Annotated in this window: 35 protein-coding genes (1 of these 35 only partly in view); 21 read left to right on the top strand and 14 right to left on the bottom strand. The window is 55.3% G+C overall.

Translation table 11 applies throughout. The annotated features are described in order from the left end of the window. Positions 1-60: 60 nt before the first annotated feature. Complete coding sequence (locus tag A3GO_RS0114120) at positions 61-1,452, bottom strand: cbb3-type cytochrome c oxidase subunit I (RefSeq protein ID WP_029133259.1); 1,392 nt, start codon at positions 1,450-1,452, stop codon at positions 61-63. Between the two features lie 15 nt (positions 1,453-1,467). Further along, the gene (locus A3GO_RS0114115) at positions 1,468-1,914 is read right to left on the bottom strand and encodes a c-type cytochrome (RefSeq protein ID WP_029133258.1); all 447 of its coding nucleotides are present in this window, start codon (positions 1,912-1,914) and stop codon (positions 1,468-1,470) included. 227 nt (positions 1,915-2,141) lie between these two features. On the opposite strand from A3GO_RS0114115, the gene A3GO_RS0114110 reads away from it, so the two are divergent. The 4 genes from A3GO_RS0114110 (at position 2,142) to A3GO_RS0114095 (ending at position 5,275) form a co-directional block, all read left to right on the top strand. Further along, positions 2,142-2,576: a hemerythrin domain-containing protein gene (locus tag A3GO_RS0114110; RefSeq protein WP_029133941.1), complete on the top strand. Its 435-nt coding sequence runs from the start codon at positions 2,142-2,144 to the stop codon at positions 2,574-2,576. A gap of 93 nt (positions 2,577-2,669) precedes the next feature. Beyond that, the gene (locus A3GO_RS0114105) at positions 2,670-2,927 is read left to right on the top strand and encodes a DUF2249 domain-containing protein (protein ID WP_029133940.1); all 258 of its coding nucleotides are present in this window, start codon (positions 2,670-2,672) and stop codon (positions 2,925-2,927) included. A 90-nt stretch (positions 2,928-3,017) separates the two neighbouring features. Then, positions 3,018-4,376 carry a hypothetical protein gene (locus tag A3GO_RS23970; protein ID WP_051302337.1) on the top strand — a complete coding sequence of 453 codons (1,359 nt, stop codon included), beginning with the start codon at positions 3,018-3,020 and terminating at the stop codon, positions 4,374-4,376. A 191-nt stretch (positions 4,377-4,567) separates the two neighbouring features. Continuing rightward, a complete protein-coding gene (locus A3GO_RS0114095) occupies positions 4,568-5,275 on the top strand; it encodes a Crp/Fnr family transcriptional regulator (RefSeq protein WP_029133939.1) in 708 nt (235 codons plus the stop codon). Between the two features lie 91 nt (positions 5,276-5,366). Here the strand turns inward: A3GO_RS0114095 and A3GO_RS0114090 are convergent, their stop codons facing one another. The 3 genes from A3GO_RS0114090 to A3GO_RS0114080 all read right to left on the bottom strand — a co-directional run bounded on the left by A3GO_RS0114090 (position 5,367) and on the right by A3GO_RS0114080 (position 8,912). Then, entirely contained in the window at positions 5,367-7,001 is a 1,635-nt protein-coding gene (locus tag A3GO_RS0114090) for a methyl-accepting chemotaxis protein (protein WP_029133938.1), read from the bottom strand. Positions 7,002-7,159: 158 nt separating this feature from the next. Beyond that, the gene (gene nadA / locus A3GO_RS0114085; protein ID WP_029133937.1) at positions 7,160-8,212 is read right to left on the bottom strand and encodes a quinolinate synthase NadA; all 1,053 of its coding nucleotides are present in this window, start codon (positions 8,210-8,212) and stop codon (positions 7,160-7,162) included. Between the two features lie 25 nt (positions 8,213-8,237). Further along, a complete protein-coding gene (locus A3GO_RS0114080; protein WP_037375442.1) occupies positions 8,238-8,912 on the bottom strand; it encodes an NUDIX hydrolase in 675 nt (224 codons plus the stop codon). A 167-nt stretch (positions 8,913-9,079) separates the two neighbouring features. Here A3GO_RS0114080 and A3GO_RS23965 point away from each other — a divergent pair, with 167 nt between their 5' ends. Beyond that, positions 9,080-9,946, top strand: a complete 867-nt coding sequence (locus A3GO_RS23965) for an HDOD domain-containing protein (RefSeq protein ID WP_037375439.1) — start codon at positions 9,080-9,082, stop codon at positions 9,944-9,946. Positions 9,947-9,974: 28 nt separating this feature from the next. Continuing rightward, positions 9,975-11,138: a sensor domain-containing diguanylate cyclase gene (locus A3GO_RS23960; protein WP_051302335.1), complete on the top strand. Its 1,164-nt coding sequence runs from the start codon at positions 9,975-9,977 to the stop codon at positions 11,136-11,138. Between the two features lie 54 nt (positions 11,139-11,192). Here the strand turns inward: A3GO_RS23960 and A3GO_RS0114065 are convergent, their stop codons facing one another. Further along, positions 11,193-12,104 (bottom strand): ROK family protein, encoded by a 912-nt coding sequence (locus A3GO_RS0114065; RefSeq protein ID WP_029133935.1) that lies wholly within the window; start codon positions 12,102-12,104, stop codon positions 11,193-11,195. A 22-nt stretch (positions 12,105-12,126) separates the two neighbouring features. Continuing rightward, complete coding sequence (locus A3GO_RS23955; RefSeq protein ID WP_084610097.1) at positions 12,127-13,662, bottom strand: dynamin family protein; 1,536 nt, start codon at positions 13,660-13,662, stop codon at positions 12,127-12,129. 385 nt (positions 13,663-14,047) lie between these two features. Here A3GO_RS23955 and A3GO_RS0114055 point away from each other — a divergent pair, with 385 nt between their 5' ends. The 12 genes from A3GO_RS0114055 (at position 14,048) to A3GO_RS0113995 (ending at position 30,017) form a co-directional block, all read left to right on the top strand. Next, positions 14,048-14,443, top strand: coding sequence for a hypothetical protein (locus tag A3GO_RS0114055; RefSeq protein ID WP_029133934.1), 396 nt, complete (start codon positions 14,048-14,050; stop codon positions 14,441-14,443). A 242-nt stretch (positions 14,444-14,685) separates the two neighbouring features. Next, positions 14,686-15,837 carry an efflux RND transporter periplasmic adaptor subunit gene (locus A3GO_RS0114050; protein ID WP_029133933.1) on the top strand — a complete coding sequence of 384 codons (1,152 nt, stop codon included), beginning with the start codon at positions 14,686-14,688 and terminating at the stop codon, positions 15,835-15,837. A 77-nt stretch (positions 15,838-15,914) separates the two neighbouring features. After that, complete coding sequence (locus tag A3GO_RS0114045; protein ID WP_029133932.1) at positions 15,915-19,931, top strand: efflux RND transporter permease subunit; 4,017 nt, start codon at positions 15,915-15,917, stop codon at positions 19,929-19,931. A 609-nt stretch (positions 19,932-20,540) separates the two neighbouring features. Continuing rightward, positions 20,541-21,293 (top strand): hypothetical protein, encoded by a 753-nt coding sequence (locus A3GO_RS0114040; RefSeq protein ID WP_037375430.1) that lies wholly within the window; start codon positions 20,541-20,543, stop codon positions 21,291-21,293. Positions 21,294-22,330: 1,037 nt separating this feature from the next. Continuing rightward, positions 22,331-22,963 carry a nucleotide-binding protein gene (locus A3GO_RS0114030; RefSeq protein WP_029133929.1) on the top strand — a complete coding sequence of 211 codons (633 nt, stop codon included), beginning with the start codon at positions 22,331-22,333 and terminating at the stop codon, positions 22,961-22,963. Between the two features lie 78 nt (positions 22,964-23,041). Next, entirely contained in the window at positions 23,042-23,620 is a 579-nt protein-coding gene (locus A3GO_RS0114025; protein WP_029133928.1) for a DUF302 domain-containing protein, read from the top strand. A gap of 166 nt (positions 23,621-23,786) precedes the next feature. Then, the gene (locus tag A3GO_RS0114020; protein WP_051302333.1) at positions 23,787-24,275 is read left to right on the top strand and encodes a hypothetical protein; all 489 of its coding nucleotides are present in this window, start codon (positions 23,787-23,789) and stop codon (positions 24,273-24,275) included. A gap of 630 nt (positions 24,276-24,905) precedes the next feature. Beyond that, positions 24,906-26,261, top strand: a complete 1,356-nt coding sequence (locus A3GO_RS0114015) for a substrate-binding protein (RefSeq protein WP_029133926.1) — start codon at positions 24,906-24,908, stop codon at positions 26,259-26,261. A gap of 80 nt (positions 26,262-26,341) precedes the next feature. Beyond that, positions 26,342-27,358 (top strand): branched-chain amino acid ABC transporter permease, encoded by a 1,017-nt coding sequence (locus A3GO_RS0114010; RefSeq protein WP_029133925.1) that lies wholly within the window; start codon positions 26,342-26,344, stop codon positions 27,356-27,358. A gap of 1 nt (position 27,359) precedes the next feature. Then, the gene (locus A3GO_RS0114005; protein ID WP_051302332.1) at positions 27,360-28,496 is read left to right on the top strand and encodes a branched-chain amino acid ABC transporter permease; all 1,137 of its coding nucleotides are present in this window, start codon (positions 27,360-27,362) and stop codon (positions 28,494-28,496) included. A 4-nt stretch (positions 28,497-28,500) separates the two neighbouring features. Continuing rightward, positions 28,501-29,259: an ABC transporter ATP-binding protein gene (locus tag A3GO_RS0114000; RefSeq protein ID WP_037375422.1), complete on the top strand. Its 759-nt coding sequence runs from the start codon at positions 28,501-28,503 to the stop codon at positions 29,257-29,259. Continuing rightward, positions 29,256-30,017: an ABC transporter ATP-binding protein gene (locus A3GO_RS0113995; RefSeq protein WP_029133922.1), complete on the top strand. Its 762-nt coding sequence runs from the start codon at positions 29,256-29,258 to the stop codon at positions 30,015-30,017. Before A3GO_RS0114000 ends, A3GO_RS0113995 begins: the two co-directional genes overlap by 4 nt. A 130-nt stretch (positions 30,018-30,147) precedes the next feature. Here the strand turns inward: A3GO_RS0113995 and A3GO_RS23950 are convergent, their stop codons facing one another. Then, a complete protein-coding gene (locus A3GO_RS23950; RefSeq protein WP_051302330.1) occupies positions 30,148-31,227 on the bottom strand; it encodes an SUMF1/EgtB/PvdO family nonheme iron enzyme in 1,080 nt (359 codons plus the stop codon). A 346-nt stretch (positions 31,228-31,573) separates the two neighbouring features. On the opposite strand from A3GO_RS23950, the gene A3GO_RS0113985 reads away from it, so the two are divergent. Further along, positions 31,574-32,191 carry a hypothetical protein gene (locus A3GO_RS0113985; protein WP_051302328.1) on the top strand — a complete coding sequence of 206 codons (618 nt, stop codon included), beginning with the start codon at positions 31,574-31,576 and terminating at the stop codon, positions 32,189-32,191. Between the two features lie 68 nt (positions 32,192-32,259). On the opposite strand, the gene A3GO_RS0113980 is transcribed toward A3GO_RS0113985, so the two are convergent. The 3 genes from A3GO_RS0113980 to epmB form a co-directional block, all read right to left on the bottom strand. Beyond that, positions 32,260-34,347: an EAL domain-containing protein gene (locus A3GO_RS0113980; RefSeq protein WP_029133920.1), complete on the bottom strand. Its 2,088-nt coding sequence runs from the start codon at positions 34,345-34,347 to the stop codon at positions 32,260-32,262. Between the two features lie 60 nt (positions 34,348-34,407). Next, positions 34,408-36,171 (bottom strand): hypothetical protein, encoded by a 1,764-nt coding sequence (locus tag A3GO_RS0113975; protein ID WP_029133919.1) that lies wholly within the window; start codon positions 36,169-36,171, stop codon positions 34,408-34,410. 221 nt (positions 36,172-36,392) lie between these two features. Next, positions 36,393-37,400, bottom strand: a complete 1,008-nt coding sequence (gene epmB, locus A3GO_RS0113970; RefSeq protein ID WP_051302326.1) for an EF-P beta-lysylation protein EpmB — start codon at positions 37,398-37,400, stop codon at positions 36,393-36,395. A gap of 35 nt (positions 37,401-37,435) precedes the next feature. Here epmB and efp point away from each other — a divergent pair, with 35 nt between their 5' ends. Then, positions 37,436-38,008, top strand: a complete 573-nt coding sequence (gene efp, locus A3GO_RS0113965; protein ID WP_029133917.1) for an elongation factor P — start codon at positions 37,436-37,438, stop codon at positions 38,006-38,008. A 1-nt stretch (position 38,009) separates the two neighbouring features. Further along, on the top strand, positions 38,010-39,011 hold the full coding sequence (gene epmA, locus A3GO_RS0113960; protein ID WP_335340049.1) for an EF-P lysine aminoacylase EpmA: 1,002 nt from the start codon (positions 38,010-38,012) through the stop codon (positions 39,009-39,011). On the opposite strand, the gene asd is transcribed toward epmA, so the two are convergent. The 3 genes from asd to A3GO_RS0113945 form a co-directional block, all read right to left on the bottom strand. Continuing rightward, the gene (gene asd, locus A3GO_RS0113955) at positions 39,008-39,919 is read right to left on the bottom strand and encodes an archaetidylserine decarboxylase (protein ID WP_157606826.1); all 912 of its coding nucleotides are present in this window, start codon (positions 39,917-39,919) and stop codon (positions 39,008-39,010) included. The two genes, epmA and asd, sit on opposite strands and share 4 nt — an antisense overlap. A gap of 72 nt (positions 39,920-39,991) precedes the next feature. Then, positions 39,992-40,807, bottom strand: a complete 816-nt coding sequence (locus tag A3GO_RS0113950; protein WP_029133914.1) for a sulfurtransferase — start codon at positions 40,805-40,807, stop codon at positions 39,992-39,994. A 136-nt stretch (positions 40,808-40,943) separates the two neighbouring features. Further along, on the bottom strand, positions 40,944-41,516 hold the 3' end of the coding sequence (locus A3GO_RS0113945) for a substrate-binding protein (RefSeq protein WP_029133913.1). Its footprint extends 795 nt past the window's final position; the window shows 573 of its 1,368 coding nt (coding positions 796-1,368); the start codon falls outside the window, past its right edge; the stop codon is at positions 40,944-40,946.

Below are 41,516 nucleotides of genomic sequence, written 5' to 3'. Positions count from 1 at the left end.
AAGGCCGGCTCCAGGAGCCGGCCTTAAGGGGGGAGGGGGAACCCCTCCGGAGGATGTTGGTTAAGCGTCGGCGACAACCGCCTCGGGCTCATCCTGGCCGATGAAGAAGCTGGCGATATAGACCACCAGACCGGTGAAGAACATCAGGCCGGCCACCTCACGCAACCAGTAGAAGAGCGAGATCTGATCCTGCACCGCCATGAACGGCTGCGCATTCTCCGCCACCCGCTGCAGGTAGACCTGCAGGATACCGGCGCCGGTAAGGAACAGGGTGATGAAGACAATCGCCACGGTCATCAACCAGAATGCCCACATCTCCAGCACCTGCTGCTTGTTGCTGTTGGCCGCGGAGCGACCGCGCAGCAGCGGCATGGCATAGGAGATGATGGTCAGGCTGATCATCACGTAGGCACCGTAGAAGGCCATGTGACCATGCGCCGCGGTGATCTGGGAACCGTGGGTGAAGTAGTTCACCGGGGCGAGGGTGTGCAGGAAGCCCCACACGCCGGCACCCAGGAATGCCATCACTGCGGTACCCAGTGCCCACAAGGTGGCGACCTTGTTGGGGTGGTTGCGGCGCCGCTTGTTGACCATGTTGAAGGCAAACACCGTCATCATGAAGAACGGAATCGGCTCCAGGGCGGAGAACACCGAACCCCACCACTGCCAGTACTCGGGGGTACCGATCCAGAAGTAGTGATGGCCGGTACCGATCAGACCGGTGATCAGGGCCATGGCGATAATGATATAGAGCCACTTCTCGATCACCTCCCGGTCCACGCCGGTCACCTTGATCAGCACGAAGGCCAGGATGGAGGCCATGATCAGCTCCCAAACACCCTCTACCCACAGATGCACCGTCCACCACCAGAACATCTTGTCCAGCACCACGTTGACGGGATTGTAGAAGGCGAACAGGAAGAACACGGCGAGACCGACCAGCCCCAGCAGCAGCACCAGGTTGATCACGGTCTTGCGACCCTTGAGGATGGTCATGCCGATATTGAACAGGAAGACCAGGGCCACCACCACGATACCGAGCTTGGTAATGGTCGGCTGCTCCAGGAACTCGCGTCCCATGGTGGGCAACAACTCGTTACCGGTCAGCGCGGCCAGGGTGGAGTAGGGCACCAGCAGGTAGCCGGCAACCGTCAGGGCCGCGGCCACCAGGAAGACCCAGAACATCAGGGTGGCGAGCATGGGGCTGAACAGCTCCGTCTCGGCCTCTTCCGGGATCAGATAGTAGGCGGCGCCCATAAAGGCCATCAGCAGCCAGACGATCAGGGCGTTGGTGTGGACCATGCGGGCCACGTTGAACGGGATATAGGGGAACAGGAAGTCCCCGATCACATACTGCAAGCCGATGATCAGACCAAACAGGATCTGCGCGGCAAACAGGGCGATGGCAGCCGTAAAGTACAGCTTGGCGACCGATTGAGATTGATATGTCATGGTTAAAACTCCCCCTTAACCCTGAATGTTTGGCGGCCAGTTGGCGGCATTGATCTCGGAGACATACTTCAGGAACTCCGCGATGGCGTCGAGCTCGTCATCGGAGAAGTTGAACTGAGGCATGCTGCGGCGACCGGGAATGCCGTTGGCAGGACGGCTCTTGATAAAGCCGATGATGCCGTCTTTGGAATTGCCGAAGCGTTTGTAGACATTGCCCAGTTCCGGTGCGAAGTAGGCACCCTCACCGAGCAGCGTGTGACAGCCGATACAGTTATTCTCTTCCCAGAGTATCTTGCCTTTGGCTACCTGTTCGCCGACAGCCCCTTCAAGTGCGGCACGATTGTCGCGATTGGGCAGTTGGCCAACTGAATCAAAGGTCAGAGCCAGGAAAAGGAGGAAGAAAAACGCAGAACCACCGTAAAAGATGTTCCGCGCCATAGTTTTTGTGAAGGCCTGGGCCATTGTTATCCCCTCATTATTTTTCCGTACGTAAGTAACGCGAAAGGTGTACAGGCCGCATTAGGCCTGCATGTTTCGATTAGTTCCTTGATTTGAGTCAATAGAATATTAACGATCGGTAACATTTTGAATTTGCTCCGGATTGATTGAAATCAATGTGTGAGTGGTTGTGAATTCCCGATACTCACCGTTCTGAATATCTAATTATGACTTGGATCAGGACACGAGAAATGACAACGATCACCGAAACCATGGCGAACGATCATCGGCATTGTGATGCACTGTTTGCCGAAGCCGAAGAGTTGATTGCGCAGGGGGACTGGGCACAGGGGCGTGAGAAGTTTGAGGCCTTTCGCAATACGACCGAAAACCATTTCAGCATGGAGGAGGGGGTTCTCTTTCCGGGCTTTGAACAACGCACGGGGCAGGCGGCGGGGCCGACCCAGATGATGCGCATGGAGCACTCTCAGATGCGCCAGTTGATGGCGGATATGGAAGGGGCCGTGGCTCATGAAGATGATGAGCGCTATCTGGGGCTATCTGAAACCATGATGATGGTGATGCAACAGCACAATATGAAAGAGGAGCAGATGCTTTATCCCATGACGGATCAGGTGTTTGCCGCCGATGCGGAGGCAACCCTGCAAGAGATGAAAATGCTTTAGCGTCGATGCTAGCATGAATAAGCTATACAGACATTGGCAGGGACAGGATGTCCGGTCAATGTGGTCACCATACTTCAGGAGCATGTTGTTGCAATGGAAATACAACTTGATGTGAGCATGCTTGAGCCCTGTGAGCCTCTAGAGCAAACGCTGGAAGCGATAAAGCAGTTGAATCCGGGTGACTATCTGCGTGTGTTGCATCGGCGTGAACCCCACCTGCTCTATCCGCTACTGGAAAAAAGCGGTTTTTTGTGGCGCTGCCGGGATGATTCGTCAGGAGGTTATGAGATATTTATCTGGAAGACGGATGATGTCGCGGCGGCCCTTGATGTGGATTCCGCCACTTCGTAGTTATATATAGTTACTGCGACGCGCTCCCTTGCGATATAGTATCATTTGATACTATATCACTTGGCTATTCACTGACTGCTTGGTTAACAGATGCTCAATACCGCAAATCTCTCCCTGGATCAGGCTCCGCCGATTTCGATTCCATTCAGATTTTTTCTGACAGCTCCGCTGTTTGGTCTGGCTGCGGCGGGAATGTTGTTGATAAATGGACCAGATCTGTTTCTTACCCGCTGGTCACCCATGACCCTGGGTCTTACCCATATGCTGACCCTGGGAATGTTGGCCATGGTGATGTGCGGTGCGTTGCTGCAGATGTTGCCGGTACTTGCCGGATCACCTGTTCCCAAGGTGGTCGCGGTAGGATCGATCTGTCACCTGATGATTACCCTGGGAACGGTCATGTTGGTTTTTGCATTCCTGTCGGGTAGTGCTATTGGGGACGCGGTTGCGCTGGGTATGCTGGGCGGCGGAATTATACTGTTCTTTGTTGCTGTGATGATTGCTCTGTGGCGGGTGAAAAGTGTGAGTGCCACTGTTGTAGCGATACGCCTCGCCGTTGTCTCATTACTGATCACATTACTGCTTGGGTTGCTGCTGGGTAGTGGCATCCTGGGTACCATGGGTTTCGGAGATATTGCCTCTTTGGTGGATGTACACCTTGGGTGGGGTATTTTCGGTTGGATTGGATTATTACTGATAGGTATCTCTTATCAGGTGGTGCCGATGTTTCAGGTGACCCCGGAATATCCATCCCGCCTGCGTCGGTTGCTGGCACCGGCACTGTTCATTGGCATGTTGATCTGGACCGCTTTGGTGCTGGGTGAAATATTTGGTGCCCTGAATGAAATAGTACCCAGAATCTGGATGTTTTTTCTGCTGTCCGGTTTTGTGATTTATGCGGTGGTAACGGTGCGGTTGCAGTTGCAGCGAAAACGCCGGATACCGGATATAACAATGATGTTCTGGCGTACCGGTATGCTGTTTGTGCCGGTATGCGCACTGGTATGGGTTGCGGGAAACCTTTCACCTGGCATTGGCTATAACCCGCATTATAATCTGCTGCTCGGGGTGAGCCTGCTCCTGGGTGTCGGTGTGTCGGTAATCAATGGGATGCTATATAAAATTGTTCCCTTCCTCTCCTGGTTTCACCTGCAAAATAGGCAGATGGGCCTGATGTGTATGACCGTAAAGGTGCCGAACATGAAGGAGTTTATCTCTGACAAGGCGGCCCGCTTGCAGTTCCGTCTGTTCTTGCTTGCGCTGTTGTCGGCGCTGCTTGCTACCCTTCGTCCCGATTGGTTCGCCCACCTGGCCGGTTTGTTCTTCTTTGCTTCAAATGCCCTCCTGCTAAAAAACCTTTTGGTTGCAATGCTTCGTTATCGTGAGACGAATCGTGCGCTGCTGGCCTACGCTGAAAGTGTCCGGGTGCCTGATGGTGATGTCGATTAATTGCGGTAACCGCTATACTTAAAGGCACTTCGTCAGGGAGACTAACCATCCGATCAGGATTTTTGACCGGATGTATTGAGTCGTGACTTTACTCTTTATGATTTTCATCAGGTATTTTCTGCGCTAAAATACGCATTCTTGAAATATTAACTTCATGAAAGTTAAGCAAATTATTTTTTCATGGTGCGACTATGCCGTCTGAACTGAGAGAAGCCTACCTTTTTTCCCAACTCGATGAGGGTCAGTTGGAGCGTGTGCGAAAAATGAGTAGTGAAATCCAGCTTCAGGATAATGAGGCCCTGTTCGAGGCAGGCGATGAGGCAAAACGCTTCTTTCTGGTTCAGGAGGGGCAGATAAAACTATCCCGACTTTCAATGAATGGGAACGAAAAGGTGATTGAAGTGGTCACGGCCGGGTACACTTTTGCCGAGGCCCTTATGTTCTCGGATAAGCCATCATACCCCGTTCGTGCCTCCGCAATCGGCAAGGTACGGCTCACGGCGGTGGATAGTCGGGGATTTCTGGATTTGCTTCGGGAATCAACCGATACCTGTTTCAGGGTCATGGGTGATATGAGCATGCGGTTGCGTCGCATGATTAAAGAGATCGACGATCTTACCTTGCAGAGTGCCACCGGTCGGGTCGCCGGGTATCTTTGCGGAAAATCCATGTTCAACGGGCAGGTCAGGGTTGCCTTTGATCTTGCGACGCCAAAGGGCGTACTGGCGTCCCGACTGTCGGTCAAGCCGGAGACCTTCTCAAGAATTCTGAGCAACTTTACCAGCCAGGGACTGGTAAAGGTGAAGGGAGGGCATATCGAGATCCTCGATGTGGAGGGTTTGCGCAAACATGCCGAGTCATCTGGGATTTGTGGGCAGCATATCAGCCCGGAGAGTTGATTGCGGGGTTTGCTCCGCTTACCCGACCATAAACAGAGGGCGCCCAGGGCGCCCTCTGTCGTTAGCTGTTCCGAACTTGGGTATGGTGGGTTCAGACCTTGAACTGGCTGACCTGAATCTGTAGGTCTTCGCCCAGTCTCGCAAGCGCCTGGCTGGCGGTTGCCACCTTATCAGTGCTTCCGGTCGCCTGCTCGGCCAGTTGCGATATCTGTACAATACTGCGGTCGATCTCCCTGGCGACTGCGGACTGCTCTTCTGCCGCGCTGGCAATCTGCGTGTTCATGTCCGAGATCGTGGCTACAGATTGCACGATCTTGTTGAGTGAATCAGCTGCAGCACGTGCCTTGTCGACGGTAATCTGAGTTGTGGACTGGCTCCGTTCCATGACCTGAACAGCCTCGTTGGTGCCGGACTGCAGGCGTTCGATCATCTCCTGAATCTCCTGGGTGGACTGTTGTGTCCGACTTGCCAGGGTGCGCACCTCATCCGCTACCACGGCAAACCCGCGACCCTGTTCACCCGCGCGTGCGGCCTCAATGGCCGCATTCAGCGCCAGCAGGTTGGTCTGTTCCGCGATACCACGGATTACATCCAGCACACTGCCGATCGCTCCGCTCTCTGTTTCCAGACGGTTGATAACACTGGAGGCTTTTTCGACTTCGCTGGCCAGTTGATTAATTGCATGGGACGCTTCGTCCACGACGGTTCTTCCAGCGTTCGCTTCCGTATTTGCCTCGCGGGCGGAACTGGCGGTATTTTCGGCATTTTGAGCAATTTCATGAACCGTGGCAGCCATCTCGGTTACAGCGGTGGCCACCTGATGGGTTTCGTTTCGTTGCTGGTCCATGCCTTCGTGGCTTTGTGCGGTGATGGCCGTAAGTTCATCGGCGGAAGTGGCGATCTGGTTGGTGGCGGTGCTGACCTGGGCAATCGTGTTTTGTACCTTGATGGCAAATTCATTAAATGCACCGGCCAGTCTTGCCACTTCATCATTGCCGCTGCTGTCCAGCCGCTGGGTGAGATCACCGTCCCCGGCCGCAATGTTGTGCATTGCCTGTGTGGTCAATTGGAGTGGGGTACAGATACTGCGTGCGATAATAAGCGATACGGTAATCAGGATCAGCAGCACGACGCCGGTGCCGAGAGACAGTGTGGTGGCGTTGTTCCAGAAAACGCTATCCACGTCATCGATGTAGATGCCGGTGCCGACGATCCAGCCCCAAGGCTTGAAACCCTTGATATAGGATACCTTCCGCACAGGACTCTCACTGCCGGGTTTTGGCCAGAGATAAGGCACCATCCCTTCGCCGCTCTCTTTTGCCTTGTTGACGAAGGCGACAAAAATGGCTGTGCCATTTGCATCCTTCAATCCGGCCAGATCCTTGCCTTCAAGTGAAGGTTTGATGGGATGCATCAGGGTGACCGCATCCATATCAATGACCCAGAAATAGTTGCCGTCTTCGTAGCGCAGGGATCTGACGCTGGCGAGGGCACTCTTCTGTGCGGTCTGCTCGTCTAATTCGCCTTTGCTGGCTTGCGCATGGAAATCGGCAATGATGCTGTAGGCAATCTCGGTCAGCTTCCGGGTCTGTAACTCTTTCTCATGCAGCAGACTGGATTTGAACTGCAGGAGGGAGAATGCCGTAATCATGGCAATGCCGAAAATGGCCAGTGTTATCAATGTCCAGAGTCGGTGGGTGATATTCAGGCGGCGTAAGATATTCATGGGAGTTCCTCGTAACAGTGCCAGAAGTCCCCATTCTGCCGCTGTAAAAATTAGTGACCTTGGGATACTGCTGCTACTGGTCCCGGTTATGTGGCGACCACCAGAAGAGGAACTTGAACAAAAAATGACACGCTGCAACAAAAATCTCTGCCGGCCTCCTATTTTTCCTGGTTTTGGGCGAAATCGAGCATGCGCTGAATGGGTTTGACCGCCAGTTCTCTGGTGGCCGGGTCGATCAGGATTTCGTTACTTTCATTCTCGAGTACTTCCAGCAGATTCTGTAGCGCGTTCATCCCCATCCAGGGGCAGTGGGCGCAGCTCTCGCAGGTGGCACCCTCCCCGGCAGTAGGGGCTTCGATCAGTTTTTTGTTGGGCGCCAGCTGTTTCATTTTGTGGAAGATGCCGCCATCGGTAGCGACGATAAACTCGCTGTTACCCATCTCCACTACCGCCTTGATCAAAGCGGTGGTCGAGCCCACCACATCGGCCTGTTCTATCACCGCCTCGGGGGATTCAGGGTGAACCAGAACAGCGGCATCCGGGTGCAGGCGCCGAACCCGTTCCAGTGCCACGGATTTAAACTCCTCGTGGACCACGCAGGCGCCGTTCCAGAACAGCATGTCGGCGCCGGTCATCTTCTGTACGTAATGGCCGAGATGTTTGTCCGGAGCCCAGATGATCTTTTCCCCACGGCTCGCGAGGTGCTTGATAATCGGCAGCGCAATCCCGGAGGTTACGACCCAGTCCGAGCGGGCTTTGACTTTGGCGCTGGTATTGGCATACACCACCACCGTGTGGTCGGGATACTGATCACAGAAGGCGCTGAATTCATCGGCCGGGCAGCCTTCGTCAAGGGAGCAGGTTGCATTCAGATCGGGCATCAGAATCCGTTTTTCCGGATTGAGGATCTTGGCGGTCTCTCCCATGAACCGAACGCCACAGACCACCAGGGTGGTCGCTTCCTGTTGTGCACCAAAGCGGGCCATTTCCAGCGAGTCGGATACACAGCCACCGGTCTCCTCGGCCAGTTCCTGCAGGTCGCCATCGGTGTAGTAATGCGCTACCAGTACCGCATTGCGCGCCTTCAACAGTGTCTTGATACGTTCCTTGATCACCCGTTTCTCATCCACACTGAGGGTTGGCCATTGGGGATGGGGTGGGACAATGACGGGATGTTGTTGAATTTCTACAGGACTGGATGTCTGTGTCATGGTTTTCTCTCTGTGTTTTGCCGGCTCAGCGTACGATATCGACACGATCGGGGTTGGTCAGCCGGTAGATTTTAGCGGGTCGGTGATTGCCGTTTCTGCGTTTTCCGCCGGTCTCTTCCAGTTGTTTGAGTGCCAGAACCCATTTACGAAAATTCCGTTTGTCGAGTTTCTCGTCACGCAGAATTTCATAGACCGATTGCAGTTCGCTCAAGGTGAAGGTTTCCGGCATGAGCTGAAAGGCAATGGTGGAATAGTGTGTCTTGGCCGCCAGCCGTTCACGGGCCAGCAGAATGATCTCTTCATGGTCAAAAGCCAGTTCCGGAAGCTCCTGCAATGGAAACCAGACCGTCTCCGCTGCGTCACTCCCGGCGGACAGGGTGAGTTTATCGGTCGGCACCAGGGCATAATAGGTAACACTGATAACCCGCTCCCTTGGGTCGCGGTCGGGACGCCCAAAAGTGTAGAGCTGTTCCATGTAGAGATCGGCAACACCCGTCTCCTCCTTCAGTTCCCGTTTGGCGCAACTGTCCAGGTCTTCATCGATTTCGAGAAAGCCTCCGGGTAGCGCCCACTGGCCCATGTACGGCTCTTGTGCCCGGCGTATCAAAAGTAGTTGCAGTTGCTGATTACGCAGGGTGAATACCGCCACATCGGTGGTCACTGCAGGGTGGGGGTATTTGTACTGATACGGCACGGCCATCGGTGACTAAGTGTTAATAATACACTATATATTGATCATTGCAGTGCAACATGTCAAGTCATCTGTCCGGTCGGGTTTGATGTGATGTGGATAATCTAGTGGCTGTTAAAGAAAACCAGCGAAATCCCGCTAACATAATGACGAATAAAAACGGGAAGATTTGTGTGATGCAAGCGGATAGAGAGAGTGCCGTGCGTGAAATACTTCAGGTCAAACATTTGCCGCCACTCTCGACCACGGCGGCTAAACTGCTTGAAGCCATCTCCGACGACGAAATCGACCTGAAAGCGCTGGCCGCGATTATAGAGATGGACCCGGGACTCGCCGCGCGTATCGTGGGTTTGGCAAACTCGGCCTATTTTGCCCAGCCTTCGCCTGTTTATAGCGTGGAGGAGGCCATTATCCGTGTCCTGGGCTTGAATATGGTCAAAAGCCTTGCCCTGGGTATCAGTGTTGCTGGGGCCTTCAATCTGGAAAAGTGCCCGGTTTTTGATCTTCCGGGATACTGGTATAAAGCCCTGGCATGCGGGCAACTGGTTCGTTCACTTGCCGTGATGGTCCCGCTGGCACGGCGTCCGGATCCGGCGGCGCTATACCTTGGAGGCCTGTTCCATAATCTGGGCGCTCTGTTGTTGGCGCATGTTCTCGGTGAAGCTTATGCCGGCGCTCTGAGCAGAGCGGTACAGGAACCGGCGGAAAGGCTGCTTGATATTGAAAGAGAGCGGCTCGGTATTGATCATCGGGAAGCGGGCGCCTGGCTGGCCGAACGCTGGCATCTGCCTGCGGCGATTGTGGCCATGATGGGACAACTGGGGGATGGCGACTATTCGGGGACCTACCAGACGGAAGTGGATTTGTTAAATTGTGCGGTCGAACGGATGAGCGCTGTTCGTGCAGGCGAGGCGTATGCACTGAGCGAGTGCCGTTGGTTGAATCGTATTGACGGGCTTGAGCGGCAGCGGATTCTGCGGATAGAGGAGACGTTTCTCGGCCAGCTGGATGACCTGGAACTGGTCGCGAGACAGCTTGCATGAGTAATCAAATCAACCAAGAGACATCGATGTGATATTTGGCCAGCAGGATCATTTCTTTTCACTGGTGGATTCACTCTCGGCTATCCGGTTGCTTTCACGGATGCCGATAGAGGGTGTTTCCGAGCAGCAATTTCTGGATCAGGCGCTGGAAGCGCTTATCGAATATCAGGATCTTGAGCAGTGCTCGATCTTTCTGCTTGAGGGGGATGTGCTGAGATGTACGGTCGGGGGGGGTGTGAATACCTTTAGTCGACGGGGCACGGATGATCCATCTGCCGATACTGAAGGTATGCGGTTTACTGCCGGCGAGGGAATCATGGGGCTGGCCCTGCAGAGCGGCCAGATTCAGTATTGTCGGAACTGTAAGACTGATTCGCGTTTTAAGCCGTTTTCCAGGACGACCCTGTTCTATGGTGACGGCTCCCTGATATCCGCTCCCATTGTTTCGGATGACGAGGTGCTGGGTGTGCTCAATGTTTCACATCATCAGCCGGAGTTTTTTCAGACCTGGCACCAGCATTTTTTCATGCTGTTCGCTAATTTTCTCGGCCGATTGTTGCATTTGCACCGCTTGGTCAACCGGCTTGAAGACCAAGTCGCTTCACGTACGCATGCATTAGCCCAGTCGCTGGAGGAGTCCGAGAAATTGCGCATCCTGCACCAGGAACTCTCGGTCACCGATGAGTTGACCGGACTGTGTAGCCGGCACCATTTTTTTGTCGAGGGTCAAGCGATGCTCGCGAGAGCAGTGCGCTATGACCACCCGGTGGGGCTGATGCTGATCGAGGTGGATCAGCTGAAAAGCATTAATGACAAGTGGGGGCATCTGGTCGGGGATCAGGCCATCTGCCGGATTGCCGGGACGCTGCAACAAGAGGCGCGAACAGGCGATCTGGTGGCCCGCCTGGGTGATGGTGAGTTTGTGCTGATGTTGCCCCACACTTTGCCGGCGGGGATGGAAAGCATGGCTGAGCGCATTCAGGAGGCGGTCAGTAACCTGGATTTACTGCACCAGGATGAGACGGTGGATCTCACGGCAAGCATCGGCATGACAACCTTGTGCGAGCTCGGCGACATGGAGTTGCAGGATCATCTGGATCTGCTTTATCACCAGGCTGATTGCGCCGTTGAGTGTTGCAAGCGGGAGGGGGGTGGTCAACGCCGCTTCTATTCACCCGCTCTTGAATTGTAGCCCGTTGGTCAAGTAGATGGACGATCATGCAGCCGTGAATAGGCGTGGCTTGCGTCAGTATTGATCCTCGCCCTCAGGCCACAGCCAGGCGGCACCGCGGACTCCGCTTGAATCACCGTGCCGGGGTGGCAGCAGGCGGGTGCGCACCACGTCGGAGAAAATGTATTCCGCCCAGATTCGCGGTATCCGTTCATAGAGTCGTACGAGGTTGGATAAGCCACCGCCGAGGACGATCACTTCCGGATCCAGCAGGTTGATAACCGTGGCGAGACTGCGTGCCAAGCGATTCTCGTAACGTGCCATGACCCGTTCTGCGGCTTGCTCCTGTTGTTCCAGTCGTTTTGACAGTTCCGGCCCAGATATCTCGAGCCCGGTCTCCCGGCGGTAATCGAGATGTAACCCCGCACCCGACAGGAAGGTTTCAATACAGCCTTTTTTGCCGCAGTAACAAGCCTCACCGGGTGACTCCGTGGCACTGGGCCAGGGGAGTGGATTGTGTCCCCATTCTCCCGCAATACGGTTGGCATGCGGGATCAGGCTTCCGTTGATGACGATGCCGGCTCCGACGCCGGTGCCGATGATAACGCCGAATACCGAGTGAAATCCTTGTCCTGCACCGTCGATCGATTCCGAGAGGGCGAAACAGTCTGCATCATTGGCCAGTCGAACGGGGCGGTTCAGCAGTCGCTCGAAATTCTGTTGCAAGGGCTGTCCATTGAGGCAGGTCGAGTTGGCGTTTCTGATCAGTCCCGTGGCGGGTGAGGGTGATCCGGGCGTGCCGATGCCGACGCTGCCGTGCATGCCGGTCAGCTGTTCGATGCGGCCGATCAGCGTGGCAACGGCATCGAGGGTGGCGTGGTAATCACCGGTCGGTGTCGGAATGCGTTGTCGGGTCAGGCTATTGCCCCGGTCATCCAGGGCGATCGCCTCTATTTTTGTACCCCCGAGATCAACTCCAATACGCATGACTGCATCGGCCGCGCGGTGGCTAACCGCGGCCGGTGGAGGCAGGGCTCAATTCAGCCTCTTCATCCGGGACGGCATCAGTGTCGGCAAGCATGGGTTGGTTTTCCAGGTGAACCGAAGCATCCCCGGACGGATTGGTGAAACGGTCGTTGAGGGTCTGGACATAATTGTCGGCATCCTCCTTGACCTGGGTCAGCCGCTTTCTGGCGCTACGCCCCCAGCCCGCCGGGGAACTGCTGAAAATGCTGCGCCAGGGTTTGGTGTTACGCAGGAAGGCGTTGGCCAGATTGCCTCTGATCGCCAGCTTGTCTCCTTGTCTTCTCAGTTGCCGCAACAGGCTGCGGGCAGCCAGGGAGCGAATCAGGAAATGCAGGCCCAGTACCACGGCCAAAGCACCGCCGGAAATCCCGATTTGCAGCGCCGGACTGGTAGTTAGAGACTCCAGCCAGGGCGGCTCGAAACGAAACCCCTGCCAATAACCCTGTTTCAGGGTGATGGCGAACAGGCTGAGCAACAGGAGGCCGAACGCCAGTGCATCACCCCAGAGTACACGTCGTTTCCAACGGGCTACGGCGTCCTTGATGGCAGGGATGGCGCGTTCCTCAATATCCCGGGCCGTACGTTCCAGTACGCCGACGATACGATAGGCGCGTTCGATCTCTACCTCATGCATGCGATTGTGGATCTCCTCCAGATCAGCATCCCTTTTGCGCTCAAAACGCTGCCGCAGGTTGTCGTCGTCAATCGGCACGGCAGCTTCCGGATTGTAGATAGTATAGAAACGGCCGGCGGTCAGCCCGCGTTCTCCCAGCGCCCGTTGCCAGGCCGCCACCACCTCTTCGGGGTTGTCTTCCCGTGCGGCGGAATCGATCTGGTTGAGTATATACAGGAACTTTCCCGCGTCATTGCGGCTGATGGTATTGCTTACCAGATGATCAAGTGTGTCCTGCATCGCCCCCGGTTCGGGATGACGGGCATCAAAGAACACCAGTACCAGATCAGAAAGATCGATTATGTGATCGGTAATGCGCAGTGTGGATGTGCGCTGGGCATCGGCGTCGAATCCCGGAGAGTCGATCAGAATCTTGCCGCGCAACCGTTCGCTGGGGCAGGTCTTTAACTGCAGGTAGGAGTCAATACGGTCACCTTCGCCCTTGGCGACCCGCTCGATATCCTCGCTCATCTGGTAGAAGGGGAAGCGTGGATCCGAGTCCAGTGCCACTCCCGGCAGGGCGTGAGCGGTTTTTTCCCGGCTGTAACAGGTGACCGTAAACTTGTCATCGACGGCCTGATTGCCGGTGCGCTGGAGTTTGTAGTCGAGATAGTGGTTTATAAAGGTGGATTTGCCGGATGAGAAGGTGCCAAGAACCGAGATCAGCGGCCACCAGGGTATTTGGGTGGCGTAGGAGTCATCGGTCTCCAGCAAGCCGGTTCTGTAGGCAATCCGGTCCAGTTTCTTGAAACTCTGCACTGTCTTCAGCAGTACCGGATTCTCTTGCTCAAGGTGCGTCTCAAGATGTTTCAGGCGTCCTTCGATGAGTCTTCCTGCCGTGTTCATGAACTACTCCTGCTGTAGGGAAGGGTTGTTTGCCCGACCGCTGACTTTGTTTGCTTCAGATCACTATTACCCCGGATTTGTCTATAAGCCATACTAACGCGACGGGACGACAGGTGGTAGTCTGTCAATGTGGATTCTAGCGAAAACCCGTGCATTAGCGGGAAGAGTGGGTTGCAGTTCGGCTAGGCCGGTAACCGCTCAAAAAAACAAAAAAACGTATTTGCCCAAATACTTATAGTAAAAGTAATTATCCTGGTTTTGTCAGGGACTATTGCACTATATGAGTATATAAGAGATACTTAATACACTTTTGTCGCCGGTTGTTGCCCTGCTGATTTCCATCTGGCGGCGTGTCCTGGAATATTGATAATAAGGGAGCGTGGAGATGGCTGAACTATTTTCTGAGGAATGGATGCAGAGTTTTATGACGCAGTGGAATGCGGAGTCTGACTTGGTTGGTGCCCTTGCCCAGATCGGTTTTAGCAGTGTGATCGGCTATGGATTTGACGGGGAAGAACAGCCACGGGGAGTGATTACCGTCGAAAATGGCAAGGCTGTAGCCGCTGGAGCCTACAGTGGGGAGTCTCTGAACTGGGATATCCGGTGTAGTGAGGCGCAGTGGAAGAAATGGATTGGCAAACCGCCTGGCATGATGGGGCTTGGGGTGGCATTTACCTCCGGCAAGATGAAATTCAAGGTGGGTGATTATGCCTCCATGTTGAAGGACCCACGTATGGCCGGTCCCTTTATTAAAAGCTTTTCTGTCATGGGTAAGGCCTGATGTCATCGTTCGGGCGGGCTGATTTGGCCTTCCTGATTGAAAACAAGCAACAAAAATTTATGGCCTCCTGGTTCTGAATGAACCAAGGGGCCTGTTTGTTGCGGTAAGGCTCTATCAGTTTTAGGCGTTTTTCTGAATAAGGCGTCTGAGTATTCGAAAGTACCCCGAGCTTTGCCGGTCGTGGTAAAGTCACCGGGGTGGTATATCAATAGCAGTCCTTAATCAGCGGGATAACTATAACAATGGAAATACAGGTCCATGCGATTGCGCTGGCGACGGCCCTGGCTGTCGCGGCAGTTCTGCCCCAACCGGGTTTCGCTCAGGAGAGTGGCGAGTATTTCGTCGTTCAACAGGCACAAGGTGCTTCAACCGTCTCGCTGGGCGGGACGGTGATACCTTATAAGGAGGTGACCCTGTCGGCCCAGCTTCCCGGCCGGGTGAAACACCTTGCCGGTATAGAGGGCGATACCTTCGAGAAGGGAACGCTGCTGGTTGCGCTGGATGACACTGAGCTACTGGCCAAGCGCAATGCGGCCCTGGCCCAGCTGGCCAATGCGGATGCGCAACTGCGCGCCGCCGGGGTGCAATACAACCGCGAGCTCTGGTCACCACAGTCGAAACAGGCAATGGGTGGCATGGGGTTGCCAAATCTGTTTGATCAGATGTTCACGCGTCCCATGGAGGGCATGGCCGGCAACCGCAACCAGAATGTAGAGCGGCGGGCCGATCTCTACGCCTCCGGGGTGCAGATCACCCAGGCTCAGAATGCCATCCTGTCCGCCCAGTCCCAGATTCAGGCTATCGATGCCAAGTTGCGCGATGCCATCAGTCTTGCACCGTTCGATGGCGTCATCCTAAAAAAGTATGTTGAGGTTGGCGATACCATGCAGCCGGGCCAGCCACTGCTGGTATATGCCGATGTGGAGTATCTGCAGATCATGGTGGATGTGCCGGCCAGACTGCGCCCAGGTCTGTATGAGCAGATGATGCTGCAGGCGGAACTGGATGTCACCGGACAGGTGGTGCCGGTGCGGGTGGCGCAAATCTTCCCAACCGCTGATTCACAGCGTCATACCGTCAAGGTGAAGTTCGATCTGCCACAGGGGGTCTCCGCGCCCGGCATGTATGTCAAGGTCAGGGTGCCGGACCTTACAGCGCCTGCTCGCAATCATCCCGTCATCCCTGCTTCCTCCATACGTTACAACGGCAGTCTGCCGGGCGTGTATGTCGAAGGCAAGGGTGGGCGGCCGGAGCTGCGTCTGATTCGCGTCGGCGAAAGTCTGGATAACGGCTATGTCAGCGTGCTTTCCGGGTTGAGTTCGGGGGAGCGTATATTGCGAAATCCCGCGAATGGTGTCGCTTCGGGGTGGGTCAGCCCGGCTGACAAGCGCTGAACACGCACCTGGCCTTTCGGCTATTCCAGTGACCGATACTCACTCCTGTCATACAGCTGCTACCAAGTGTGAAAATGATGAATCAGGAAGATGCAAATAAAGATGAGCTGAACAACGCGCAACTGACCGATGAGCAATTGGGGCTTGCCGGGCGTACCGCGAGATTCTTCATCAACTCACCGCTCTCACCGCTGTTCTTTATCTCCATGATGCTGATGGGTCTGCTGGGCCTGATGATGACGCCCCGGCAGGAGGATCCGCAGATCTCGGTGCCGATGGTGGATATTTTTGTCCAGTATACCGGCGCCTCCGCTGACCAGGTTTCCAATCTCGCCATCGAGCCGCTGGAGCGGATCATGAGCGAGATCGATGGCGTCAAGCATGTCTACTCCGCCTCGCAACGGGGCATGGGTATGGTTACCATCGAATTTGATGTGGGCGAGCAGATGGGTCCGTCACTGGTCAAAGTGAACGACAAGCTCGACTCGAACATGGACAAGATCCCGCCCGGCGTGTCGCCACCTTTGGTCAAGGCAAAGGGTATTGACGATGTGCCAGTGGTGAATATCACCCTCTGGTCCAAAGACCTGGACAAAAACGGTATCCCGGATGTGGATGACGGCCAGCTGCGCATGCTGGCCCATGATGTGTTGCAAAGCATCAAGGAGATCCCGGATACCGGTAACGGTTTCGTCGTGGGCGGGCGTGCCGAGCAGGTCACCATCGAAGTGTCGCCGGAGCGACTCTCCGGCTATGGCATTAGCCTGGACCAGGTGGCCAACCGCATCCAGACCTCCAACAGCGAACAGCAGGCGGGTGGGGTGGAGTCCGGCAACACCCGTTTCACGGTGATGACCGGCGCCTTCCTCAAGACCACCGACGATATCAGCCGACTGGTGATCGGCACCCACAACGACGTCCCCGTCTATGTACATGATGTGGCTCGCGTGGTGCAGGGGCCAGAGGATGCCAAACAGCTGGTGGCCTACTATACAGGCCCGGCCGGTGACCATGAACAGCCGGCCAGCGGCATCCCCGCCGTCACCATCGCGGTGGCAAAAAAGCCGGGCGTTAACGGGGTTACAGTGGCCAGCGCCATTCTCGATCGGGTGGAGCATCTGAAGGGGCTGCGCATTCCATCCAACGTTGGTGTCAGTGTTACGCGCAACTACGGTGAGACGGCAGAGGACAAGGTCAATGAACTGATCTTCAAGCTGTTCGTCGCCACCGGTTTTGTGTTCCTGCTGGTGCTGTTTGCGTTCCGTGCCCTGCGTCCGGCCATCGTGGTGGTGCTGGTGATCCCGGTGGTGCTGTTGATGACCATCTTCTACGCCTGGGTGACCGGTTACACCATCGACCGGGTCAGCCTGTTCGCCCTGATCTTCTCCATTGGTATCCTGGTGGATGACGCGATCGTGGTGGTGGAGAATATCTATCGGCGCTGGCTCGAAACCGGTTCGACCGACGCCTATACCGCCGTGGACGCGGTACGGGAAGTGGGCAATCCCACCATACTGGCAACCTTCACCGTGATCGCGGCACTGCTGCCAATGGGTTTTGTGACCGGCATGATGGGACCCTACATGGAGCCAATTCCGGCCCTCGGTTCGGCCGCCATGCTGATCTCCCTGTTTGCCGCTTTTGTGTTTACTCCCTGGCTGGCTATTTCCCGCTGGCTGCGGCCCAGCATGACCTATCTGGAAGTGGCTGAAGAGCGGGAGAAGGTGGGGACGGAGCGTCTGGCGCGCTTTTACGAAAAAATCCTCACCCCGCTGATTCGTTCACGCAACAAGCGCATCATCTTTCGGGTGGTGCTGTGGGGTTCGTTTTTCTTTGCCTGCTCCATGTTCTATACCAAGTGGGTGGCAGTGAAGATGCTGCCCCTGGATAACAAACCTGAGTTCTCGGTGGTGTTGGACATGCCGGAGGGCACAGCCTTGCCGGTCACCGCCAACCTGGCCCACCAAATTGCCGAGCGCCTGCGCCAGATGCCTGAAGTGACGGCCCTGCAGGTATATGTCGGCACGGCACGGCCGTTCGATTTCAATGGCATGGTGCGACACTACTACCTGCGCCAGGATCCGTGGCAGGCGGAAGTACAGGTGCAGTTGCTGCACAAGAGCAAACGGGAGCGCAGCAGTCATGAACTGGCGGTTGCGGCACGGGAACTGGTCGGAGAGATTACCCAGGAGTCGGGGGCCAAGTTTGCCGTGGTGGAGATGCCACCCGGCCCGCCGGTGTTGCAGTCGGTAGTGGCCGAGGTGCATGGACCGACACCGGAGGTACGGCGGCAGCTGGCGGAGGATCTGACCGGTATCTTTGAACAGGCGGAGAGCCTGGTCGACGTGGACAACTACCTGCGCGGCAGCTATGAGTACTGGCTGTTTAAAGTTGACACCGAGAAGGCGGTAAGACGCGGTGTCTCGGTGGATACCATCAACCGCAATCTCTCCATGGCGCTCGGTGGGATGCGGTTGGGCGATGTGAAACAGAAGGCGGGGCATGAGCCGATTAATATCCTGATTCAGGTGCCGCTGGCCGAGCGCTCCCAGATCAATCGTCTGGGTGACCTGCCGATCCAGTCCACCAGTGGCGTCACCCTGCCACTGCGTGAGTTGGGTGCCTTTGAGATGATGCAGGAAGAGCCGATTATCTATCACAAGGATCTGCGTCCGGTTGAATACGTGGTGGCCGATGTGGGCGGTGAACTTGCGGCACCGGTGTACGGCATGTTTCAGGTGCAGGACCTGCTGGAGGCTAATTATGTTGCCCCGGATGGCGTAAAAGTCGACACCTTCTGGTTCAAGCCGCCCGGGGATGACAGCAGCTCCAGTATCGAGTGGACCGGTGAGTGGACGGTTACCTTTGAGACTTTCCGCGACATGGGGGCGGCGTTCATGGTGGCGCTGGTGCTGATCTATATCCTGGTGGTGTGGGAATTCGGTAATTTCCGCATCCCGGCCCTGATCATGGCACCGATTCCGCTGACTCTTCTCGGCATCATTCCAATGCACGCCATCATGGGGGCGGAATTTACCGCCACCTCCATGATCGGCTGGATCGCCCTGGCCGGTATCATCGTGCGTAACTCGATCCTGCTGGTGGATTTTTCCATTCATGAAATCCAGCGCGGTGTGCCGGTGGAGCAGGCGGTAGTGCGCGCCTGTACCACCCGTACCCGGCCTATCATGATCACCGCGCTGGCCCTGGTGTGCGGCTCCAGCGTGATCTTCACCGACCCCATATTTCAGGGCATGGCCATCTCACTGGCCTCAGGCGTCATGGTCTCCACCCTGTTGACCTTGATAGTGATTCCACTCGGTTGTATGAAGGCCAGTGCATCACTTTGCGAGGTGGCGGCCGCCGGTTATGACGATGGTAATCCACCGCTGCCGGAAGACGCTGAACCTCCGGTAGCGGATGTAAAGCCAGCTGTTCCTCGGCAGTCGTTTCTGTTGCTGCTGTGGGGCAAGATCGCCACTCTGATGCTGATGCTTTTTTATGCGGTCCGTGGAATTTTTCTCCTTCTGGGACAGTTGATGCCCCGACAGAAAACAGCTCCATCACCTGCTGCTGCCGGCATATCAGCCAAGGAGACGGAGGAGTCCATCTCCGGGGAGCAGTCCGTGGCTGAAGGCGCTACCGCGACCCAGGTGTCACCGATCGTCCCTGAAGACTCACGTCATGGGAGTGCTGATGAATCTTCCGTTGTTTCCCGGCGTCAACAGATGCCGGATGAAGCTGATCAACTGGCAGTTAAAACCGAAGCACCGGATACCGGGGGAGTAAAAAGCGTTCAGGAGGAGTTGCCTCATGATGGGCAGGGAGTGGCCAAGCCCGTCGCCAAGAAAACGGTAGCCAGGAAAAAGAGAGCGCCGGTAAAAAAGGCTGTGACCAGGAAAAAGAGCGTGGCAAAGAAAAAAGTAGTAAAAAAAGCGGTCACGACCAAACCGACAGCCCGGAGTACCGTTGAGACGACCGAAAAGCCGGCTCCGGCAAGGGACAATCATCCCGGTTCGCAACCTGACTCCGGTCGAAAAAGTGGCCGGCGCGGGATTCGGCTGAAGCTTGATAACGAGAGCGGTATCGAGTGATCCAGATGGGTGTGTCGGACACTTTCAAGCGAATGTTGAGCACCGGCATCATTTGTACTCTGATGCTTCCACAAATGGCATTGGCTGAAGGATTCGGGCAGTTTTACGGGAAGTTTCGTCCGTTAACGGGGACAACGGAAAACCCATCCGCGGGTAAGCAAGGTGGCAGGTATTCTGGTGAAACCGGTTATTACTTGCCCAGGACCATATCCGGTGTCCCTGCATTCGCGCAACCGGGATATCCATATCGCGGGAAGGTGGGAGCAGGAAAGGGGCGCTATATCATGTCACCGAGGCAGGACCAGCAGCCGGAACTGAGATTCAGACCTGATCGTCGGGAACGTAAGTCGACAGCGCACGAGAAGCGCCCCCCTTACAGCGCGCAACCGGGGCCGGGTTTTTCTGTTGACCAGGCAGCTCCGCCGGGATGGACGAATCCAGGTTATCGCTTTCGTCCGTAAGGGCACCGGTATTGGGAGTATTAAAGGTTTCCTGGCGAAGCATTGGATACAGAAATAACAAACCCGCACATTTGCAGGTCAGCCGGGAGATAGTGGGGGTAGGCAGTTGCGCCGATGATGAAATTGCCTGGGCGCTTTGGAGGTATAGATGTCAATACGCGGTCAAATTATGATGTTTGGTCTCTCGCTACTGTTTGTGGGCATGCATCATGGCGAAGCGGCTTCCCCGGCTGCAGTAGAGTTTTCCGCTGATACCGTTCAAACTGATCCGCAGAAGAATCAGCGGGTGGGCCACATTTTTGTCGGGAAAAGCCTGGTGCGCAGTGAAACGCAGCAAAATGGCCAACCGGTTGTAAATATTATAGATACCGAAAATCAGGTAACCTGGGTGCTCTATCCCCGGCAGCGCAGCTATATAGAATATCGCGTGGAGACCGCGCAGCCGATGGCTGAGAAGGGTAGCCCCTGTGAGGGTCTGCCGGGGTCACAGTGCAAGAAACTGGGTGATGAGAGCATACAGGGTCGGATGGCCACCAAATGGCAGGTGACGATGCCCTCACCAGGGGGGGCTGTGCAGAGTACGCAGTGGATCGGTAAACAGCGTTCAATCCTGTTGCGGCAGGAGATCGCGGGAGGTCCTGTAATGGAGCAGCGTATGCTGGAGGTGGAACAGCTCCACGGGCGGACAGTTGAGAAGTGGGAAATGACCATAACCGAGGGCGATCAGCCGGTTCAGCGTTCGACACGCTGGTTTGATCCGCAGCTCAATCTGGCCATCAAGGAGGAGAGCCCGGGGGGCTATATCCGTGAGCTGCGCAATATCACAATCGCCCCCCAGGACCCTGGCCTGTTCCAGGTGCCCGAACAGTTCAAGAAAATCGTCCCTCAACAGCAGCGTTAAAAATGATAGCAGGTCGGTTGTTGCGGGTGAGCATACTGAATGATCAGATGATCATGGGGTAAAACAATGAAGATCAGATTCGGAAAGATATTGTCAGCGGTGTTCGGTTTGGCGCTTCTCTCGATGGGGGGCGGCGTAGTTGCAGGCCCCGCGGGACTGCCTCAGCAGATGTTGCCCAGCTATGTACCGGCGTCGCCGTCACGGGGGGTCGCCAGTTTCAGACCCCAGTATAGGGTTCAACCGGTTCGGCCAATGGCGCGGTATCCCCATCCCGTAAATGTGCCGCCGCACTATGCACCGGTACGACGCCATGCCGCCAACTGGCCGATACCAGTCAGTTATCGACCCATTGCGCCTATGCCACCTCCCCGATTCCCGCCTTATGGCTATCGTGGAGCGCCGCCGCGCTGGGCCGGTTATCCGCCACCGACGGGGGGTTATGGCGTTCAGCCAATGCCCCGAATGGCTTACGGTTATCCCTCCCGTCCCCCGGTTAATACATGGGGGTATCCACGCCCGGTGCAATTTCGGGCACAACGGCCCTATCCGCCGATGGCTCCGGTGTACTATCGCCAACCGTCCTGGGCAACGCCCAGGCGTGCCGTTTTGCCGATGCCCGGTACGGTCTATCCTTATCGACAATCAAACCGGTACCCGGTGCCGGGGCCACGCACAGTGCCAGGGCAATTTGCAGGCCGTTATCAGCCTTATTCAAGGTCGCCGGGTGGGCAACCGGATTTCCGTTTCCGGCCCATGCCAAGGTCAGTGGCGTATCAGGGCTACCCTACGCCGGATGGTTATCCTGCCGCTCCGGGGTATTCGCCGGACTATCGTTTTCGGCAGGGTCCGCCTAACCACGGATTAGGCAGAACGCCCGTATGGTCCTATCAGGCCTGGCAAATGCCGGACAGGCCCATTCGCAAGGGAGAGGTGTTGGCCTGGCATAACACAGCGAAACAGTTTTCCCGGACGGCGTACTAGTTTCGAAAGGGCGCTGTATGGGTTCTCGATATCTGATTTAGAGCAAGGGCGTAGGCATGATCACTGTCGTGGGTAGTCTGAAGGGTGGTTCAGGGAAAAGCACGGTAACATTCAATCTTGCCGTCTGGCTGGCAATGGCGGAGGCGGATGTACAGGTTATCGATCTTGATCCCCAGGCTACTTTAAGAGATGTTGCGGAAGTTCGGGATGAGGAGGGTTATCGACCACGCATCTCCGTGAAAGGGAAAAAACAGCTGGATGATGACAAACTGAATGGTGCTGATGAGGTGTTGATCGATATCGGTACTGCGGATATCGAGATGATGAAGCGTGCCATCCGGCTGGCTGATCGCATACTGGTACCTGTTCCGCCTTCCCAGGCGGACATCTGGTCAACGCAGCGCTTCATACAGTTTGTAAATTCCACCACTGAAGGGAATGCCCCGGAGATTATCGGTTTTATCAATCGTGGCGATACTCACCATGCCGTGCGCGAAACCGATGAAGCCGCCGCGGCGCTGGTATCGCTACCTGGTATGAAATTTATCAAGCCGCGGTTGTCGCAAAGGACCATTTTCCGCCGCTCATTCAGTGAAGGGCTTGCGGTATTTGAGTTAAATCCGCGGGGTAAAGGTAGCAAAGAGTTGAATGCTCTCTGTGCCAAACTTTATCCAGGGGTGGTGAAATAGCTAGTGTGGGCTGAGCATGCCGCCAGGAAGTCAGCGGTTAAGAACAGGGTTGGCATTGGTAGGGGCGAGGGGTAACTTATGCGTGTAATCAGGAATGTGTTCGCTTTGATCGGTCTTCTCGCGGTGATTGCCGCCGGCGTGGCCGTGGTGCAAACCCGGGTTGTATTGGATGGGTTTGATCCTGGTGCCGTGCAGGTATACCAGGAACTGATCGAGAATATAGTTAAGACGCGAAATGCCGCCGAGGCCACGGTCTGGAAAGTGCCGGTAGAGGAAGGGCTGACACCGGAGGATGTTGAGCAATCAATGAAGACGGTCGCCAATGAACTCAATATCTCCAATGTTGGAGAGCTTCCATTGTATAAGGATGTCGAAGCGAAAAGTGGTGAGTCGTATCGTTTTGTTAAAATCTATATGTTCTGTAACTCCCTTACCGCCGCACGGATGCTTGACTACAGCGACGCATTTTCCGCCTATCTGCCATGCCGAATTACCATGGTTGAGGACAAGCAGGGGCAGCTTTGGCTGTATGCCCTGAATATGGATCTTATGATCCATGGCGGTGAGCCGTTGCCTCCCGCGCTTAAAGAGGAGGCGGTGCATGTGAAAAAGGTTATTCTCGAGATCATGCGGCGCGGTTCGATTGGGGATTTCTGATCGAGTTTTCCCGTTAAGAATTCAATTAGTATAAATCGCCGTATAATCTTTATAAGTAAAAAACGGCTATCCCTAAAAGCGTTCTGTGATAACATATATTAGAGATTGCAAATATTAGAAATAAATTAATTACATATATATGGACGCGGCCTTGAGGGTGGAATAGATGGTCCAGGAAAAAGAACATGTGGATCAGGGGCAGGTTCCGGAACAGGGACAGGCGTACTCGATGGACCGCCTTTCGGAAGCGTTTGAAACCAGCGCCCGACGCTGGGAGTTGATTGTCTACCCGTCCCTGTTCGCTTTTATCATTCTCGCTGCCTACGGTTTTTTTCTGGTCTATAGTCTGGCCAAGGATGTTCACTACCTGGCTGTTAGTGTTGATTCCAATATGACGGTGTTAGCCAGCAATATGCAGTCAGTGTCGGATAACATGGGCAATATGACAGCCAATATTCGAACCATGTCTGGATATATGTCCGAAATAAACGATAAGGTCAGCACGCTTGAGCCGATGCTGGAAACTATCGGATCAATGGATCGCTCCATACAGTCGATGACCCTCTCCACTTATATCATGCGGCAGGATATGTCCCGGTTAAATCACAGTGTCTCCCGCCCGATGACCTTCATGAACAGTTTTATGCCCTGGTGACAGATGCTGACCGTATGGGTGGCGGGGTTTATGCACCTGTCTCGGACGGACCGGGCACCAGCAGTATTGGCCGTTCGCCAGGTCAACTATAAAGTTTGATCGTTTGCCCCGGATTGCTGTTTCACATGCGATGCGCGGCTGCTTCTTGCTCCAACTCTGTGACATAAGTCGGCCTGTTCGTGTGATCTTGCTCAGCTTTTTGTGTTTAGTCGTTACGAATCTACACACAAGATGTTACCGATGCCTGTGTGCTTTGGTAACACAGCTCCTCAGTGGCTCATCTTAGGTCCTTGATTCTCCAGTCTGTTTATGTCGGCATGAAACTTGCTCAATGCTCCTCTAGTCGGCGGGCGATTGCCTGCGCCGATATTGTTTCGGCAGAAGGCAGCGCGCTTTAACTGCTTAAGCAAACATAAGAAAAGAACTGGAGAGCCATCTTGTTCATTAATCATTTGGCTGTTCATTGCACTGTTTCGCCAGTTGAAGATGATGGGTTGTACTTAATCGAATTCGGCGGCGTTACCCCGGCACTCAGCCAATATCGCGAAAACGCACTGGGGCCATTCAGCACCTTATGTACGTGCACAATAATCGGGCATCCAGCCCGAAATGGAGAGAGGAAAAATAGTAATGAGTGATGATAAGTCTAAGACCAGCGAACTTTCCCGTCGTGGTTTTATCAAGGTGGGTGCCGCAGCACTGACCGCGGCCAACATGCCCATGTTCTTTGTCAAGGATGCCTGGGCGGCAAAAGATTTTCGCAATAACCCGGGTAATGCCGGTTCCGTGAAATTCGGCTTCAACGTCCCTCAGACCGGCGCGTATGCGGATGAGGGTGCTGACGAGTTACGTGCCTATAAACTGGCTGTCAAGCACATCAATGGTGAAGGTGACGGCGGTATGCTGAACACCATGAAACCGCTTACTCTGAAAGGCAATGGCATCCTGGGTAAAAAACTTGAGTATGTAACGGGCGATACCCAGACCAAATCTGATGCGGCCCGCGCTTCCGCCAAACGCATGATCGAGAAAGATGGTGTGGTAATGATTACCGGCGGTTCATCCTCCGGCGTGGCTGTTGCGGTGCAGGGGCTGTGTCAGGAGATGGGAGTCATCTTCATGGCTGGCCTGACTCACTCCAACGATACCACGGGTAAGGACAAGCGTCGGTATGGCTTCCGTCATTTCTTCAACGCTTATATGTCCGGTAAGGCACTGGGTCCTGTATTGAAGGAAGAGATGGGTACCGATCGTAAGGCCTATCACCTGACCGCGGACTACACCTGGGGCTGGACCCAGGAAGAGTCAATCAAGAACACCACGGAAGCACTGGGTTGGCAGACTACCGCCGCGGTTAAGACCCCGGTGGGTGCCGGCGACTTCTCCCAGTACATCACGCCGGTGCTGAACTCCGGTGCGGATGTGCTGATCCTTAACCATTACGGTAAGGATATGATCAACTCCCTGACCCAGGCGGTTCAATTTGGTCTGCGTGACAAGCAGGTCAATGGTAAGAACTTCGAAATCGTGGTGCCGCTGTTCTCACGTCTGATGGCACAGGGTGCCGGTGAGAACATCAAGGGAATCCTGGGTACCACCAACTGGAACTGGTCGCTGCAGGATGAAGGTTCCAAAGCCTTTGTGAAGTCCTTTGGCCAGGAGTACGGCTTCCCACCCTCAATGGCTGCGCACACCTGTTATGTACAGGCCCTGTTGTATGCCAACGCAGTTGAACAGGCAGGTACCTTCTACCCACCCGAAGTCATCAAGACACTGGAAGGTTTCAAGTTTGATGGCATGGGTAACGGCCCGACTGAATACCGTGCAGAAGACCACCAGTGCTTTAAGGATGTACTGGTCGTTCGCGGTAATCAGAATCCAACTTCCCAGTTTGACCTGCTGCAGGTTCAGAAGATCGTGCCACGCTCAGAGGTGGAGTACGACGCGAAAATCTTCGGCGGCGAACTCGGTCCTTACGAGGTCTGATCCACTCTAGCCTGTAAGCCGGCTGCCTCTGGGCAGCCGGCTCTTGTTATTCTTTCATTTTCACTGGTGTGTAGACAGTAATGGATGCGATCTTTCTTCAGATCTTAAATGGCCTTGACAAGGGCGGTGCCTACGCGCTGATTGCCCTCGGCCTTACGCTCGTGTTCGGAACGCTTGGCGTGGTGAACTTTGCCCACGGTGCCCTGTTCATGCTGGGTGCGTTTTGCGCGATTACCTTAGAAAAAATATTGACGATTTCCATGAAGGTAAAGGATGAAAGCATTACCTTCTTTGATGCCTACAAGGAGCAGCCTTACCTGGAGATCTGGTTTGGTGATTTCGGTACAACGATAATTGACTGGTCGGTACCCATATCGATCCTTTTGGCCATTCCGGTCATGCTGCTCATCGGGCTGGTGATGGAGCGTGGGCTTATCAAGCATTTTTACAAGCGGCCCCATGCTGAACAGATTCTGGTGACCTTCGGTCTGGCAATTGTACTCCAGGAGATCGTGAAGTCCTTCTTTGGTGCCAATCCGATTCCCTCTCCAGCACCTGAAATATTCTCCGGCAGTGCCCCGATTGGCGTCCTGCTGGGACTGGGAGAGTCAGTGGTTTACCCCTGGTGGCGGCTGATCTACCTGTTGTTCTCCGGCATTATCATTTTTGCCGTGTTCGCTTTTCTGCAGTTCACCACTTTCGGCATGGTGGTGCGCGCGGGTATGCATGATCGCGAGACGGTAGGACTGCTCGGTATAAATGTTGAACACAGATTTACCATTGTATTCGGTATAGCGGCGGTCGTGGCTGGTCTGGCGGGCGTTATGTACGCTCCGATCCTGCCACCTGACTATCACATGGGAATGGACTTTCTGGTGCTCTCCTTTGTGGTGGTGGTTGTCGGCGGCATGGGGTCGCTGGGTGGTGCTGTAGCGGCCGGGTTTCTGCTCGGCATTCTGCAATCGTTTGCCTCCATGAATGAAGTTAAAGCCATCATTCCGGGTATTGACCAGATCATTATCTATCTGGTCGCGGTAGTTATCATCCTGGTCAGACCACGCGGTCTGATGGGACGCAAAGGCGTGATGGAGGATTGATATGAATATGCCATTGCTAAAGAATGACTGGGTTATTATGGCCATATTCACCGTGGCTGTCCTGACCGCGCCCCTGTGGCTTACTCCCGTCGGTGCCGGCTATCCCGACCTGATGCAGAAATTCGCAATATTTGGAATTTTTGCCATTGGCTTTAATCTGTTGTTCGGACTGACCGGCTACCTGTCGTTTGGACATGCTGTGTTCCTCGGGGTCGGTTCCTATACGGCGGTCTGGTCATTCAAGCTGTTAACCATGAATGTGTTGCCGGCAGTGATTTTTTCCATCCTGCTGGCTGGTGTATTTGCGGTTGTCATCGGATATTTGAGTCTGAGACGCTCAGGTATCTATTTTTCCATCCTGACGCTGGCCTTCGCCCAGATGTCCTATAACCTGGCGTACTCAGTGCTGACGCCGCTGACCAATGGTGAAACCGGTCTACAGCTGACTATGGATGATCCACGAGTGCTGGACGGTCCCGTCGGTCAGGGATTGCCGTCGACCCAGCTGTTCGGTATCGAGATGAGTGGGTACAACGGATTCTATTTCTGTGCGGTGATGTTGATTCTTGGTTTTTTCATATCGTTGAGGATCTTCCGCTCCCCGTTTGGATTGAAATTGCTGGCGATCAAGTCTAATCAGACCCGGATGAAATACACCGGCTTCAATACCCGACCCTATCTGCTCACTGCTTTTGTCATCTCCGGTATGTATGCCGGTCTTGCGGGCTCGTTGATGGCTGTCACCGATCCACTGGCTGGAGCGGAGCGCATGCAGTGGACCGCATCAGGTGAGGTTGTGTTGATGACCATACTGGGTGGTGCCGGTACCCTGTTCGGTCCTCTGTTTGGTGCCGGTATTATCAAGTACTTTGAAAATATCTTCTCCGCCATGAATGATGGTCGGCTACACGAGATTTTTGCTTTCCTTCCAGACTGGTTGGAAAACATTGTGGTAGCCATCACCGGTGAGTTTGTTGGAGAGGGCTGGCATCTGACCCTTGGACTGCTGTTCATGATAGTGGTGATCTTCCTGCCGGGCGGAGTGGTCGAGGGCATTCGTCGTGCGTCCGCTTATGTGAAAGGTATTTTCCAATCGTCCGGGGACAAAGATGTTGCCCTGTCGGCAGAGAAGGAGTGATGTGATGAGTATTGTATTAAGCATCAAAAATGTCGATAAAACTTTTGGCGGGCTGCATGCCCTGGGTGATATCAATCTGGATATTGAAGAGGGTAAGACCCACGCCATTATCGGCCCCAATGGGGCCGGCAAGTCCACCTTGCTCAACTGTTGTATCGGTCGTCTGATACCTGATAGCGGGACCGTGGAGTTTGAAGGCAAAAACATGATCGGCATGCAGCCGCATGAGATCAATCATGCCGGTATGGTGCGGGTGTTTCAGACTCCGGAAATCTTTCCCGATCTGACGGTATTGCAAAATGTGATGATCCCTGCGTTGGCCAGGCGTGACGGCACGTTCAAGTTTAATGCCTTCGTCAGTCTGGCTTCGGAGAAGGCGATAGAGGCGGACGCGGTACACATACTGGAGGACATGGGGCTGGGAGAGCATATCCATAAGCACGCGGGCAGCATGTCCCGGGGTGACAAGCGTCGCCTGGAATTGGCCATGGGACTGGTGCAGCATCCCCGGCTGCTACTGCTGGATGAGCCGACCGCCGGCATGGCGCGCCACGATACCAACCGAACCATTGATCTGCTGAAACGGATCAAAGAGCGCGGCATGACCAAGATTATTATCGAGCATGATATGCACGTGGTGTTCAGCCTTGCTGACACGATCAGTGTTTTGGCCCAGGGTCGGATTATCGCCAGTGGCACACCGGACGAGATCCGTGGTAATCCGAAGGTTCAGGAAGCCTATCTGGGAGGGGCTGAGCTATGAGTAAATACAGCACAACGCACCGGGTCACTCCGGTTACCCGGGCCGGTTCTGATCCGGCGTTCTTCTCCTGCTGGGATATCCACTCCTACTATGGCGAGAGCTATATCGTGCAGGGAGTCAGCTTCGACGTCCGCGAGGGCGAGGTTCTGGCCCTGCTGGGCCGCAACGGTGCCGGAAAGACATCCACGTTACGTTCTATTGCCCGGGTGGATAGCCCACAGGTGACCCACGGGGAGATCTGGCTCGACCACAAACCGCTGCACAGCATGAAATCCCATGAGGCTGCGCAGAACGGGGTCGCCCTGGTTCCGGAAGATCGCCGCATCATTGCCGGCATGACGGTCGAGGAGAATCTGATCCTGTCACAGATCGCCCCGCCCATCGGTTGGAGTATTGAACGCATCTATGACCACTTCCCGCGTTTGGCCGAGCGTCGTGCCCAGGAAGCCACCACGCTGTCCGGTGGTGAACAGCAGATGCTGGCAGTGGCCCGTGCCCTGGCCAGAGACATCAAGCTGTTGTTGCTGGATGAGCCCTACGAGGGATTGGCGCCGGTGATCGTGCATGAGATCGAGCGGATTGTCGATGGAATCAAAAAGCTCGGCATCACCACCATTATTGTCGAGCAAAATGCGGTAGCCGCCCTGCGTCTGGCGGACCGGGCGATTATCCTCGATATGGGCCAGGTTGTGTTTGATGGTCTTGCCCAGGAAGTGCTGGATAACGAGGATCTGCGCCAGCAGTATCTGGCGATCTGATCTGGCGCTGGCTTATGTCTGCAGAGTCCGCGGTATTCGAATGGAGTATCGCGGACTTTTTGTGTCACATCGCGTCAATTCCATGAAAACGCTTAACGGCTGATCTCCCCTTGTGCCGGCCGATAGAGCATTAATGCGAAGTTTGCTCCACGTCGCGGACTATTCGGAAGCCGATCCTGAGATAGTGATAATTCGGCATCAGTTTGTTACGCGAGGCAGAGCGCAGCCCGCCTGGTACGTTGTGCCATGAGCCGCCCCTGACCACTCGTTCCCGAAGATCATCGTCCAGATGGCCGGCATCCATCTGTTCGAGACCGCTGTATAGTTCATCATAGATAGAGGCGCACCATTCCCAGACGTTTCCGTGCATGTCGTGCAATCCCCAGGGATTGGCAGGAAACTCGTTTACCGCTGTCGTCTGGCCTCGAGATGCCCCCTTGCCACTCCCGCAATAAGTATAGTTTCCATCAAAGTTCGCTTGCCCGGGCGAAATGCTCTTTCCAGTCCAGAATGCAGTGTTGGTTCCGGCGCGACAGGCATATTCCCATTCGGCCTCGGTCGGCAGGCGGATATTGGCGCCGGTCTGCTTTGACAGCCAGTCGCAGTAGTCCATGGCCGACCAGTAAGTAATATTGATGACAGGCCGGTTTCCCCGGCCCCAATTCTCATCGCGGGGTCGGTTGCGCCTCACCTCGTCGCAGAAGATATCAAACATGGCAAAGGTGACCGGTGTCTTCAGCATCTCGAAGCGGCCAACATGTACCTCATGTTGACGTTCATTTTCAAAACGGTCTTTCTCGTCGAGCGGCGACCCCATAATAAACTTGCCACCCGCAATGCCGATCCAGTCGCTTTCGCACAGTCCGCACTTGAGCAGCTTGGCTTGATGGGCTTTTTCTCTCTGGATTGCCCGTTCAATGCTCCGTTTAACCTGTGCCTGTTCAACATGGTGCCGGACCTCTTCCTGAATGATGCCCTTGAGGGGGGCGACCTGCCGGAGAGTTTTTTTGAATAGGGGGGGCACGGACACATTTTGGAGAGGTGGATTGACCGTTACCGGTGCTCCGCAACGGTCGCAGAAGTTGGCCTTCTGGTGCAGCCGTTTTCCGCAGTAACAACAGTGTCCCTCACGGCAAAGGGATTGACCGCATTGGGCACAGAACAGCGCTTCCGGATCTTCAATCTGATGATGGCAGTTGGCGCACTGCATGGGTCAGCAGCTACTCCGGTGATCGATTCTAAAGATTTCTCCCATAATACATAAAATGGTTTCACTCCGTCTCCTTTGAGTTGAAAAGGTTTGCTGACTGCCCCCTACACCCGGTTCTTATGGGTAGCGGCTATCGTTGCGCATGATCAGCTGCCCGTCTGGGCCGTGGAATATTGTTATTGGCGTGCCTGGAGCGGGAGAATACGATTTTGGATTTAAGGTCTGCAGATCCTTTCTGCTGGTCTACTATTGCTGATGAGTCTTGTGTGCTGGTTGTACGAAGATTAGAGCCTGGCATAAGCCAGGGTTGGTTATTCCCGGATATGCTGAACAGGAGTGGAATCTCATGAGGGCATTCGTTATGTGCCTGTTGGTTATGTCAGTTTCAACGCCGTTGCAATCGGCCGAGAACGCAGCGAGTTTTTTCATCACCAGTAATGGGCCGGGGCAGGGGGCCGATCTGGGTGGCCTGGAGGGCGCGGATGCACACTGCCAGCAACTGGCAGCCTCGGCAGGTGTGGGTGGAAAGACCTGGCGAGCCTACCTGAGCAGTTCACGGGAGAATGCCCGGGACCGGATCGGCATGGGGCCCTGGCACAATATAAAGGGTGTCATGATTGCCAGTGATCTGGCAGGACTGCACTCGGAAGCCAATGGCATAAATAAAGAAACGGGGCTGACCGAACAGGGCGAGATGGTGAATGGCCGGGGCGATTCGCCAAATATGCATGACATACTTACCGGTTCAAACCCGGACGGAACCCTGAATGAGGGGCAGACCTGTAGTGACTGGACCAGCAGTGACGAGGGAAGTGCTTTTGTCGGACATCATGACCGCATCGGTTTGCGGGACGATGCACCTTCCCGGTCCTGGAACGCTTCCCACAGCTCCCGTGGTTGCGGACTGGAAGCGCTGAAGGCTACAGGTGGTAATGGGTTGTTCTACTGTTTCGCAATCGACTGAGAAACTGGCGAACCGCGGGCGACTGGGGCTTCCCCGGCCCGGGGGCAGTGTTCCAAATCGAGCGAGGACTACGCGGAACTGAACTCGTACGAGATGTTTTCCGATGGTTCCTGGAGAAAATAACCCTGAATGTAATTGACGCCGACGGTCCAGAGAATGGCCAGGCTGTTGGCGTCCTCCACCCCCATGGCGATGGTTTTGATATTGTGCTGCTTGGCCAGGGCATTCAATTCATTCAGATGATCCTGTTGCTCCTGCTTGGAGGCCAGGTCCTGCATCAGTTCAAAATCGAATTTTACGAAATCCACCGGCAGATGTTTTAACAGGGTCTCCGCCTTTGGGCTGGCGCCGAACTGATCAATGGCCAACTGGCATTTGATCTTTTTCAGGCCTTCAATCAGCTTCTTCGCAGTCTGGATATGGTTACGCAGCTCCTTATCCTGTATCTGGAAGGTGATCCAGGGGCCTTTGGCCCTGTGCTTGCGCAGGCAGTCGCAGATCCATAGCAACATGCCTTCATCTTCCAGGCCGGCGCTTGAGATGCTGATGAAGAAATTGACTTTTTTACCTTCCGTGCGCTGTTCCGCGAGCTCTTCAATGGCCTTGTTGATGACCCAGCGATCCACTTTCGCCATCTGCTCACCCTGCTTGGCATGCCGGATAAAGTAGTCGGGAAGAATCTCCTCGTTATTGTTATCCAGTAACCGGGTCAGAACCGCGTAGTGTTCCCGGCTGTCCCCCTGAAGGCTGACGATAGGCTGGTAGACCAGGCGAAACCGGTCGTTTTCCAGGGCGTGCTGTATCAGTTCATTGATCCGAGCCTCATCGCCGGTGTTGTCTTCCCCGTAACTGGCCTGCATCTCGCTGGCGTCATAGAGTGAGTAGCGGTTGCCGCCGCTGTTGCGGGCCGCCTCGTAGGCGTGATAGGCGCGGTTAATAAAATCCTGGCTTCCCGTGATCTCCTGGTCAAGCAGGCTGATACCGATGCAGCAGGTGACATTGGTCTGTTGATAAACAAACTCCTCGATCAGCAGGCGTAGCCGCTCCGCCATGGTCTCTGCGTCAATCGGGTTTTGCTTGGTGCTCAAAATGGTAAATGAGTGGTCGCCGAAGCGTGACAGCAGATCACTTTTATCTATGTTACGGCTGAGGATTCCGGCCAGTTCCTTCAGTAGATTGTCGCTTGCGGTAATGCCGATTTCAGCTCTGATCTCCCTGAAGTCATCAATAACGATATAGAACAGTGAACAGCCTCCTCCCGTTTCGCGCAATGTGGCGATCTGCTGCTCCATTTTGGCCATGAAATATTGGCGATTTGCCAGGCCTGTCTGGGCATCCTGGTTGCTCAGCAGCTCTATGGTCTGTTCAAGTTCCTTGTTCTGTGCTTCATTACGGATGACGAGCTGGGTACAGGGTTCGCCATCATAGGTGGCTGGAGAGAACTCCAGTTTTGCATCAAAAGTTTCTCCGGCGCTGTTCTGGCAGGCAATATTGAGCTCCGCATGCTCGTTGCCCAGGGTTCTGAGAAAGGCCTTAATGCTTTTGTGGTCCTTCGCCGGGATCATGTCGAGGATGGGCAGCCCCTCCAGTTCACCCATATCGACATAGCCGAACATCTGCAGATAGGCCGGGTTCGCCTGCATGTGCATCCCTTCATGGATGTAGGCGATGGCGTCCTGTGAGCTGGCGATGAGGGTGTTACAGCGAGCTTCCGCTTCTTTCAGTTTTTGCTGGGTTAATGCCAACTCCTTGCGTATGGAAAGATTTTCCGATTCCCGCATGACCACCAATTGCAGATGATCCGGGTCGCTGGTGCAAACCACATCCCTTGCCCCGTCACGCATGATCTGGAGCAAGGTGTCGGGGTCAGTTTCAGGATTCTTGTAAAGAATAACGTAGGGCGCGTCATGGAAAGCCGCCCGACACAGCTTGAGAGTGGCGGTCAGCTTATCAGTAGTGTCGGTCAGGGAAAGCAGGATCAGTTCGGGCTTTTCGTTGTCGGCAATATCGAGCAGTGCATCGTCATCCACGGCAACGGTAGGATGGACAACCAGGCCGGCATTTCGCAGCGTACTGATATGGGCTTCTGCCTCATTGAGGGAGGACTCAATTATCAGAAGTCTGATCGGTATGTCGGTCTCGGGATATCCATTCATAAGTGGCAAGTGTCCAATGTTATTAAGATGCCTACATGTGATTATATTAGTTAGGCATGACTACAGCACAGGCCAGATATTGTCAAAATCCGCCTCATCGTCGTTAAACGGGTCGTCTCCAAAGCTTGGCTGTGGGTTGAGGTAGGTGAAATAAAACTGGGCAAATGCCCCGGTTGTCTCTACAAGATGCGTGAGCCTGGCCTTTCGTTCAATGCCAGCCTGGTCGATCATGATCAGATCACCAGTCTTGAAGGGCAGTGTGGGTAATATCAGGCTGGCCGGGAGTTCAGAAGCTCTCAGTTCCGGCAGCAGCAGGCTTTTTTGGGGATGGCCGGCCGGGTTGCCGCCTTCCAGGTGGTGAATCAGTACAGCAGTGACATTCGGTGCAATCATCTGCATGCCGAGTTGCAGTCCCTGGCCAGGCTGGTTTTTCATCCAGCGGCTGATACCGATCGCGAACTGGTTCTTGACAGTTGCCGACTGTACGCCAATCACCTCGCCGATCTTTATCTTGGGTGCGTTGCTGCCCTGCCAGTTGATGCAGTAGCCACCGGCGCTTTCATTGCTGGTTTTGCAGGCGAAGGTTTCATGCTGCTGTTCTGTCGGTCGGGCTGCCCAAATGGGGGTGCCGTCCTGTCGGCAGCCTGACTCACCAAAGCCGCTCGCAATGATGGTCTCCTGAATGGATTCATCAAACCCTTCCAGGGCCAGTTTGTGTTCCGTTACTGTATATAGCGACGGGTTGGGCAGATTACTCGTTGGTTGATCTATCCAGTCCAGGTCGCTGCCGGTTCGTTGTGCCGTTGCTGGTTCGTGCGATACTTTTTCTGTTGTGAGTAGACTGTAGATTGCGGTTATTCCAACCGCCACTTTCAACTCAAAATTCAGTTTGGTACGAACAAACTCCCTTTTTGGTTCTGAGCTTAGAATCCGAATCAACTGCCGCAGCAGGTGTCTTGATAGTTTCGGTTCTGTTCGATTCGCACCGTTGCTGCCACTCTCCTGCGGCACTTGATCAAAGGTTTCCCGCAACATTTGTACCAGGGGTTGAGTGTTCAGTATTCGGCAGAGATTGGCTGCCTCATCCGTTTCCAGCGCATTGTGCAGGGGGGGAGAGTCTGTGGAGAGTCTTACGACAAAGTCAAAGTGATCCAGTGGTTCCTTGGCCGGCTTGTTCAGCGTTGTGAGGCTGCCCCAATGCTCCATAGATTGCATTACAGTTTCAATTTCACGCTGCCGCATCCGGTAGGGTGAGCAGACGGAGAGAAGCAACGCCTGTTTATACAGGGCGGCGATGTTGCTGACCTTGTCATCGTTTCTGCCATCCTTAACCGCCAGTTCATGTATTTGGTTCTGTTCGGCGTAGGCGTATAGACGGTGGAGCTCTTTCCATACAGTCACTGGAATCGGATCATAAACTATCATCGACTGATAGATGACCGTTGTGAGAAAGCGCATTGCCCGATGGATGGCGATAATCAGTAGCTTGCGGTCAAATTTCCCTGATCCACCGGAAATCATTGTTTCGATGAAGATTTTGTAGGCGAGGGCCAGTTCAGTATAGAGCTCGCGGTTGAGTACGGCGATCTTGCGGCTTTTTGCCGAAAGGGGGAAGGGCGAGTCGTAGTAGTATTTGCGCAGATTGTCGGATATGTAACCGACCGGCCGCCGGAACAGCTCGGCTATTTTAATTCGATCCAGATTGGGAATGTTGATTCTATTGAATTCAACAAGCGCCTTGAATACCTGTCGCGAGGTCTCTCCGACATTGGCCATCGGCAGACTGCCTATCCAGATGGCGGCCTCCTTAGGGCTCAGTAGCATCGAGCCTGCGGGCGCGCTTGAGCGCTCAGGCGTGGTAAAACCGAGAGTGTTCTGTATCTCCATGAAATCGTTACTGTTCTGGTAAATGGAATTCAACGGCCATTTGGCCGTGTGTAGTGTACAGTGTTTTATCGGCAGGTTCAGATCCTACTACAATAAAAATTTTATTGTAAATGAGTACGGACTACGCTGTTGCCTTGCCTCCGAGAGGTATTTGCCGGTCAGAATACCGGCTGTTTGGCCGGGGCTCCTGCCTCCTCCCTGACCATTCGGGGCATCAGGTAACCGGGCAGATAGGCGCGCAGTTCCTCCTGCAGCTGTCGGGCATGTCCTATGCCCACCTCGAAGTGTGCAGCACCGGCCACACGGTCAAGCAGATGGAGATAATAGGGGAGAATACCGGCATCGAACAGCGCAAGACTGAGCGCGCTGAGGGTAGCCGTATTGTCATTGACACCCTTCAATAGCACGGATTGATTGAGCAGGGTGACGCCAGCCTGCTTCAATGGGACCAAACCGCTGGAGAGTTCGGGGGAAATTTCCCGGGCGTGGTTTATGTGCAGCACCAGTACCGGCTGCAGACGCCCGCCGGTGAGCAAACGCGTCAGTTCGGGCGTCAGGCGTGAGGGAATTACCACCGGCAGCCGGGTATGAATGCGTAACCGCTTGAGGTGCGGGATGGTCTCCAGCCGGCTGACCAGTTCGATGAGTTTGCCATCGCCCAGGGTCAGCGGGTCACCGCCACTCAGGATAATCTCATCGATTTTCTCCGCCTGGTGGATGTGATCAAGGGCCTCCTGCCAACGCTGTCGATAAGCGGTGGCTTCCTGATACGGATAGTGACGGCGGAAACAGTAGCGGCAGTTGACGGCGCAACTGCCATTGGCGATCAGCAACAGTCGCCCCTGATATTTGGACAGTACCCCCGGAATGATCGACTGATCAAGATCGCCCACGGGATCACGGACAAAACCGGGTGCGGGCAGATTTTCCGCACCGATGGGCAGGACTTGCCGCAGCAGGGGATCGCCGGGATCTCCCTTGTGGATCAGCTCGGCAAACTCCCTGGGGACTCTCAGACCGAAGAGTCCCGCCGCGGCCCGCGCTGCGGGTAATATCGCCTCGTCCAGACGAAGGAATTCGATAAACGCATCAACATCGCTGAAGGCGTTCGCCAGCGATTGCTGCCACAGGGGAGTCTGACATACAGGCTCTATTCGATGTATCATGCGCGTTTTCCAGTCGGTTGTTTGGTGAGGACAAGATGGCAACTTATAGTACCAGTGAGTTCAAGGGCGGGCTAAAAATCATGCTGGATGGCGACCCCTGCTCCATTATTGAAAACGAATTCGTGAAGCCCGGCAAAGGCCAGGCATTTAACCGGGTGAAGATACGCAATCTGAAAACCGGTCGCGTTATCGAACGGACTTTCAAGTCGGGTGAGTCCGTCGAGGCCGCCGACGTGATGGAGATGGATCTGCAGTATCTCTATTCGGATGGCGAATTCTGGCATTTCATGCATCCGGATACCTTTGAACAGGTGAGCGCCGATGCGGCCGCGGTCGGTGACTCGGTGAAATGGCTCAAGGATCAGGATATGTGCACCGTCACCCTGTGGAACGGTGCGCCGATCATTGTCGAGGTGCCCAATTTCGTCAATCTCGCCATCACGGAAACCGATCCGGGCCTTAAGGGCGACACTTCAGGTGGTGGCGGCAAGCCGGCGACCCTGGAGACCGGTGCCGTGGTGCGGGTGCCGCTGTTTGTGCAGACCGGTGAACTGATCAAGGTGGATACCCGTTCCGGTGAATATGTCTCCCGGGCCAAAGAAGAGTGAGTTGGTCAACCGCTTGAACAACGGTAAACCGGATTCCGGGGCGTATCCTGCGGCTTCCTTAGAGATGCTCAGGATGCGAGCCCGGGTGTTAGCGGCGATCCGGACGTTTTTTCACCGGCAGGGAGTCATGGAAGTGGAAACGCCGGTCTGCTCCCGATCAGCGACGACCGATCCCGCCATAGAATCCCTGGTCACCCGCTACACCGGGCCGGGAGCGCCGGCCGGATTGCCGCTGTATCTGCATACCTCGCCAGAATTTCCCATGAAGCGGCTGCTGGCCGCCGGTTCCGGCGCGATCTATCAGATATGCAAGGTGTTCCGGAACGGAGAATCGGGTCGCCTGCACAATCCCGAGTTCACCCTGCTGGAGTGGTATCGCCCCGGTTTTGATCATCACCGATTGATGGATGAGGTGGAGCAACTGGTGCAGGCGCTGATGTCGGAACCGCCGGCTGTGCGGCGCATCAGCTATCAGGCGCTGTTTCAGCAGCAGCTGCGGCTGGACCCCCATCAGGCTTCGGCCGGGCAACTGCGCGACTGCGCCCTGAACCAGGGGGTGTCGGGGGTGGATCGACTGGATCTGCCGCACCGGGATGCCTGGCTGGATCTGCTGATGACCCATTGCGTGGAGCCGGCCATGGGGCCGGGTCTCTGCTTTGTCTATGATTACCCGGCCAGCCAGGCGGCCCTGTCCCGGGTTCGGCCGGGCAACCCGCCGGTGGCGGAGCGGTTTGAGCTCTATATCAACGGGATAGAGGTGGCCAACGGCTTTCACGAACTGACCGATGCGGCCGAACAGCAGCGCCGCTTTGAACAGGATCTACAGACCCGATCGGCCGCCGGTCAAGCGGATGTGCCGATGGACGGGCAGTTGATCGAGGCACTCTCACTGGGTTTGCCGGATTGCGCAGGTGTGGCGTTGGGTATTGATCGCCTGATCATGCAGCTGGCCGGTGCGGAGCAGATCAGCCAGGTATTGGCCTTTCCGCTGGAGCGCGCCTAGCCGGTCGACCTTGTCAGGGTGGCGATCTGCTGGCCCATCTGAACCTTGGTGTCGGCGGACAACTGATCGCTCCACTCGATGGCATCTTTCGGGAACAGCAGCACCACGGTTGACCCCATGTTGAAACGACCCATCTCGTCGCCTTTGTCCAGGGTGACAGGCGCAACCGGCTTCTGCTGGCCGTAGCGCCACTGGCTGATGCGTCGTGAGAGCGGTGCGACCGTGCCTGCCCAGACCGTATCCATGCTGGCCACGAAAATCGCTCCCACCATGATCACGGCCATCGGGCCATGCTCGGTTTCAAACAGATTGACAACTCGCTCGTTGCGACTGAACAGGCGTGGTACCACCCGGGTTGTGGAGGGGCTGACACTGAACAGCCGGCCGGGGATATGCAGCATCTTTTTCAGCTCGCCGGCCAGCGGCATGTGAATGCGGTGGTAATCCCTCGGTGAGAGGTAGAGGGTGGCGAAATGGCCTTCGGCAAACCGCTCGCACCATTCGCTGTCGTCGCCCAACAATTCCCGCAGTGTGTAACTCTGTCCCTTGGCCTGGAAGATTCGGCCGTCTTCTATCCTGCCGAGCTGACTGACGGCGCCATCGACCGGCGAGAGGACGGCGGATGGTTCCCCGGCAAGCGGACGCGCCGCGGGCTGCAGTGCCCGGGTAAAGAAGGCGTTGAAGCTGGGATAGGCTGTCGGGTCCTGTTGCACGGCCAGGCCCATGTCTACCCGGTAGAGCCGGATCGCCCCCTTGATCAGCCGGTCCTTGAGAGGTGGCCACTCTATCCGGGTCAGCCAGTGCATGGCTTGCGACAGGAGGTGGTGGGGTAGCAGGTAGAGCAGCAAGGCAAACAGCTTGTCGACCAGGCCGGCTTCTTTGGCCGTGTTCTCAGGATGGTGATTCATCTACAACGATTCCGTGGGTTGTCGGATAGAGGGGGATACTACCGGCATCGTTCCATCAGGTAAACGCAGATATCAGGCAATCGGCGTGTCCGGCCGGTTACCCCAGTCCGACCAGGAGCCCGGATATCCCTTTACCCGCTGGTAGCCAAGCGATTTGAGCATGATGTAGGTGAGGGATGAGCGGTGATGGGTGTGGCAATAGGTTACGATCTGCTGGCTCTGGTCAATCCCCAGTTCGGTCAATATTGCCTGAAGATCGGCCTCGGGTTTCAGGCGCAGATTGCGCTGCTGGTCCAGGGCGAGCAGCCAATCCATGTTGACGGCACCGGGGATATGTCCGGCTTTTTCCGCATAGCGTTTCAGGCCGTTGTATTCATCCGGACTACGGGCATCCAGCAAGGCAAAGCCGGTTTCACCAAGGTGCTGCTGGATATATTCCGCATTGGCCACCGGGGTGTTGCTGGGCCGGGCGTGGAACACTTTGGGGTTGGGGATTGTTGCTGTCCGTTCCATTGCATGGCCTTCATTGGCCCAGGCATGAAGGCCGCCGTTCAGCAGAGAGAAGTGGTTGTGTCCCATCGTTTCCAGGGTCCAGAGCAGTCGGCCGGCCTTGCCGCCGCCTTCATCGTCATAGGCGACCACATGGACCGAGTCATCGATCCCGATGGATGAGAAACAGTTTTCCAGCACGGTTGTTTCCGGTAACAGGCCCATGGTCGGTTTGCGCATGGCGACAATTTGCCCGTAATCGAGGTAGACCGCACCGGGGATGTGAAACTCGGTGTAGGTGGCTGGCTTGGTCAGGTCGACCAGCAACAGATTGTCGTTACCCAGTAATGGTTCGAGGGTTTCAGGTTCCAGGATCAGCGGCAGATCGGGTCTGTTCATGGTCGGTAGTCCGGCGGGTCGGCTCTCAAAATAGGATAATGGTGGCAGGATTGCCTGCTTTCAAGTATGGATCTGGCCGGGGTGAGTGAGGTTACCGCCCGGTTTCTCCTTGCCGGGCGGTAACGAGGCGGATATTTCAGGCGGGAATATAAGGGCCCAGTTCGCCGCTGAAGGTGTTGTGGTCGTAGACTGTGTCTTCTCCCTTCACCTGCTCCACTATCTTCAGCAGATCATACTGTCCGGTCATTTTGTCGGGTCCATTACCTTTCATCACCAGCATGTCCTTGAAGCACTGGTGATCTTCTCCCCGGTAAAAGGTCTCTCCCGGTCCGATGCCGGCATAGCGGGAATTTTCCAGGGTCTTGATCACTTCGGGGGGGTAGAAGGTACCGGCCTTCTCGCAGGCGTTGGCGTAGAGCAGGGTCTGTACATAACAGGTGTGGGCTGCCTGTGACGGGGGAAAGCCATACTCCTTGGTGAAGCTATTGACAAAAGCCTGGGAGCCCGGATCCTGCAGGGTCCAGTTCCACCCGGTGGTGCCGAAAACCCCGTCGATATTGGCGGCACCGGCGCCTTTGGCCATGACGCGACTAAACAGTGGCACTACCACCTCGATGGTCTTGCCGTTTTTCTGCAGATCACGCAATCCGAACTCCACGGCCTGGGTCAGAGAGTTCACCATGTCCTTCCCGTAGTGGTTGAGGATCAG

It is taken from the genome of Sedimenticola selenatireducens DSM 17993 (genome assembly GCF_000428045.1).
GTDB classification, from domain to species: Bacteria; Pseudomonadota; Gammaproteobacteria; order Chromatiales; family Chromatiaceae; genus Sedimenticola; species Sedimenticola selenatireducens.
The sequence above is the reverse complement of the archived record's forward strand: the minus strand, read 5'-3'. Positions and strand labels throughout refer to the sequence as shown.

What these genes read in the sequence shown, in the direction of transcription:
- A3GO_RS0114040 (WP_037375430.1), top strand. Translation starts at nt 20,541, where the DNA reads ATGTCAATACGCGGTCAAATTATGATGTTTGGTCTCTCGCTACTGTTT.
- A3GO_RS0113950 (WP_029133914.1), bottom strand. Translation starts at nt 40,807, where the DNA reads ATGAACAGACCCGATCTGCCGCTGATCCTGGAACCTGAAACCCTCGAA.
- A3GO_RS0113985 (WP_051302328.1), top strand. Translation starts at nt 31,574, where the DNA reads ATGAGGGCATTCGTTATGTGCCTGTTGGTTATGTCAGTTTCAACGCCG.
- A3GO_RS0114095 (WP_029133939.1), top strand. Translation starts at nt 4,568, where the DNA reads ATGCCGTCTGAACTGAGAGAAGCCTACCTTTTTTCCCAACTCGATGAG.
- A3GO_RS0114065 (WP_029133935.1), bottom strand. Translation starts at nt 12,104, where the DNA reads ATGCGTATTGGAGTTGATCTCGGGGGTACAAAAATAGAGGCGATCGCC.
- A3GO_RS0114020 (WP_051302333.1), top strand. Translation starts at nt 23,787, where the DNA reads ATGGTCCAGGAAAAAGAACATGTGGATCAGGGGCAGGTTCCGGAACAG.
- A3GO_RS0114010 (WP_029133925.1), top strand. Translation starts at nt 26,342, where the DNA reads ATGGATGCGATCTTTCTTCAGATCTTAAATGGCCTTGACAAGGGCGGT.
- A3GO_RS0114055 (WP_029133934.1), top strand. Translation starts at nt 14,048, where the DNA reads ATGGCTGAACTATTTTCTGAGGAATGGATGCAGAGTTTTATGACGCAG.
- A3GO_RS0114090 (WP_029133938.1), bottom strand. Translation starts at nt 7,001, where the DNA reads ATGAATATCTTACGCCGCCTGAATATCACCCACCGACTCTGGACATTG.
- A3GO_RS23965 (WP_037375439.1), top strand. Translation starts at nt 9,080, where the DNA reads ATGCAAGCGGATAGAGAGAGTGCCGTGCGTGAAATACTTCAGGTCAAA.
- A3GO_RS0114120 (WP_029133259.1), bottom strand. Translation starts at nt 1,452, where the DNA reads ATGACATATCAATCTCAATCGGTCGCCAAGCTGTACTTTACGGCTGCC.
- A3GO_RS23950 (WP_051302330.1), bottom strand. Translation starts at nt 31,227, where the DNA reads ATGCAGTGCGCCAACTGCCATCATCAGATTGAAGATCCGGAAGCGCTG.
- A3GO_RS0114105 (WP_029133940.1), top strand. Translation starts at nt 2,670, where the DNA reads ATGGAAATACAACTTGATGTGAGCATGCTTGAGCCCTGTGAGCCTCTA.
- A3GO_RS0113995 (WP_029133922.1), top strand. Translation starts at nt 29,256, where the DNA reads ATGAGTAAATACAGCACAACGCACCGGGTCACTCCGGTTACCCGGGCC.
- A3GO_RS0114050 (WP_029133933.1), top strand. Translation starts at nt 14,686, where the DNA reads ATGGAAATACAGGTCCATGCGATTGCGCTGGCGACGGCCCTGGCTGTC.
- A3GO_RS0114015 (WP_029133926.1), top strand. Translation starts at nt 24,906, where the DNA reads ATGAGTGATGATAAGTCTAAGACCAGCGAACTTTCCCGTCGTGGTTTT.
- A3GO_RS0114025 (WP_029133928.1), top strand. Translation starts at nt 23,042, where the DNA reads ATGCGTGTAATCAGGAATGTGTTCGCTTTGATCGGTCTTCTCGCGGTG.
- A3GO_RS23970 (WP_051302337.1), top strand. Translation starts at nt 3,018, where the DNA reads ATGCTCAATACCGCAAATCTCTCCCTGGATCAGGCTCCGCCGATTTCG.
- A3GO_RS0113975 (WP_029133919.1), bottom strand. Translation starts at nt 36,171, where the DNA reads ATGCTACTGAGCCCTAAGGAGGCCGCCATCTGGATAGGCAGTCTGCCG.
- epmB (WP_051302326.1), bottom strand. Translation starts at nt 37,400, where the DNA reads ATGATACATCGAATAGAGCCTGTATGTCAGACTCCCCTGTGGCAGCAA.
- A3GO_RS23955 (WP_084610097.1), bottom strand. Translation starts at nt 13,662, where the DNA reads ATGAACACGGCAGGAAGACTCATCGAAGGACGCCTGAAACATCTTGAG.
- nadA (WP_029133937.1), bottom strand. Translation starts at nt 8,212, where the DNA reads ATGACACAGACATCCAGTCCTGTAGAAATTCAACAACATCCCGTCATT.
- A3GO_RS0114045 (WP_029133932.1), top strand. Translation starts at nt 15,915, where the DNA reads ATGAATCAGGAAGATGCAAATAAAGATGAGCTGAACAACGCGCAACTG.
- A3GO_RS0114110 (WP_029133941.1), top strand. Translation starts at nt 2,142, where the DNA reads ATGACAACGATCACCGAAACCATGGCGAACGATCATCGGCATTGTGAT.
- A3GO_RS0114030 (WP_029133929.1), top strand. Translation starts at nt 22,331, where the DNA reads ATGATCACTGTCGTGGGTAGTCTGAAGGGTGGTTCAGGGAAAAGCACG.
- A3GO_RS0114000 (WP_037375422.1), top strand. Translation starts at nt 28,501, where the DNA reads ATGAGTATTGTATTAAGCATCAAAAATGTCGATAAAACTTTTGGCGGG.
- A3GO_RS0114080 (WP_037375442.1), bottom strand. Translation starts at nt 8,912, where the DNA reads ATGGCCGTGCCGTATCAGTACAAATACCCCCACCCTGCAGTGACCACC.
- A3GO_RS0113980 (WP_029133920.1), bottom strand. Translation starts at nt 34,347, where the DNA reads ATGAATGGATATCCCGAGACCGACATACCGATCAGACTTCTGATAATT.
- A3GO_RS0114115 (WP_029133258.1), bottom strand. Translation starts at nt 1,914, where the DNA reads ATGGCCCAGGCCTTCACAAAAACTATGGCGCGGAACATCTTTTACGGT.
- efp (WP_029133917.1), top strand. Translation starts at nt 37,436, where the DNA reads ATGGCAACTTATAGTACCAGTGAGTTCAAGGGCGGGCTAAAAATCATG.
- A3GO_RS0114005 (WP_051302332.1), top strand. Translation starts at nt 27,360, where the DNA reads ATGAATATGCCATTGCTAAAGAATGACTGGGTTATTATGGCCATATTC.
- asd (WP_157606826.1), bottom strand. Translation starts at nt 39,919, where the DNA reads ATGAATCACCATCCTGAGAACACGGCCAAAGAAGCCGGCCTGGTCGAC.